This window comes from Streptomyces sp. NPDC127197, assembly GCF_042672405.1.
In the GTDB taxonomy this organism is placed as follows: Bacteria; Actinomycetota; Actinomycetes; order Streptomycetales; family Streptomycetaceae; genus Streptomyces; species Streptomyces flavusporus.
The window spans coordinates 55,154-110,841 of the sequence record NZ_JBHXVG010000018.1 but is presented as its reverse complement, the minus strand read 5'-3'; the positions used below and the strand labels follow the sequence as shown (position 1 = coordinate 110,841).

At 70.6% G+C, this 55,688-nt stretch carries 52 protein-coding genes (2 of these 52 running past the window's edge); 28 read left to right on the top strand and 24 right to left on the bottom strand.

Translation table 11 applies throughout. The features are described 5' to 3' along the window. Window positions 1–747, bottom strand: the 5' portion of a protein-coding gene (locus ACFVJQ_RS26345; protein ID WP_385517404.1) for a LacI family DNA-binding transcriptional regulator. Its footprint begins 306 nt before the window's first position; only the first 747 of its 1,053 coding nucleotides appear in the window; its start codon is at window positions 745–747; its stop codon lies beyond the left edge, outside the window. Window positions 748–963: 216 nt separating this feature from the next. Between ACFVJQ_RS26345 and ACFVJQ_RS26340 the strand changes: the two genes are divergently transcribed. Continuing rightward, window positions 964–3,510 (top strand): PA14 domain-containing protein, encoded by a 2,547-nt coding sequence (locus ACFVJQ_RS26340; RefSeq protein ID WP_385787588.1) that lies wholly within the window; start codon window positions 964–966, stop codon window positions 3,508–3,510. Window positions 3,511–3,642: 132 nt separating this feature from the next. Here ACFVJQ_RS26340 and ACFVJQ_RS26335 read toward each other — a convergent pair whose 3' ends face one another. The 3 genes from ACFVJQ_RS26335 to ACFVJQ_RS26325 all read right to left on the bottom strand — a co-directional run bounded on the left by ACFVJQ_RS26335 (window position 3,643) and on the right by ACFVJQ_RS26325 (window position 7,678). Then, entirely contained in the window at window positions 3,643–4,800 is a 1,158-nt protein-coding gene (locus tag ACFVJQ_RS26335; protein ID WP_385787478.1) for a S1 family peptidase, read from the bottom strand. Window positions 4,801–4,941: 141 nt separating this feature from the next. Beyond that, on the bottom strand, window positions 4,942–6,834 hold the full coding sequence (locus ACFVJQ_RS26330; protein WP_385787475.1) for an ATP-binding cassette domain-containing protein: 1,893 nt from the start codon (window positions 6,832–6,834) through the stop codon (window positions 4,942–4,944). A gap of 223 nt (window positions 6,835–7,057) precedes the next feature. Further along, on the bottom strand, window positions 7,058–7,678 hold the full coding sequence (locus ACFVJQ_RS26325; protein ID WP_385517401.1) for a hypothetical protein: 621 nt from the start codon (window positions 7,676–7,678) through the stop codon (window positions 7,058–7,060). A gap of 240 nt (window positions 7,679–7,918) precedes the next feature. On the opposite strand from ACFVJQ_RS26325, the gene ACFVJQ_RS26320 reads away from it, so the two are divergent. From ACFVJQ_RS26320 to ACFVJQ_RS26295, 6 genes are all read left to right on the top strand, one after another. Beyond that, window positions 7,919–9,295 carry a diacylglycerol/lipid kinase family protein gene (locus tag ACFVJQ_RS26320; protein ID WP_385787472.1) on the top strand — a complete coding sequence of 459 codons (1,377 nt, stop codon included), beginning with the start codon at window positions 7,919–7,921 and terminating at the stop codon, window positions 9,293–9,295. 171 nt (window positions 9,296–9,466) lie between these two features. Further along, entirely contained in the window at window positions 9,467–10,525 is a 1,059-nt protein-coding gene (locus tag ACFVJQ_RS26315; protein ID WP_385517417.1) for an acyltransferase family protein, read from the top strand. A gap of 124 nt (window positions 10,526–10,649) precedes the next feature. Further along, window positions 10,650–11,480: a PP2C family protein-serine/threonine phosphatase gene (locus ACFVJQ_RS26310; protein ID WP_385517397.1), complete on the top strand. Its 831-nt coding sequence runs from the start codon at window positions 10,650–10,652 to the stop codon at window positions 11,478–11,480. 60 nt (window positions 11,481–11,540) lie between these two features. After that, entirely contained in the window at window positions 11,541–12,542 is a 1,002-nt protein-coding gene (locus ACFVJQ_RS26305; RefSeq protein ID WP_385787468.1) for an MASE1 domain-containing protein, read from the top strand. 118 nt (window positions 12,543–12,660) lie between these two features. After that, a complete protein-coding gene (locus ACFVJQ_RS26300) occupies window positions 12,661–14,106 on the top strand; it encodes a glyceraldehyde-3-phosphate dehydrogenase (protein ID WP_224734370.1) in 1,446 nt (481 codons plus the stop codon). A gap of 271 nt (window positions 14,107–14,377) precedes the next feature. After that, on the top strand, window positions 14,378–16,351 hold the full coding sequence (locus ACFVJQ_RS26295) for a DUF1996 domain-containing protein (RefSeq protein WP_385517393.1): 1,974 nt from the start codon (window positions 14,378–14,380) through the stop codon (window positions 16,349–16,351). A 91-nt stretch (window positions 16,352–16,442) separates the two neighbouring features. Here the strand turns inward: ACFVJQ_RS26295 and ACFVJQ_RS26290 are convergent, their stop codons facing one another. Both ACFVJQ_RS26290 and ACFVJQ_RS26285 read right to left on the bottom strand, forming a co-directional pair. Then, complete coding sequence (locus ACFVJQ_RS26290) at window positions 16,443–16,952, bottom strand: molybdenum cofactor biosysynthesis protein (RefSeq protein ID WP_385515548.1); 510 nt, start codon at window positions 16,950–16,952, stop codon at window positions 16,443–16,445. A gap of 10 nt (window positions 16,953–16,962) precedes the next feature. Then, entirely contained in the window at window positions 16,963–17,688 is a 726-nt protein-coding gene (locus tag ACFVJQ_RS26285) for a TetR/AcrR family transcriptional regulator (RefSeq protein WP_385515550.1), read from the bottom strand. A gap of 148 nt (window positions 17,689–17,836) precedes the next feature. Between ACFVJQ_RS26285 and ACFVJQ_RS26280 the strand changes: the two genes are divergently transcribed. Together ACFVJQ_RS26280 and pgm are read left to right on the top strand one after the other, a co-directional pair. Next, window positions 17,837–19,072, top strand: coding sequence for a saccharopine dehydrogenase family protein (locus ACFVJQ_RS26280; protein ID WP_385515551.1), 1,236 nt, complete (start codon window positions 17,837–17,839; stop codon window positions 19,070–19,072). 116 nt (window positions 19,073–19,188) lie between these two features. Further along, window positions 19,189–20,829, top strand: a complete 1,641-nt coding sequence (gene pgm / locus ACFVJQ_RS26275) for a phosphoglucomutase (alpha-D-glucose-1,6-bisphosphate-dependent) (RefSeq protein WP_385787462.1) — start codon at window positions 19,189–19,191, stop codon at window positions 20,827–20,829. A gap of 98 nt (window positions 20,830–20,927) precedes the next feature. On the opposite strand, the gene ACFVJQ_RS26270 is transcribed toward pgm, so the two are convergent. Further along, window positions 20,928–21,656 carry a type 1 glutamine amidotransferase gene (locus ACFVJQ_RS26270; protein WP_385787459.1) on the bottom strand — a complete coding sequence of 243 codons (729 nt, stop codon included), beginning with the start codon at window positions 21,654–21,656 and terminating at the stop codon, window positions 20,928–20,930. 52 nt (window positions 21,657–21,708) lie between these two features. Beyond that, on the bottom strand, window positions 21,709–22,371 hold the full coding sequence (locus ACFVJQ_RS26265; RefSeq protein WP_385787456.1) for a DUF5701 family protein: 663 nt from the start codon (window positions 22,369–22,371) through the stop codon (window positions 21,709–21,711). Between the two features lie 110 nt (window positions 22,372–22,481). On the opposite strand from ACFVJQ_RS26265, the gene ACFVJQ_RS26260 reads away from it, so the two are divergent. Then, window positions 22,482–23,144, top strand: coding sequence for a TetR/AcrR family transcriptional regulator (locus tag ACFVJQ_RS26260; RefSeq protein ID WP_385515555.1), 663 nt, complete (start codon window positions 22,482–22,484; stop codon window positions 23,142–23,144). 25 nt (window positions 23,145–23,169) lie between these two features. Here ACFVJQ_RS26260 and ACFVJQ_RS26255 read toward each other — a convergent pair whose 3' ends face one another. Together ACFVJQ_RS26255 and ACFVJQ_RS26250 are read right to left on the bottom strand one after the other, a co-directional pair. Beyond that, on the bottom strand, window positions 23,170–23,514 hold the full coding sequence (locus ACFVJQ_RS26255; RefSeq protein ID WP_385787453.1) for a hypothetical protein: 345 nt from the start codon (window positions 23,512–23,514) through the stop codon (window positions 23,170–23,172). Window positions 23,515–23,551: 37 nt separating this feature from the next. After that, entirely contained in the window at window positions 23,552–24,466 is a 915-nt protein-coding gene (locus ACFVJQ_RS26250) for a UTP--glucose-1-phosphate uridylyltransferase (protein WP_385515558.1), read from the bottom strand. Between the two features lie 113 nt (window positions 24,467–24,579). On the opposite strand from ACFVJQ_RS26250, the gene ACFVJQ_RS26245 reads away from it, so the two are divergent. The 4 genes from ACFVJQ_RS26245 to ACFVJQ_RS26230 all read left to right on the top strand — a co-directional run bounded on the left by ACFVJQ_RS26245 (window position 24,580) and on the right by ACFVJQ_RS26230 (window position 30,481). Beyond that, complete coding sequence (locus tag ACFVJQ_RS26245) at window positions 24,580–25,275, top strand: hypothetical protein (RefSeq protein WP_385515559.1); 696 nt, start codon at window positions 24,580–24,582, stop codon at window positions 25,273–25,275. A 113-nt stretch (window positions 25,276–25,388) separates the two neighbouring features. Beyond that, on the top strand, window positions 25,389–26,273 hold the full coding sequence (locus ACFVJQ_RS26240) for a hypothetical protein (RefSeq protein WP_385787449.1): 885 nt from the start codon (window positions 25,389–25,391) through the stop codon (window positions 26,271–26,273). A 120-nt stretch (window positions 26,274–26,393) separates the two neighbouring features. Continuing rightward, window positions 26,394–29,768: a pyruvate carboxylase gene (locus tag ACFVJQ_RS26235; protein WP_385787446.1), complete on the top strand. Its 3,375-nt coding sequence runs from the start codon at window positions 26,394–26,396 to the stop codon at window positions 29,766–29,768. Between the two features lie 47 nt (window positions 29,769–29,815). After that, the gene (locus ACFVJQ_RS26230) at window positions 29,816–30,481 is read left to right on the top strand and encodes a class I SAM-dependent methyltransferase (RefSeq protein WP_385787443.1); all 666 of its coding nucleotides are present in this window, start codon (window positions 29,816–29,818) and stop codon (window positions 30,479–30,481) included. Here the strand turns inward: ACFVJQ_RS26230 and ACFVJQ_RS26225 are convergent. Then, entirely contained in the window at window positions 30,478–32,544 is a 2,067-nt protein-coding gene (locus ACFVJQ_RS26225) for a SpoIIE family protein phosphatase (RefSeq protein ID WP_385787440.1), read from the bottom strand. The two genes, ACFVJQ_RS26230 and ACFVJQ_RS26225, sit on opposite strands and share 4 nt — an antisense overlap. 208 nt (window positions 32,545–32,752) lie before the next feature. Between ACFVJQ_RS26225 and ACFVJQ_RS26220 the strand changes: the two genes are divergently transcribed. Next, entirely contained in the window at window positions 32,753–35,215 is a 2,463-nt protein-coding gene (locus ACFVJQ_RS26220) for a SpoIIE family protein phosphatase (RefSeq protein WP_385515565.1), read from the top strand. A 103-nt stretch (window positions 35,216–35,318) separates the two neighbouring features. Next, the gene (locus ACFVJQ_RS26215) at window positions 35,319–36,056 is read left to right on the top strand and encodes a class E sortase (RefSeq protein ID WP_385515566.1); all 738 of its coding nucleotides are present in this window, start codon (window positions 35,319–35,321) and stop codon (window positions 36,054–36,056) included. Here the strand turns inward: ACFVJQ_RS26215 and ACFVJQ_RS26210 are convergent. The 5 genes from ACFVJQ_RS26210 to ACFVJQ_RS26190 form a co-directional block, all read right to left on the bottom strand. Continuing rightward, window positions 36,038–36,883, bottom strand: coding sequence for a GNAT family N-acetyltransferase (locus ACFVJQ_RS26210; protein ID WP_385515567.1), 846 nt, complete (start codon window positions 36,881–36,883; stop codon window positions 36,038–36,040). The two genes, ACFVJQ_RS26215 and ACFVJQ_RS26210, sit on opposite strands and share 19 nt — an antisense overlap. A 108-nt stretch (window positions 36,884–36,991) precedes the next feature. Then, window positions 36,992–37,321 carry an antibiotic biosynthesis monooxygenase family protein gene (locus ACFVJQ_RS26205; RefSeq protein WP_385515568.1) on the bottom strand — a complete coding sequence of 110 codons (330 nt, stop codon included), beginning with the start codon at window positions 37,319–37,321 and terminating at the stop codon, window positions 36,992–36,994. Between the two features lie 60 nt (window positions 37,322–37,381). Beyond that, window positions 37,382–37,834: a YbhB/YbcL family Raf kinase inhibitor-like protein gene (locus ACFVJQ_RS26200; protein WP_385269134.1), complete on the bottom strand. Its 453-nt coding sequence runs from the start codon at window positions 37,832–37,834 to the stop codon at window positions 37,382–37,384. Window positions 37,835–37,898: 64 nt separating this feature from the next. Then, window positions 37,899–38,516 carry a hypothetical protein gene (locus ACFVJQ_RS26195; protein WP_385515569.1) on the bottom strand — a complete coding sequence of 206 codons (618 nt, stop codon included), beginning with the start codon at window positions 38,514–38,516 and terminating at the stop codon, window positions 37,899–37,901. Then, window positions 38,513–39,634 carry a CapA family protein gene (locus ACFVJQ_RS26190; protein ID WP_385787585.1) on the bottom strand — a complete coding sequence of 374 codons (1,122 nt, stop codon included), beginning with the start codon at window positions 39,632–39,634 and terminating at the stop codon, window positions 38,513–38,515. Before ACFVJQ_RS26190 ends, ACFVJQ_RS26195 begins: the two co-directional genes overlap by 4 nt. A gap of 143 nt (window positions 39,635–39,777) precedes the next feature. Here ACFVJQ_RS26190 and ACFVJQ_RS26185 point away from each other — a divergent pair, with 143 nt between their 5' ends. The 3 genes from ACFVJQ_RS26185 (at window position 39,778) to ACFVJQ_RS26175 (ending at window position 42,657) form a co-directional block, all read left to right on the top strand. Continuing rightward, window positions 39,778–40,449, top strand: coding sequence for a dienelactone hydrolase family protein (locus tag ACFVJQ_RS26185; protein ID WP_385515613.1), 672 nt, complete (start codon window positions 39,778–39,780; stop codon window positions 40,447–40,449). A gap of 122 nt (window positions 40,450–40,571) precedes the next feature. Then, the gene (locus ACFVJQ_RS26180) at window positions 40,572–41,330 is read left to right on the top strand and encodes an IclR family transcriptional regulator (protein WP_385787434.1); all 759 of its coding nucleotides are present in this window, start codon (window positions 40,572–40,574) and stop codon (window positions 41,328–41,330) included. 208 nt (window positions 41,331–41,538) lie between these two features. Beyond that, on the top strand, window positions 41,539–42,657 hold the full coding sequence (locus ACFVJQ_RS26175) for a PP2C family protein-serine/threonine phosphatase (RefSeq protein ID WP_385515571.1): 1,119 nt from the start codon (window positions 41,539–41,541) through the stop codon (window positions 42,655–42,657). On the opposite strand, the gene ACFVJQ_RS26170 is transcribed toward ACFVJQ_RS26175, so the two are convergent. Continuing rightward, window positions 42,658–43,083: an ATP-binding protein gene (locus ACFVJQ_RS26170; RefSeq protein ID WP_385515572.1), complete on the bottom strand. Its 426-nt coding sequence runs from the start codon at window positions 43,081–43,083 to the stop codon at window positions 42,658–42,660. A 197-nt stretch (window positions 43,084–43,280) separates the two neighbouring features. Here ACFVJQ_RS26170 and ACFVJQ_RS26165 point away from each other — a divergent pair, with 197 nt between their 5' ends. From ACFVJQ_RS26165 to ACFVJQ_RS26155, 3 genes are all read left to right on the top strand, one after another. Then, window positions 43,281–44,048, top strand: a complete 768-nt coding sequence (locus ACFVJQ_RS26165) for an IclR family transcriptional regulator (RefSeq protein ID WP_385515573.1) — start codon at window positions 43,281–43,283, stop codon at window positions 44,046–44,048. A 39-nt stretch (window positions 44,049–44,087) separates the two neighbouring features. Further along, window positions 44,088–45,602 (top strand): glycerol kinase GlpK, encoded by a 1,515-nt coding sequence (gene glpK, locus ACFVJQ_RS26160; RefSeq protein ID WP_385515574.1) that lies wholly within the window; start codon window positions 44,088–44,090, stop codon window positions 45,600–45,602. 115 nt (window positions 45,603–45,717) lie between these two features. After that, window positions 45,718–46,389 (top strand): hypothetical protein, encoded by a 672-nt coding sequence (locus ACFVJQ_RS26155; protein WP_385787429.1) that lies wholly within the window; start codon window positions 45,718–45,720, stop codon window positions 46,387–46,389. On the opposite strand, the gene ACFVJQ_RS26150 is transcribed toward ACFVJQ_RS26155, so the two are convergent. The 3 genes from ACFVJQ_RS26150 to ACFVJQ_RS26140 all read right to left on the bottom strand — a co-directional run bounded on the left by ACFVJQ_RS26150 (window position 46,310) and on the right by ACFVJQ_RS26140 (window position 49,162). Then, window positions 46,310–47,710, bottom strand: coding sequence for an erythromycin esterase family protein (locus tag ACFVJQ_RS26150; protein ID WP_385515576.1), 1,401 nt, complete (start codon window positions 47,708–47,710; stop codon window positions 46,310–46,312). The two genes, ACFVJQ_RS26155 and ACFVJQ_RS26150, sit on opposite strands and share 80 nt — an antisense overlap. 27 nt (window positions 47,711–47,737) lie before the next feature. Beyond that, window positions 47,738–48,724, bottom strand: a complete 987-nt coding sequence (locus ACFVJQ_RS26145; protein WP_385787426.1) for a sigma-70 family RNA polymerase sigma factor — start codon at window positions 48,722–48,724, stop codon at window positions 47,738–47,740. 309 nt (window positions 48,725–49,033) lie between these two features. After that, window positions 49,034–49,162, bottom strand: a complete 129-nt coding sequence (locus tag ACFVJQ_RS26140; protein ID WP_385787424.1) for a hypothetical protein — start codon at window positions 49,160–49,162, stop codon at window positions 49,034–49,036. Window positions 49,163–49,437: 275 nt separating this feature from the next. On the opposite strand from ACFVJQ_RS26140, the gene ACFVJQ_RS26135 reads away from it, so the two are divergent. Next, entirely contained in the window at window positions 49,438–51,066 is a 1,629-nt protein-coding gene (locus tag ACFVJQ_RS26135; protein WP_385787421.1) for an IS200/IS605 family accessory protein TnpB-related protein, read from the top strand. A 188-nt stretch (window positions 51,067–51,254) separates the two neighbouring features. Here ACFVJQ_RS26135 and ACFVJQ_RS26130 read toward each other — a convergent pair whose 3' ends face one another. From ACFVJQ_RS26130 to ACFVJQ_RS26115, 4 genes are all read right to left on the bottom strand, one after another. Continuing rightward, window positions 51,255–51,983, bottom strand: coding sequence for a hypothetical protein (locus tag ACFVJQ_RS26130; protein ID WP_385787418.1), 729 nt, complete (start codon window positions 51,981–51,983; stop codon window positions 51,255–51,257). A 326-nt stretch (window positions 51,984–52,309) separates the two neighbouring features. Further along, window positions 52,310–52,483: a CsbD family protein gene (locus ACFVJQ_RS26125; protein WP_385787415.1), complete on the bottom strand. Its 174-nt coding sequence runs from the start codon at window positions 52,481–52,483 to the stop codon at window positions 52,310–52,312. An 89-nt stretch (window positions 52,484–52,572) separates the two neighbouring features. Continuing rightward, window positions 52,573–52,740, bottom strand: a complete 168-nt coding sequence (locus tag ACFVJQ_RS26120; RefSeq protein WP_224734197.1) for a hydrophobic protein — start codon at window positions 52,738–52,740, stop codon at window positions 52,573–52,575. Window positions 52,741–52,857: 117 nt separating this feature from the next. Beyond that, on the bottom strand, window positions 52,858–53,070 hold the full coding sequence (locus ACFVJQ_RS26115; RefSeq protein ID WP_385787412.1) for a hypothetical protein: 213 nt from the start codon (window positions 53,068–53,070) through the stop codon (window positions 52,858–52,860). Between the two features lie 373 nt (window positions 53,071–53,443). Between ACFVJQ_RS26115 and ACFVJQ_RS26110 the strand changes: the two genes are divergently transcribed. From ACFVJQ_RS26110 to ACFVJQ_RS26090, 5 genes are all read left to right on the top strand, one after another. Then, window positions 53,444–53,722, top strand: coding sequence for a hypothetical protein (locus ACFVJQ_RS26110; protein WP_385787409.1), 279 nt, complete (start codon window positions 53,444–53,446; stop codon window positions 53,720–53,722). A 79-nt stretch (window positions 53,723–53,801) separates the two neighbouring features. After that, window positions 53,802–54,182 carry an ANTAR domain-containing protein gene (locus tag ACFVJQ_RS26105; protein ID WP_385787407.1) on the top strand — a complete coding sequence of 127 codons (381 nt, stop codon included), beginning with the start codon at window positions 53,802–53,804 and terminating at the stop codon, window positions 54,180–54,182. A 9-nt stretch (window positions 54,183–54,191) separates the two neighbouring features. After that, entirely contained in the window at window positions 54,192–54,548 is a 357-nt protein-coding gene (locus tag ACFVJQ_RS26100; RefSeq protein ID WP_385787404.1) for a PRC-barrel domain-containing protein, read from the top strand. 40 nt (window positions 54,549–54,588) lie between these two features. After that, window positions 54,589–54,948: an ANTAR domain-containing protein gene (locus ACFVJQ_RS26095; RefSeq protein ID WP_385787401.1), complete on the top strand. Its 360-nt coding sequence runs from the start codon at window positions 54,589–54,591 to the stop codon at window positions 54,946–54,948. 390 nt (window positions 54,949–55,338) lie between these two features. Next, a protein-coding gene (locus ACFVJQ_RS26090; protein WP_385787398.1) for a SigB/SigF/SigG family RNA polymerase sigma factor crosses the window boundary here: on the top strand, window positions 55,339–55,688 show its beginning. The gene runs 469 nt beyond the window's last position; only the first 350 of its 819 coding nucleotides appear in the window; it begins with the start codon at window positions 55,339–55,341; its stop codon lies beyond the right edge, outside the window.

Below are 55,688 nucleotides of genomic sequence, written 5' to 3'. Positions count from 1 at the left end.
GTCGTTGAACGCGAACACCGCGTCCGGGCGCAGGCCCGAGTCCAGCAGTCGGGCCATGCCCCGCGCCCCGTCGGCGCGGTCCCACCCGCCGACGGGCACGACCAGGCTGTCGGGCGCGGGCACCCCGGCCGCCGTCAACTCCTGGCGCCAGCCCAGGAGTCGTAGATGAGCCGGACGGTTCGCCGAGTCCGTGCCCGCTCCCAGATAGGCGATGCGGGTGCGGCCCCGGCCGAGCAGATGCCGTACGGCCTCGCGGGCCGCGGCCACGTTGTCGATGGCGATGTGGTCGTGGGGCGCGTCGTACTCCCGCTCGCCGAGCAGCACCAGGGGCACGTCGTCGGAGCGCCCCTGAAGATCCGCGGCCTCCAGCTCGATCGGGCTGAGGACGAGCCCGTCGATCACCCGGGTCCGGAAGCCCTGGCTGACCAGTACCTCCTTGTCCCGTCGGCCGCCCGTGCGGTCGAGCAGGACCGTGTACTCGTGCTCCGCGGCGGCGTCGATGACGGCGCCGGCCAACTCGGCGAAGTAGGGGTTGCCCAGCTCGGGAACGGCCAGAGCGATGATGCCCGTACGCCCCTTGCGCAGATGGCGCGCGGTGGGGTTCGGGCGGTAGCCCAGTTCGTCGATCGCGGCCTGCACCCGGGCCCGCATCGCCGGGGCGACGTGGGGATGGTTGTTCACGACGTTGGACACGGTCTTGATCGAGACGCCGGCGCGCTGGGCCACGTCCTTCAGGCTTACCGGCAAGAGGCCTCCTCGGCAGAGTGACGGCTCCGACGGCGGAGCGTTTGTCATGAACCTGGACAGGGATCGGCGGGCGTGCTGTCATGCCAACTGCTGTGCTTGCAACGTTGTACAGACTGAAGCGGTGAGCCGCCACCACCCTTCCTCGGTCAAGGAGGATTCGTGCGCATCAGACCGTTCAGAGACCGCCTCGCACTGCTGTTGGCAGCCGTGCTGGGCATGGCCGGACTGGCCGCGGCACCGGCCGCCACGGCGGCCGACGACCCCGTCGACGTCCACGGCCTCAAGGGCGAGTACTACACGCACTCGGCGCCCGGCACGTTCGACTTCCACGAGCTCAAGGCCACCGGATTCGACCCCCGACTCGACTTCGACTCCCTGGAGTCCCGACTCCGCGCCGCCACCGGCCGCTCGGACGACGTCAGCGTCCGCTGGACCGGCCGTATCGTGCCGGAGAAGACCGGCCCCACCACCTTCTCGATCATCGGCGACAACGGCTTCCGGCTCTGGATCGACGACCGGCCGGTCATCGACCACTGGGTCGACGACTGGGACCGCGAACAGACCAGCGAGCCGGTCGAGTTGACGGCTGGCCGCGCCTACGACATCAAGGTCGAGTACTTCGAGCACTACGGAGGCTCCAACCTCCATCTGCGCTGGACCCCGCCGGGCGGCACCAAGACGGCCGTCCCGCAGTCGGCGTTCCTCCTGCCCGAGGGCTACGACTACGACGGCGCCATCGCCACGACCGTCCTTCAGGACGGCCGTACCCTCCGCCTCGACTTCGCCCAGGAACTGGCCCCGCCGCCCGCCTCACTCACCGAGCACCTGGACGCCGTGATCGGCGGCACCACCTGGCCCCTGGGCGAGGCGCGCGTCGACCCCGCCACCCCCAGGTCCCTGCTCGTGGCGCTCGACGAGCCCGTGGTCGGCAACAAGACCGGCACCGCCCCGGGCCTCGCGGACGTCCGTTACGACGGCGAGGGCGGCCTCACCGGCAGGGACGGCAACGTTGTCAACGCCTTCTGGAGCAGCGGCCCCAACCACTCCACCCACCAGCTGCGCACCAAGTGGGCCGACGACGTCACCCCGGACAACGCCCACCGCGAGTACCCCCGTCCCCAGCTCACCCGCGACAGCTGGCGGAACCTGAACGGCACCTGGCAGTTCGCCGCCGCAGGGGCGGGGGAGCAGCCGCCGTTCGGCCGGAACCTCGACGAAGAGATCCTCGTCCCCTACCCCGTCGAGTCCCAGCTCTCGGGCGTCGAACGGCACGAGGACCGCATGTGGTACCGTCGTACCTTCACCGTCCCGTCCGACTGGCGGATCGGTACCGCCAAACGGCTCCAGCTGAACTTCGGCGCCGTCGACTGGCGGGCCGAGGTCTACGTCAACGGCACCGAGGTCGCCGCGCACGAGGGCGGCTACGACAAGTTCTCCGCCGACATCACCGACGCCCTGCGGCCCGGCCGCACCCAGGAACTGATCGTCGGCGTCTACGACCCGACGGATGCGGCGAACGGCGAGAACCCGCCCGTGGGCAAGCAGCGCCTCGACCCGAGCGGCATCTGGTACACACCGTCGTCCGGCATCTGGCAGACGGTGTGGCTGGAACCGGTCGCAGCCGACCACGTCGAAGGGCTCAGGCTGACCCCCGACGCCGACGCCGGCACGCTGACCGTCGCACCGCAGGGCGTCCGCGACGGCCTCCCGGTCACCGCGACCGCGTACGACGGGAACCGCCGGGTCGCCACCGCCCGCGGCCGCAGCGGCGAGCCGCTCACCCTGAGCATCCCCCGTCCACGCCTGTGGTCGCCCGACGATCCGTTCCTGTACGACCTGAAGGTGAGCGTCGGCGGCGACCGCGTCGGCAGCTACTTCGGGATGCGCTCCATCGCGGTGGAGAAGGTGAACGGCGTCCCGCGCACGGTCCTGAACGGCGAGCCGGTCTTCCTGATGGCCACCCTGGACCAGGGCTTCTGGCCCGACGGTCTGCACACCGCGCCGACCGACGAGGCCCTGGCGTACGACCTGAAGATGCACAAGAAGATGGGCTTCAACTCGGTGCGCAAGCACATCAAGGTCGAACCCGACCGCTGGTTCTACTGGGCCGACCGGCTCGGCCTGCTGGTGTGGCAGGACATGCCGGCCATGACCGCGGGCGTGAACCCGAGTGCCGCGGCCCGCGCGCAGTACGAGCGCGAGATGAAGCAGATGATCGACGAGCACATCAGCAGCCCCTCGGTCGTCATGTGGGTCACCTTCAACGAGGGCTGGGGTCAGTACGACGTCGGCCGCATCGCCGAGCAGGCGGGGGCCTGGGACCCGACCCGCCTGGTCAACAACCAGTCCGGCCTCAACCTCGGCGCCGACGGCAACGCCGGCGACATCATGGACGAGCACGGCTACCCGAGCCCGGCCCTGCCGCCACGTCCCGACGGGCAACGCGCCCTGGTCAGCGGCGAGTACGGCGGACTCGGCCTCGCCGTGCCGGGCCACGCCTGGTCGGTGCAGCAGTCGTACGTCGACGTCGACCCCGCCACCTACACCGACGACTACCTCGACAAGCTCGACGAGGTGCGCGCCCTGGTGTGCCGGGGAAGCAACGGCGCCGTCTACACCCAGATCTCGGACGTCGAGGGCGAGCTCAACGGCCTGCTGACGTACGACCGCAGGGTGATCAAACCGGATGTGCAACGCCTCGCGGCGGCCCACGAGGCTTTGATCGACGACGCGTCGCGGCCGACCCCCGCCGGGTGCGCCTGACGCCCGGTCGATCCCGGCCCCGTGCCCTGTATGGCCGTATGGTCCGCCCGCCCTGGTGACGGGCGGACCGTGGCCGGGCGTGCGAGAGGGTCCCGCCGGATCACCCGCGGGACCCTCGGACCGTGGTGCGGATCAGGCCGTGTGCAGGGTCAGCCCATAGCGGTTGAGGATCTCGTTGACCGGCTGGAACCAGGTCTCACCGCCGCCGGAGCAGTTGCCCCAGCCTCCCGAGGTGACTCCTTGTGCCTGGTCACCGCTGATGAAGGAGCCGCCGGAGTCGCCGGGTTCGGCGCAGACGCTGGTCTTCGTCATCTGATGCACCGCGCCCTGGCTGTAGTTGACGGTCTCGTTCCTGGCCAGCACGGTGCCGCAGTGCCAGTGCGTCGTGGAGCCGGACCGGCAGATCGAGGTGCCGACGGGCGCCTCGGCCGAGCCGCGCACCAGCCGGTCCGGGACCGTACCCCAGCCGAGGACCACCGGGACGGTCCACCAGCCGCTGCCGACGCTGACCCACGCGTAGTCGTTGCCCGGGAACGAGGAACCCTGGAAGGTGCCGATGTGTGTGCCGTCCCAGCCGCGCACGGCGGCGCCGCCCCCGCCGCAGTGTCCGGCGGTGACGAACCCGCCGTGGACCGAGAAGCCGATGGAGCAGCGGACGTTGCCGGTGTAGTAGGGGTCGCCGCCGACCGTTCCCGCCGCGAAGGTCCGCGGGGCGGCCGGCACCGTCTCCACGGTCACCGGCCCGGCAGCGCGGGCACGGGCGACGAAGCGCCGGACATCGTTGTCGGGGCGCTCGGCCTCGATGACGTTCACCACGACCGCGTTGGCCGCCGGGTCGACGTGCCAGCTGCTCACGCCCGACGGGGCGGACAGCCGGTCGATGCGTGCCTTGGTGGCGTCGAGCTGCCGCGCGCTGTGCTCGACGGTGCGGACGGTCGCGCCGGTGGACCGGACGGCCCGCAGGGTCGCGGCGGAGGCGTCCGACGTGACAGCCACGGTCAACCGCTCGCTGTCCGCGTCGAACCACGAGCCGCCGTACGCGGCGCCGGCCGCCCGGCGCGCCGTCGGTGCGACGTCCCTGGCGGTGCGCTCCGCCGCCAGCCGTGCCTCCGCCTGATCTCTCGACAGGCCGAGGTCGCGCTGCATGGCGTGCAGAAGTCCGGCGGAGGCCGGCGGCGCGTCGTCGGCGGCGGTGTCGTGCGCCGCGGCCGGCAGAGTACCGGCGGCGGACCAGCTGCCGAGCATGAGGACGGCGGCCACGCCGGCGTGCAGGAGTCTGATGCGTCTCACGGAAGATGCCCTTCGTCGTTCCAGCAAGGTGGGGGTGGAACAACCGCAACTGAGAGCGCTCTCATGGAGGTTGGGCCGAGCGTAGCTCCGTATGCCTATCAGGTCCATGCCAATGCGCGGATTGCGCCGTGTCCCGGTCGGCTATCGGTCCTGCGAGAGTTCCAGGAGTTCGGCGAAGGTGCCGCCGGCGTGCACGAGGTTGTCGTACCTGCCCTGTTCCGTGATGCGGCCCTCCTCCATGACCACGATGTGGTCGGCGATCTTCGTGTTCTCCAGGCGGTGGGTGACGACGATGGTGATGCGGTCGCCGGCGATGGCCTTGATCTGCTCGAAGATCTGGTGCTCGCCGCGCGGATCCATCTGGGAGGTGGGCTCGTCGAGGATCAGCAGGGCGGGACGCCGGTACAGCGCCCGCGAGCAGGCGATGCGCTGCCACTGCCCGCCCGACAGCTCCGCACCGCCGAAGACCTCACGGGCGAGGAGGGTGTCGAGACCGGCGGGCAGTTCCTCGACCGGCCGGCGCATGCCGACGGCGTCGATCGCCTCCCACACCGGCCCGTCGTCCCGGGTCCGGGGCTGGCCGAGGGTGACGTTCTCCCGCACCCGCAGCGGCCACTGCGCGAAGATCTGCGGCACAAGTCCGGTCTGCTGCCAGACAGTTGCCGGGTCGGTCCCGGCGAGGTCCAGGCCGTTCCAGGTCACCCGGCCCTTGTCGGCGAGGTAGATCCCGGTGATCAGGCGGGTGAGCGTCGACTTGCCGGAGCCGTTGGCGCCGACGACCGCGAGGATCTCGCCCCGCCGCAGGGTGAGTGACACACCGTCGACGGCGGGCCGGTCCTTGCCCGGGTACTGGTAGACGACCTCCTCCAGCCGGATCTCGTCCACCGGCGCCACGACCGACAACGCGCCCCGTTCGGGCGCTCGCGCCGAGGCATCGTCCAGGAACGCCTGCATGTCGCTCAGATAGAGGCTCGTGTGGAACAGGGCGGCACCGTTGATGATCACCTGGGAGAGGCCGGCGAGGGTCGTCTGCACGGCCACGACGGCCGTCGCGGCGAGCGCGAGCGCGATCCTCCCCGTCGTCGCCAGCCAGGCCAGTGCTCCCCAGGTCGCGACGAGGAACACGCCGGCGACCAGGGAGGAGGCCAGGGCGATGCGCAGCGTGCGCGGGGCGGCGGCCAGTGTGCGCCGGTCGCAGCGCTCGGACAGGGACCGGTACCAGAAGATGAGGTAGTCGGTCATCGAGTTCGCGCGGACCTCGTCACCGTACTTGGGGGTCGTGGACCACCAGCGCATCATGCCTCTGACGTTGCGGTCGGCGATGTTGGCGTAGTGGATCTCGTAGTCCACGCGCGCGGTGAGGACCGCGCCGACACCGGCCGGCAGCACGGCGAGGAGAAGCAGGGGCAGCAGCAACGGGTTGAGCACCGACAGCGCTCCGGCCGCGGTGACCATCCGGATGAGGGCCGACAGGAACCGCTGTGCGTCCGTGACCATCACATGGGTGCGGATCACTCCCATCTCCGCGGCTTCCTGCCGGTCGGAGAAACCGTCGACGGCGTAGGCCGACGCCTCGACGCGGCAGACCGCCTCCACGAGGGCGGTGTCCGCCTGGGTGGTGAGCCGGGGAGTGATCCGCCGCTCGGCGTAGGCCGCCACGACGCCCGCGACCCGGGCGACACCGGCGGCGATGCCGACGACCACCAGAGCCGGCAGGGCCTGCCGGAGGCGGTCGGTGACCGTGTCCGCGCCGAGCAGCGGTCCCATCGCCCGGGCCGTCGCCGCCAGCAGGACCGCGGCGGCGGCACCGGTGACCACCGGGCAGGCCAACAGGAGCAGGACGGCCCGCCGTTCGATGCGCCAGGCCATGCCGATGATGCGGCCCAGGACCTTGGGGATCTGCGCGCTCAGCCTGCGGAAGGAGGCTTCGCCGAGCGGGTTCACGGAGTACTCGCCCGAGTACCTGATCTCGGCGGGCGGTGGGGGAGGGAGGGCTTGTGTCCGCCGCTCCTCCCGGGCATCTGCTGAGGCCAACTCGGTTCCTCCGGTTCGGTCTTGAAGTACGTGCCGACGGCGACATCCGGGTCAACGACGTGAGCCGCGTCATCGAACACACGTATTTCGGACGGACCGGAATCCGCAGGGCGGAGCGAGTGGAGGCTTGTGCAGGGGCCATCGACCGTTGGGTCGTCAGGGTCCGCAGGGACCCGGGATTGGCCGAAACGCCGAGGTGGAGGCGCAGGGGGCGGGTGGGACATCAAGAGAGCTTGTTGACCGCCCTGACGGTCGTGGCCCTGAAGTCGTCGACCTGGGCGTGCTCGAAGGTGCCCATCTGCGCCCACTTGACGACGGTCACGGTCCTGCCGTCCCGGCCGACCGAGAACAACCCGATGTCGGAGGACCCCCAGGCGGAGGCGGTGTGGATGCCGTAGACGTGGGCACCTTCCTCGACGTTCAGCCGGCCGTAGTACTTCCTGGTCGCGGTGATGTCCGGGTACTGCTGCATCAGCTTCTTCGCGCAGTCGGCGAGGTCCTTGCGGAGCAGGGCGGCGAACGCCTTGGCGCGCCGTGCGTCCCGCTCAACGACCGTCACCTGAAGGGCGTTGGTGTCGTACTCGGTCCAGTACGTGCGGTGGGTGGCGATCGACGGCAGGGCCGCTCCCACACAGATCGGCAGCGGGTCCGGCTGCCCGGCGGTGACGGGCCCGGCGTACCAGGGCGACGTCGGGTGCGGCGGCAGCTCGCCCGGCTTGAGGAACCGGGGTGTGTCGGAGGCCGACGTGCCGGCGGACGCCGCCGGGGCGGCGGTCAGGGCGACGGCCGCCCCGGTTGCCATGGCGGCCAGGGTGAGTCGGGTGCTTCGAGTGCGGACGTTCATGATTGCCTCCACATCGTTCGCTCACTACGCCTGGTACGACTCGCCGAGGGTTCTGTTCGTTGCCCTCTGCGCCTGCTACAGATCTGTCCCGAATGTCACTGAACGGCAACTTTGATCTGTTCCGCGCCGTTGTTCGACCGGGGAACGAGCGTGAGATCTTGGAACGCCGCTTGCCCGTTCGTGAGGGCGCAGGGAGCGCTGTGACAGTGACGCCGACCGGGGCGCGTGGAGGGACCTGTGATGTCGACGCCGATGCAGCGGTTGCACCGCAAGCAGGCCTGGGCGGCCAGGGGAGCCCTGGCTGCGGCGGCCGCCGCGGTTCTGCTGCCACTCGTCCGTGGCGGCCCGGGCGGTCTGCTGCTGCTCGTCGTCGGGCTCGCGGGCCTCGCCCTCACCGTCGCCGCACTGTGGTGGGTACTGTCCCGCCGCGGAGCCGTCCGTGCCGGCGCCGCCCTGCTGGCCCTCGCCACACCCATCGGCCTCGTCGTGCTCTTTCTGCGGGAGAATCTGCTCTGGGTGATCGCCCTCTCCGCGCTGCTCTGGGCCGCGGCAGTCTGGTGCGGCCGGTACGCGCTGCGCAGCACAGGGCTGCGGCAAGGGCGGATCAAGGAGTACCGGACACCGCCCCCGAAGCGTCCCTTCCTGCTGCTCAACCCGCGCTCCGGCGGCGGCAAGGTGGAGAAGTTCGCCCTGCGCGACAAGGCCGAAAGGCTCGGTGCGCGGGTCGTCCTGCTGGACCCGGAACGGCATCAGGACGTCGCCGCCCTCGCGAGGACCGCCGTGGCGGACGGAGCCGACCTCCTGGGCGTCGCCGGTGGTGACGGAACGCAGGCCCAGGTCGCGGCGGTGGCCGCGGAGCACGGACTGCCGTTCCTCGTGATATCGGCCGGCACCCGCAACCATTTCGCGATGGACCTCGGCCTGGACCGCGAAGACCCGGCCGCCTGCCTCGACGCCCTCACCGACGGTGTCGAACTCCGTGTGGACCTGTGCTTCGCCGACGACCGCCCGTTCGTCAACAACGCCTCGTTCGGGGTGTACGGCGCGGTCGTGCAGAGCCCCGGCTACCGCGACGACAAGGTCGGTACCGCGCTGGAGCTGCTGCCCGACCTGCTCACCCGTCAGCGCGGTCCACGTCTGACCGCCCACGCCGACGGCACCACGTTCACCGATCCGCAGGCCGTCCTGGTGAGCAACAATCCCTACCGCATCGACGACCCCCTTGGCTTCGGCCGGCGCCAGCGACTGAACTCCGGACGGCTCGGCGTCCTCGCCGTGAAGGTGGACAGCGCCGTGGAGGCGGCCGAACTGCTGCTGGACCCCCAGGGGGTCGGGGCGCTGACGGCTCGCGAGGTGGTCATCGACGCCGACGAGCCGCAGCTGGACGTGGGCCTCGACGGCGAGGCCGTCACCCTGCGCACCCCCGTCCGCTGCCGCATCGAACGCCGCGTCCTGCGCGTCCGGGTCCCCCGTGAACGGCCGGGCGTCCCCGACCTGCCGCCCCGACTGGACTGGCGCCGACTGCGCAAACTCGCCGCCGCGGTGGGCCGTACGGCCGTCCCTGCGCGCTCCGCTCACAGGCGCCGGCCGCCGGGGGGCGAGGAGCCCGGACGCTGAGAGGGCTGTACGGGGGCTCACTCGTGTGACTAATGTGCCCGCTGATGTTCACTGTTGATATACCCCTGATTCATGTAGGACGAGGAACGGCGGCCCGGGGTTGCCTCGGGAGGTCCGGTGAGTGACGCCGTACGCTCGGCGGAACGCGCGGTCGTCAGGCCGCAGAGGGTCGTGTCCGGCACGGCCGAGGGGCCGGCCAAGCAGCGCGACGCGTTCTTCGACAACGCCAAGTACCTCGCGATCGTGCTGGTGGCGATCGGCCATGCGTGGGAGCCGCTGCGCAGTGAGAGCCGAACCGTCACCGCGTTCTACATGATCGTCTACTGCTTCCACATGCCGGCGTTCATCGTCATCTCCGGCTACTTCTCGCGCGGCTTCGAGGCGACCCCGGGGCGGATCAAGCGCCTGCTGACCGGTGTCGCCGTGCCCTACGTCGTCTTCGAGGTGGCGTACACCCTCTTCACGCGGTGGGCCGACAACGAACCGGACCGGGCGTTCAGCCTGCTCGACCCCCTGTACCTGACGTGGTTCCTCGCGGCGCTGTTCGTCTGGCGGCTGACCACCCCGATATGGAAGGTCGTACGGTGGCCGCTGCCGATCGCGCTCGGCATCGCGATGCTCGCCACCCTCACGCCGTCCATCGGCAAGGACCTCGACCTGCAACGCATGCTGCAGTTCCTGCCCTACTTCGTGCTCGGCCTGTGCCTGAAGCCGGAGCACTTCCAACTGGTCCGCCGCCGCGAGGTGCGCCTGCTGGCCGTGCCCGTCTTCGCCTCGGCTCTCGTCGTGGCGTACTGGGCGGTCCCGCGGATGAACTACGCCTGGTTCTTCCACCGCACCAGCGCCGAGCAGCTCGGCGCACCCGGCTGGTACGGGCCGCTCATGACGCTGGCCCTCTTCGGCTGCTCGCTGATCCTTGTCGCCTGCTTCCTCGCCTGGGTGCCGGGGCGTGCCATGTGGTTCACCGCGCTCGGCGCGGGCACGCTGTACGGCTATCTGCTGCACGGCTTCGGCATGCAGACCGTGAACCACTTCCACGTGTACGACAACGGCTGGCTCCACCGGCCGCTCGGCGAGATCACCGTGACCGTCGTCGCCGCCGTCGTCGTGACGCTGCTGTGCACCCCACCCGTGCGGCGGATCTTCCGGTTCGTGATGGAGCCGAAGATGGAGTGGGCCTTCCGGCGGACCACGCCTGCGGCAGGTGTTGCTGCACGCCCGCCGGCATGATCGGAGGCGCCCCACGGGGCATGGCCGCGCGTGGTGTCATGCCTCGATGGGGTGTCGCTATCATCCCTTAATGGGAAAAATGCCGCTTTGTCTCAGGGGGCTTCTGTCCTCGCCGGAGTGATCAATGTCCCGCACGGCCCCGACGGACGACGGCGACGAGCTGCTGGCCAGACTCGGATCGCTGACCGCCCAGGCGCGCATGCAGGCGGAGCTGCAGCGCTCCAGGGTCGAGCTGGCCGTCGCCCTGCAGCGGGACATGCTTCCCAGGGATCTGCCGGTCGCCCGGGGATTCCACCTGGCCGTCGAGTATGCGCCGGCGTGCTACGGCCTCAATGTGGGAGGCGACTGGTACGACGCCTTCACGCTGCCCGACGGCCGCATCGGGCTGTCCGTCGGCGACGTTCAGGGCCACAACATCGAGGCGGCGGCCTTCATGGGCCAGGTCCGGGTCGGACTGCGCGCGCTCGCCTCCGTGACGAGCGAGCCGGGCGAACTCCTCGCCCGAACCAATGACCTCATTCTGTCCCTCGGCGGCGACCTGTTCGCCACCTGCACCTTCATGCGGCTCGACCCGTCCACCGGAGTGCTGGAGAGCGCCCGGGCCGGACACATCCCCTGCGTCTGGGCCACGGCCGACGGAAAGTCCGGCGTCTCCGAGGACGAGGGAGGACCGCCCCTCGGTATCCAGGAGGGCATGGAGTACCCGGTGACTCGGTACCGGCTCACCACGGGCGGGGTGTTCGTCCTGCTCACGGACGGTGTCGTGGAGGGGCCGACGCTGAGCGTCGAGGCCGGGCTCGACCAGGTGGTACGGCTCGCGGGGATCGCCGCCGTCGCGGGCATGGGGGCGGGCTCGCTCGCCGCCGCCGTGATCAAGGGCGTCGAACAGGTGGGGCACGACGACGACGCCGCCGTACTGGTCGTCGGCCACGACGGGCTCGGCGTTCAGCCATAGGGCCTTCAGGCCACGCCCCTCACCTCGCCGACGGGGCGGCGCCGGTGTCTCATGGCTGCTGTGGTGGGTACCGAGGATCTACGCTGGCCGGTCGTCTTCGCCCTGCAGACGCTGGCAGTCGCCGGCGGCTACTACGCGGCGGGGTGGCTGGGCCTGCTGCGCCATCTCGTCGTCGAGGGCGCGGTGGTCACACCCATCTGGCCGCCCACCGGCGTGGCCGTGGCCTGCCTGCTGGTCCTGGGGATGCGCTGCTGGCCCGGCATCGCCCTCGGCGCCCTCCTCGTCATGATGACCCTCACCACCTTCCGGCCCGCTGCGGTCGGCATCCTCGCGGGCAACACCGCCGCCCCCGTCTGCGGGTATCTCATGCTGCGCAAGGTGGGCTTCCGCACGGATCTCGGCCGATTACGAGACGGTCTCGCGCTGGTGTTCCTGTGCGCTCTGACCGCCATGGTGATCAGCGCGACCGTGGGCGCCGGACTCCTCGTGCTCACGGGGCGGCTCGCCGCGCCCGAATTCTGGCCGGTCTGGATGGCCTGGTGGGTCGGGGACGCGATGGGCGTTCTGATCGTCACCCCGGTCCTGCTCCTGCTGCACGGGCTGCGTCGGCCACTGCACGTGACCCGGTGGAAGGAGGCCCTGGGCCTGGCCGTCATCGCCTGCGGTGTCGTGCCGGTGGCCACCCACAGTTCCGTCAGCCTGCTCTTCCTCGTCTACCCGCTGCTGATCTGGGCGGTACTGCGCTTCCAGCTCGCGGGCAGCATGCTGTGCGCCCTGTTCACCTCGATCATGGCGACCGTCGCGGCGACGGACCGGGCCGGACCGTTCGCAGGGCTGACCCGTGTCGAAGTGATGACCAAGCTCCAGGCCTTCAACGGGGCGATGGCCCTCACCGCCCTGCTCCTGTCGGCCGTGATCACCGAGCAGCGCAACACCAGGCGGTCGGTGGAACGAGCGTGCCAGGAGCTGGTCGAGGTCCTGGAGCATCTCACCGCAGGGGAGTCCCCGTCCGGTCGGCCGGCCAGGGGCGACGGCCGGCGCGGACAGCCGGGAGCGCAGTGAGGGACGCCCGGCTTGTACGCAAGCGCGACCCCCGAATTGTGTGGTGGCGGCACCGGCTGCATGGCCCGCGCAGCGAACGTCTATCATATGAGCGCCGCCTAGCTCGAAAGATGTGCTTGTGACTGTCAACGAAGACTCGTTCACCAACTGGAAGTGCCGCGAGGAGATCGCGGAGTCGATGATCCCGGTCATCGGGAAGCTGCACCGGGAACGGGACGTCACCGTCCTGCTGCACAGCCGCTCCTTGGTGAACAAATCGGTCGTCAGCATCCTGAAGACCCATCGTTTCGCCCGGCAGATCGCCGGTGAGGAGCTCTCGGTCACCGAGACGATGCCTTTCCTGCAGGCGCTGACCGCCCTCGATCTCGGCCCTTCCCAGATCGACATCGGCATGCTCGCCGCGACGTACCGGACCGACGACCGCGGTCTGTCGGTGCAGGAGTTCACCGCCGAGGCCGTGGCCGGCGCCACGGGCGCCAACAAGATCGAGCGCCGGGAGCCGCGCGACGTCGTCCTCTACGGCTTCGGTCGTATCGGGCGTCTCCTCGCGCGTCTGCTCATCGAGAAGGCCGGCTCCGGGAACGGACTGCGGCTGCGGGCCATCGTCGTCCGCAACAGCGGCAGCCAGGACATCGTCAAGCGCGCCTCCCTGCTGCGCCGTGACTCCATCCACGGTCAGTTCCAGGGCACGATCACCGTCGACGAGGCGAACAGCAGGATCATCGCCAACGGCAACGAGATCCAGGTCGTCTACTCCGACGACCCGACGACGGTGGACTACACGGCGTACGGCATCAAGGACGCCATCCTCATCGACAACACCGGCAAGTGGCGCGACCGCGAAGGCCTGTCGAAGCACCTTCGCCCCGGCATCGAGAAGGTCGTCCTGACCGCGCCGGGCAAGGGCGACGTCCCGAACATCGTCCACGGCGTCAACCACGACACCATCAAGCCGGACGAGCAGATCCTGTCCTGCGCGTCCTGCACCACCAACGCGATCGTGCCGCCGCTGAAGGCGATGGCGGACGAGTACGGCGTCCTGCGCGGCCACGTGGAGACCGTCCATTCCTTCACCAACGACCAGAATCTGCTGGACAATTACCACAAGTCCGACCGGCGCGGCCGTTCGGCGCCGCTGAACATGGTCATCACCGAAACCGGCGCCGCCTCCGCCGTCGCCAAGGCGCTGCCCGACCTCAAGGCGAAGATCACCGGCAGCTCGATCCGCGTCCCGGTGCCCGATGTCTCGATCGCGATCCTCAACCTGCAACTCGCCCGCGAGACAACCCGCCAGGAGGTCCTCGACCACCTCCGCGATGTGTCACTGACCTCGCCGCTCAAGCGCCAGATCGACTTCATCAGCGCCCCCGACGCGGTCTCCAGCGACTTCATCGGCTCACGCCACGCCTCGATCGTCGACGCCGGCGCGCTCAAGGTGGAGGGTGACAACGCCATCCTCTACCTCTGGTACGACAACGAGTTCGGCTACTCCTGCCAGGTCATCCGCGTCGTCCAGCACGTGTCCGGAGTGGAGTACCCCACCTACCCGGCTCCGCTGCACTGATCTCGGCGCCTGCTGCGTCCCTGGCGAACACCGTGGGAGGTTCGCCAGGGACGACGTCGTTGCACGCCCTGTTGCCGCCGCGCACACGTGAATTCACGATGCGGTTGAACATGTCGGCGCTCGGCTGCGTATGTCACCGGAAGGCTTCCATGACCAGGTCGGCCATCAGTCGTAGGAGTACTCCGTGGGACGCAAGACGCGCAGACGCCCCAAAGGTGCAAGACGGGCGACATTCGCAGCTGTCGCTCTGATGTTGGGCGGTGGGGGACTGGTGGTGGCGAATGTCTACGCCTCCGCCACCGACGGCGGTTCGGGGGGTGCGAACAGCACGCTCGCGAACGAAGCCGGGGCCGGGACGGCCACCACCATCGACTGCCCGGACGTGGGCGAGAAGCTGACCGAGGTTCCGGACGACGCGCGAGCGGACGTGGACAAGGAACTCGCCCTGCTGGACCAGCAGGTGACGGAGGCCTACCAGCAGCTCCAGGAGTCGGCGGGCGCCGCGCAGGACGGCGGCTTCGACGCCGACGCGATCATGACGCCGCTGCAGGAGCAGCGGAGCGGGACGATCGAGCGCATCGCCGCCGCCATCGACCGGACGGGCGAGCGTCCGCAGGGTCTGGAAGACCTCGCGGCCTGCACGCTGCGACCCACGGGCGACCAGGGCGGTGACGGCGCCGACACCGGTCAGGGCGAGAACGGCGGGTCCCAGGACGGCGAGAACCAGCCGGACGAAGGCCAGACCGGCAACGGCGGTCAGGCCGGCAACGGGCCCGTCGCCGCGGACTACGCGGACATCACCACCGTGCAGCCGAACGTCCAGAAACCGCCCCAGCAGAAGAGCGCGTCCCGCGGCACCTTCACCACCAGCTGCGGCGTCAACGAACAGGGCCTGTTCAACTCCGACAACGTGATCGTCGCCCCCGGCGTCACCAACGGAGCCCACCACTTCCACGACTACATCGGCAACCAGGCCAACGACGCCTTCGCCAGCGACCAGGACCTCGCGAACGCCGAGACGAGCTGCGAGAACCCCGGCGACAAGTCGTCGTACTACTGGCCGGTGCTGCGCCTTCAGAACGGGACCGTGGAGCAGGACGCCGAGGCCCCCGGCGGCGGAATCGAGGGCAATGCCGGTGAGATCGTCACGCCCGCACAGGTCACGCTGACGTTCGTGGGCAGCCCGGCCGGCGAGGTGACGGCCATGCCGCGACTGCTGCGCATCATCACCGGTGACGCCAAGGCGTTCGTCAACGGAACCGCCAACGCCAACGCCTCCTGGAGCTGCACCGGTTTCGAGGACCGGCAGCTCAAGGACAAGTACCCGCTGTGCCCGTCCGGCAGTGACGTGGTGCGCACCTTCAAGTTCCAGAGCTGCTGGGACGGCCGGAACATCGACAGCGCCAACCACCGCACCCACGTGGCCTTCGCCGACGCCGCCGGTCAGTGCCCGGCCGGATTCCAGTCGATACCCCAGCTGGTGCAGCGCATCGTGTACGACGTCGACGCGCCGAGCCTGAACGACGGAGGCCGGACGACCCCGCTGTTCGCCGTGGACTCCTTCCCGGAGCAACTGCACAAGCCGGTCACGGACCACGGTGACTTCATCAACGTCTTCGACGAAGACCTGATGGGCGAGATGGTCGACTGCATCAACGGCGGCCGGCAGTGCGATTCGGGCGATGTGGGCCCCGGCTCCGGGGCCGACCCCGACGAGGGAGCGGGGGAGCAGCCCACGGCGACTCCGGAGGAACCCCAGGACGGCAACCCCGGGGAACAGCCCGATGAGGGCAATGGCGAGGAGCAGCCGGGCGACGACGGTGCGGACAAGCCCGGCGACAACGGCGGGGAGCAACCCGGCGACGACGGCGCGGACCAGCCCGGCGACAAGGGCGACGAGCCGTCTGCCGAGCCCTCGAACGGCGCGGGCGGCGCAGACCCGACGCCGGCCGCTCCTGCGGAAACCGCCCCCGCCAGTGGCGCACCCAACGTCTACGCCTCGCCCTCGGCCACCTCACGACCGTCCGACACCGGCGCGCAGGACGACTCGGACGCTGCCGCCGCCGAAGTGCCGCAGGAGGAGGAATCAGGCCGCGGCCCTTCAGCCTCCGGGCAGACCGAGCCGCAGGCAGTCCAGGGCGGACTCGCCGACACCGGTGCGCGCCTGTGGCCCGCTGCGGCCGGCGCCGTCCTTCTGATCGCCGGATTCGTCCTGCTGCGTCGCACCGCGCGCCGCTCCTTGTGACGGCCCCCCGACCGTCGGCCGCCCCCTGGGCGGGCGGCCGACGGTCGGGGGAGGGGCGTGCGCCCCGGCCGTTGAGACCCTCGCCGACCCGCTACTGACCGGCGTGCGGCTCGGCGACGACACGGAACGTCGCCTCCCCGACGGCAAGAACTCCGTCGGTCAGCGGTGTGGACCGCACACCGCCCTTACCGCGCAGGGCGCGCTGCGCGCCCGGGCCGATGGTGACGTCCATCCACGCGCAGGGCCGGGCCGGACGGTTCAGGGCGAACGTCACGGGGCCCCCACCGCAGTCGAGAGTGATCGTCGAGCCGACCAGGGAGTCGACGTCGACGCCTCGCAGCAGGATGTTCCGGCGTGTCTGCAGAAGACCGATGGACGGGTTGATGTCGAAGGGGAGGTTCTCGACGGCCATGATGGTCACCGCCGCGTCGCGATGGACCCGCTGCCCGAAGTAGCGGTCGCCGACCAGACCGAGGCCGGCGCGCACCTCAGCTCGGTGCCGCAACTCGTCTGCGGACCCGGCCGACGGCCCGTCCGCGGGACGCCCCGCGAAACGGTGCGCGGGCGACACCAGCAGCTGCACCACCTCGACCTTGGTCATGAGGGCCAGCCTAAGCCGCCCGTCCGGGTGGCGGCTCACCACCGCCGAGACGGGCTGTCGCGCTGTCGATCAGCATGTCGAGCGCCGCAGGGTAGGCACTGACGTTCATCTCGGCGACAAGATGGCCGGCGGCTGCGGCGATCCGAGGGTGGGTGGACTCGGGCAGCCTGGCATAGGTGGCCTGCCACACCGCCTCGTCGGCCTCCCGGGCCGCTGCCGGCAGCGCGAGCGCCGCCGCGTCGAGCGCCGCGAAGGCCAGGGTCTGGTCGATGAAGCAATGGTAGATCCGCACCGCTTCGGCGACCGGGAAACCGGCACGGTGCAGCACATCGAGCACGGCCTCGTCGGCCGCGATCTCGTGGGCGCGTCCCGAGACCCGGCTGGCGGTGAGCACCGCCGCCTGTGGATGGGCGAGGTACGAGCGGTGGATGCGCAGTCCCAGCGTGCGCAGGTCGGTCTGCCAGTCCCCGGTCACCGTCCAGCCGTCGAAAGCGCGTCCGATGAGCTCGTCGCCGACAGCGAGGACAAGGTCGTCCATGCCGCGGAAGTACCGGTACAGGGTGCTGGGGTCGGCGCCGAGGGCCAGCCCGAGGCGACGCGCCGTGAGTCCCTGGCTGCCGTGCTCGCGCAGCATCCGCAGCGCGGTGAGCACGATGTGGCGCTCGGAGAGCACGGCGCCCTGCTTGGTGGGCCGTCTGCGCCGTCGTTCGCTCTCCGCCACGACCCGCTTGGGCATCGCGCATTCCTCCATGGCCGGGGTGTGGTCGGGGCGTTGCCGGGGACCTTATGCCAACGCCATTGACCAAGACAACGCCCGTGGCGTTCGATCGGCGGCGACAGGGCGAACGCGTGGTTCACCCTCTTTCACGGTGAAAGGACCTGCTATGCGCATCCTCTTGGTCGGTGCGGGCGGAGTGGGCACGGCCATCACCCGCATCGCGGCCCGCCGGGACTTCTTCGAGCGGATGGTCGTCGCCGACCACGACCTCGCGCGCGCCGAGGCAGCCGTGGCCACAGCGGCCGCCGACGGCGACCAGCGCTTCACCGCCACCCGCGTCGACGCCTCCGACGAGGAGGCGGTGGCCCGGCTCCTGGCGGCCGAGCGGTGCGACGTCCTGCTGAATGCGACCGACCCCCGGTTCGTGATGCCGCTGTTCCGCGCCGCGCACACGGCCCACGCGCACTACCTGGACATGGCGATGTCCCTGTCCCGGCCGCATCCGGACCTGCCGTACGAGCAGACCGGGACGAAGCTCGGCGACGAGCAGTTCGCCCTGGACGACCAGTGGCGTCGGACCGGGCGGCTGGCCCTTGTGGGCATGGGCGTCGAGCCGGGCCTGTCGGACGTCTTCGCCCGGTACGCGGCCGACGAACTCTTCGACACGATCGAGGAGATCGGTGTCCGTGACGGCGCGAACCTGACGGTCGACGGGCACGATTTCGCCCCGTCGTTCAGCATCTGGACGACGATCGAGGAGTGCCTGAACCCGCCCGTCGTCTATGAAGCGGACCGAGGCTGGTTCACCACCGCACCCTTCAGCGAGCCCGAGGTCTTCGACTTCCCCGAAGGCATCGGTCCGGTGGAGTGCGTGAACGTCGAGCACGAGGAGGTCCTGCTGATCCCGCGCTGGGTGAAGGCCGGCCGGGTCACGTTCAAGTACGGGCTGGGCGCGGAGTTCATCACGGCGCTCCGCGTCCTGCACCAGATCGGTCTCGACCGTACCGACCCCGTGACGGTCACCGCGAAGGACGGCACCCGGGTCGAGGTGTCCCCGCGCGACGTGGTGGCGGCCTGCCTTCCCGACCCGGCCGGGCTCGGCGACCGGATGCACGGCAAGACGTGTGCCGGCACCTGGGTCAGGGGCACCCGCGAGGGACGACCGCGCGAGATCTACCTGTACCACGTGGTGGACAACGCCTGGTCGATGCAGGAGTACGGCTGTCAGGCGGTCGTGTGGCAGACGGCCGTCAACCCCGTGGTCGCGTTGGAACTGATCGCGAACGGCAGGTGGTCGGGCGCGGGCGTGCTCGGCCCGGAGGCCTTCGCACCCCGGCCGTTCCTCGACCTCCTGACGGCGTACGGATCTCCCTGGGGTATCCGCGAGCAGCAGAGCGTGTGAGGACACCCGCGCCGGCCAACCGCCTTGAACGGCAGGTGATGCACTCGCGTCCGCGCCCCCTGACAAGGAAAGATGAGGAGGCAAGCCAAGGACCGAGCAATGTGAGGAGCGGGCGTATGCAGCACGAGCGAGCGGGTAGGCCGGCCGATCCCGAGGACCTCGTCGATGTCGCCCGGCTGGTCACCGCGTACTACGCGCTGCACCCCGACCCGGGCGAGCCGGGCCAGCGCGTCGCCTTCGGCACGTCCGGACACCGCGGTTCGTCACTGGCGAGTGCGTTCAACGAGGACCACATCGCCGCGACCAGCCAGGCCATCTGCGAGTACCGCGCCGGCCAGGGCACCGACGGCCCCCTCTTCCTGGGCGCCGACACCCATGCCCTGTCGGAGCCCGCGAGGGTCACCGCCCTGGAGGTGTTCGCCGCCAACGACGTGACGGTGCTCATCGACAGCGCGGACGGCTACACGCCCACTCCCGCCGTGTCGCATGCCATTCTCACCCACAATCGTGGCCGCACCTCGGGCCTCGCGGACGGGGTGGTGGTCACCCCCTCGCACAACCCGCCCGCCGACGGTGGCTTCAAGTACAACCCGCCGAGCGGCGGCCCGGCAGCCTCGGACGCGACCTCCTGGATCCAGGACCGGGCCAACCAGATCATCGCGGGCGGTCTCAAGGACGTGCGGCGCCTTCCGTACGCCCGGGCGCTCGCCGCACCCGGCACCGGCCGGTACGACTTCCTGGGGACCTACGTCACCGATCTCCCGAGCGTGCTGGACCTGGACGCCGTCCGCGCGGCCGGCGTGCGCATCGGCGCCGACCCGCTCGGTGGGGCGTCCGTCGCCTACTGGGGACGCATCGCCGAACAGCACCGGCTCGACCTGACCGTGGTCAATCCCCTCACCGACCCCACCTGGCGCTTCATGACGCTGGACTGGGACGGCAAGATCCGCATGGACTGCTCGTCGCCCTACGCCATGGCCTCGCTCATCGACCGGCGCGACCGCTTCCGGATCGCCACGGGCAACGACGCCGACGCCGACCGGCACGGCATCGTCACCCCGGACGCAGGCCTGATGAACCCCAACCACTATCTCGCCGCCGCCATCGCCTACCTCTACGCCCACCGTGACCAGTGGCCGGCCGGTGCGGGCATCGGCAAGACCCTGGTGTCGTCCGCGATGATCGACCGGGTCGCCGCCGATCTGGGCCGTCAACTGGTCGAGGTTCCCGTGGGGTTCAAGTGGTTCGTGGACGGGCTGGTCGACGGCTCGCTCGGGTTCGGCGGTGAGGAGTCGGCCGGCGCGTCCTTCCTGCGCCGGGACGGCTCCGTGTGGACCACCGACAAGGACGGCATCATCCTCGCGCTGCTCGCATCCGAGATCACCGCGGTCACCGACAAGACCCCGTCCGAGCACTACGCGGGGATGACCGCGCGCTTCGGCGAACCCGCGTACGCGCGCATCGACGCCCCTGCCTCCCGCGAGGAGAAGGCCCTGCTCGCCAAGCTGTCGCCCGCTCAGGTCAGCGCGGACACCCTGGCCGGCGAGGCGGTCACCGCGGTGCTCACCGAAGCTCCCGGCAACGGTGCGCCCATCGGCGGCATCAAGGTGACCACCGCCAACGCATGGTTCGCGGCCCGTCCTTCGGGAACCGAGGACGTCTACAAGGTCTACGCGGAGTCGTTCCTCGGACCCGACCACCTGCGTCAGGTGCAGGAGGAGGCCAAGTCCGTGGTCCTGGCGGCACTGGGCGGCTGACGCGGCAGTCGGGATTCGCGTCGGGGCGGGCGCCGTTGTCGCGGCGGCGCCGCCCCCTTCCTCAGGCCATCTCGATGTCGGCCGGCTCCGCGTTCCGCTCAGGTACGCGCACGGACAACGGCGGCGAAGTTGGCCGTCAGGCGCCGGGCGGCCCGAGCCGAGTCCGCCTCCGCTGTCTCCGCGCGGGCGCGCAACATCTCCAGGTCGAGCCCGGCGTCGGCCAGGGCCGCCTCGTCCCACCCCGCGAGGCGGTCCGCACCGACCTCGGGATGAAACTGCACACCCCAGGCGCGCTCACCGACCCGGAACGCCTGAACCGGGCACTGCTCGTTCTCGGCCAGATGAACTGCCCCGGGTGGCAGTGCAGTTACCTGGTCGCGGTGGTTCTGGATCGCCGGGAACCTCGGTGGCATCCCGGCCAGGAGCGGATCGTGCTCGGCCTCGGGGCGCAGCACGATCGTGCACGATCCCCGCTCGGGCCGACCGTACTCGCCCGTCACCTCGCCGCCCGTCGCCACGGCCAGCACCTGGGCGCCGAGGCAGATCCCGAGCAAGGGCACGCCATTGCTGGCGCACTGACGTGCGAGAGCCCGCTCGGCGGGCAACCAGGGTGCGTGCATGTCGGCGTCGGGCAGGAAACCGCCGCCGAGCAGCACCACAGCGTCGAAGTCGGCCGAAGTGGCCGGCACTGCCGGGCCGGACACCTCGTCGACGGTCAGCCCTTCCGCGTGCAGCCACGCCCGCAGCCGCCCGGGACCACTGCGCTCCGCGTTGCGCACCATCAGCACCCTGCGGGCGTCCCGGTCGGTGTTCGCCGCTTCACTCACGAGGCCCACACCATCAAGAGCCGGTGCCGGGACGCAAACCTGCCGGTGGTGGTCAGATCTCGGCGGCGGCCCGGGAACCGGCCGAGGCCATGCCCAGCCAGGTGTGCGGGTTTCCCTCCCAGCACCAGCCGAGTTTCGGCGCCTTCTGGCTGATCCAGATCGCCGGGACCCTGCGGTCGCCGCATCGTGAACCACCGAGGGAGAAGCACTTGTTCTTGACCAGTACCTGCGGGAAGTGGGTGACGAGAGCGATGCCCTCCTCGATGGTGAGCAGCGTGCGACCCCGCTCGGCGATGACCTTCATCGCGTCGTTGGGTACGGCGCCGCAGAACTCCTCGCCGCGTTCGACGTCGAACAGCAGATAGGCGTCCGGGTGCGGAAGTCCGGCCTCCTCGGTGGCGACGAACCGCTCCAGGGAGCCGGGCTCGAAGGAGCGGTCGACGAAGCCGGGCGTGCGCCCGCGGTGCAGCGTCGTGCGCAGCATCGTGTCCTCGATCGGCGCCACGTTCCGGGTGACGACGAGCACGAAGGGCACGCGGCCGCTCTCCGGTTCGTACGGGCCGACGGGAGCCGTCGCGGCGCGGGCGCGCAGCGGGGCGACCAGCGCGCCGAACTGCTCCGGGTCGAGTCCGGACAGCGCCGGATACCCGAGGGCGATGAGGTTGCGGACCTGACGGTCGAACTCGGCTTCACCGTCGAAGGCGGTGTCGGTCAAGGCGGCCCCTTTCGGAGGCGAACACGACGGAAAACTTACGACGGACGTAAACTTACGCGCGAGGCGCGCAGGGTGTCAACGTAAAAATACGACGGGGGTAAGATTCCGCCATGGGTATCGAGTCGAGCACCACGACCGCCACCTCCGCGGCGGCCATCGGCCTGCGCGAGGTCAAGAAGCGCGAGACACGGCAGCTGATCTCCGACCGGGCGACCGAGCTCTTCATCACGCAGGGCTTCGAGCAGACCACCATCGCGGAGATCGCCGACGCCGCCCGCGTCGCCAAGAAGACCGTGACGAACTACTTTCCCCGCAAGGAGGACCTGGCCTTCGACCACCAGGACGAGTTCGTGGCCGGTCTGGCACGTACCGTGGCCGCCCGCGAACCCGGCGAATCCGCCCTCGCGGCACTGCGCAGCTCGTTCCTGTCAGCGGTCAGGGCACAGGACCCGGTCGCCGGCTTCGCGGGCCCGGAGTTCACCCGCATGATCGCTCAGAGCCCCACCCTCACCACCTGCCTGCGCGGCCTGCACGACCAGCGTGAGCACGCCCTGGCCGCCGCCCTCGCCGAAGCCACCGGCGCGGACCCCGGCGACATCACCCCACGCACGGCCGCGTCCCTGCTCGGCGGCGTCCACCGCGTTCTGTTCCGCCGTATCCAGGAACTCACCCTCGCCGGGCACACCAACCCGGAGATCGCCTCCGTCCTCGAGGAGGAGGCCACGGAGGCGTTCACCCTCCTCGAACCGGCTCTGTCCGACTACGCCCGATGAACGCGCGGGGCCGCCGCCGACCGGCTCAGCCCGCCGTGTCGGAAAACCTCTCCGCGAGGTCGCGATGCCTGTCCGCGGCCGTTCTCGCCTGGGCAGGGCTGATGGCCGATCCGGGCATGAGGCCCAAACGCTCGACGTTCTCCGCGAAGCGCAGATGCTCGAGCCGTGCGTGCTCACGGCAGGCCAGGCAGGTGACGCGATCCGGACGCGGAGAGGTCATCGCATACGGCACCCGCAGCCCGCACCCCGCAGTGACATGGCTCGGCAGATCACCGGCCAGCCCGAACGTGGACGCCATCAGGTTGCGGACAGCCGCATCGCCCTGCACCACCTTCAACTCCACGTGAACGTGCGGATCGAACCCGCCCATCAGTCCTCCCCTCCCGGCGACTGAAACGACCGGCAAGTCAGTCGGCGGTGCCCGGGCGGTCGGCGTCGAGTTCGTCGACCAGACCGCGCAGCAGGGGGCCGTACTCGGGGTGGGCGAGGGCGAAGGCCATCTGGGCGACGAGATAGTCGGCCGGGTTGCCGGTGTCGTACCAACGGCCCTGGATGACCTGCCCGTACACCGCGCGGGTGGAGGCGTAGGCGTTGATGGCGTCGGTGAGGTAGACCTCGCCGGTCCGGTGCTCATACCAGCGGCGGGTCTGCTCGCGCAGCTCGTCGACGATGCCCGGGGTGATCACGTAGCCGCCGATGGCCGCGTACGGGGACGGCGCATCCTGCGGTTTCGGCTTCTCGACCAGGCCGGTGATGCGCAGTTGGCCGTCGCCGAGGTCCTCCTTGACGATGGGCACGCCGTAGCGCTGGGAGTGGGCGGGGTCCATCGGCAGGAGGGCCAGTACCGGGCAGCCGGTCTGCTCGTAGGCGCGGATCAGCTGCTGGGCGCGGGGGACCTCGGCCACGAACACGTCGTCAGGCCACAGCACAAGCACGGGCTCGTCGCCGAAGGAGCGGGCGGCGTTCAGCACCGGGGTGCCGTTGCCGTACGGACCGTACTGGTCGAGGTAGGTGATGTGGCCCTTGCGGGCCAGCTCCGCCACTTCCTCCACCGCGTCCGCGTACGCCGTCTTGCCGTCCTTGCGCAGCTGGGCGACGAGGGCGGGGTTGGGGCGGAAGTGGTCCTGGATGAGGCTCTTGCCGCCGGAGACGACGATGGTGATGTCGGTGATGCCGGAGTCCACCAGCTCGCGCACGGTGTGCTCGATGACCGGCTTGTCGCCGACCGGAAGCATCTCCTTCGGTGTCGCCTTGGTCAGGGGCAGGAGACGGGAGCCGAGCCCGGCGGCGGGGATCACGGCCCTGCGGATCGTCGGGGACATGGAATCTCCCTCGGTCGAACGGCACACCGCACCGGCCGGCACGGCATACGCCGACGCTACCAATGCCCGCCGCCGCTCTCGTTCGGGCACATGCCTGTGCTGGACTGTGCTCCATGGACGCGCGGGTGGTCGGAGTCGATGTCGGTTCGGTGTCGCTGGGCAGGTTCGCCTGGGCCGCCGTCGACGCACCGATGCCGGCACTTGTCGGACAGGGAACCGACCCGGAAGCAGCGGTCCGTGCCCTGACCGCCGCTCTCGTCTCCGGCCGGCCTGCGGCGCTGGCGCTGGAGGCACCCATGTCCGTACCGGTTCCCGACGCCGATCGGGCCGGCGCATGGCAGGCGCTGGGCCGGGCCCGCGGCGGTGAGGGGAATCGGCCCTGGTCGGCAGGGGCCGGCGCGGGGGTCCTTGCCACCGGCCTGGCCCAGGCAGCGTGGATGCTGGCGAGGCTGGCCCTCCTGGCTCCCGGCACAGCGGTGACCACCCAGCCCGACCGGTGGGCGGCCGCGCACGGTCCGCGGCTGCTCCTCGCCGAGGCGCTGGTGTCCGGCGCCGGTAAACCCGTGCCCAGTGCCGCCGGACCGCACGCGGCCGACGCGGAGGCGGCGGCCCGCGCCCTGGCCGAGCGCCTCCAGGCCTCCGCTGCCCCCGAGTCCGACGTGCGGTGCGCCCCGCACCATCCGTTCAACCTGCTTGCCTCCGCGGCGATGTGGGCGGGCTTGGACCTCGGCAGGGACGAGCTCCACTTGGACGTCCTCGTCGTCCGCGCCCGCCCCGTACCCCTCCGGCCCGACGCTTCCCGTGCGTAGGTCGGGGCGGACGGCAGCTTCAACTCGGGAGTTCTCAGCGTGCGGAAGCCGCACAAGCGCTGAATCGTGGGAAAATCGACAGCAGTCACCACGGTGTGGGTGGAAGGAAGCCGGTGGACCTGGACGCTGTCGCCGACGAGCTGTACGGGCTGCGGCCGGAGGACTTCGTCGCCGCCCGCGACGCCCGCGCGGCGGCAGCCCGGAAGGCCGGTGACCGCGCCCTGGCGGAGAAGATCGCCGGGCTGCGCCGCCCCAGCCTGTCGGCGTGGGCGAGCAATCTCCTGGTCCGTGAGCAGCCCGGCGAGGTGGAGCCGCTGCTCCAGCTCGGGGAGGGGCTGCGCCGGGCACACCAGGAGCTGGACGGTGCGCAGCTGCGCGAGCTGAGCCGTCGGCAGCGTGTTCTGATCAGCGCGCTGTCCCGGCAGGCCGGACACCTCGCCGCCGAGCACGGTCGCCCCATCGGCGAGGGCGCCCAACGGGAGATCGAAAGCACTCTGCACGCCGTTCTCGCCGACCCGAAGGCCGCCGAAGAGTGGGCGAGCGGTCGGCTGGTCAAGCCGTTGACCGCCGCCGTCGGCTTCCCCGTCGCCGACCAGGGCGCCGTACGGCGCGCGGCTGCCCTGTCGCCCGCCCCGGAGCCCCCGCCTGCTGCCCGGCGTGAGCGTGCAGGAGCGGACGAACGGCGGCGCAGCCGGCTGGTGCAGGCCCGGCAGGAAGCCGAGGCGGCGGAACGGGAGCTGCGGGCTGCCGAGAAGGACGCGGCAGCGGCCGACCACGAGGCGAACGAGGCCACGAGCCAGGCGGACCACGCCCGGCAGCGCGTGAGCGAGCTCGCCGAGGAACTGGAACGCGCCGAGGAGGAGCACCGGCAGGCCCGTGCCGCCGAGCGCCGGGCGCATGAACGGGTGCGGTTCGCCGAGCGCCGGGTCCGTGAGGCCGGACGCCGAGCCGAGGCAGCCGCCGGCCAGGTCGAACGGCTCACTCCACGGCACCGGTGACCGACGCGCCGCACGCTCCGCAAGCCGGCGGCAGCCGCGTGAGTGGCCCGGCTCACATGGCGCGGCGGAGGCGTCGCCGACACCATAGAGCCCGTCACCGGCAGGCTGAAGGGATCACGCATGTTCCGCAAGGTGCTGGTCGCGAACCGCGGTGAGATCGCGATTCGTGCGTTCCGTGCCGGCTATGAGCTGGGCGCGCGAACCGTCGCCGTCTTCCCGCACGAGGACCGCAACTCGCTGCATCGGCTGAAGGCCGACGAGGCGTACGAGATCGGTGAGCCGGGACATCCGGTGCGGGCCTATCTCTCCGTCGAGGAGATCGTGCGTGCGGCACGCCGGGCGGGAGCGGACGCCGTGTACCCGGGCTACGGGTTCCTGTCGGAGAACCCGGACCTGGCGCGTGCCTGCGAGGAGGCCGGCATCACCTTCGTCGGCCCGACCGCGGCGATCCTCGAACTGACCGGGAACAAGGCCCGCGCGGTGGCCGCCGCCCGCGCGGCCGGCGTACCGGTGCTGGGCTCCTCGGCGCCCTCCACCGACGTGGACGAACTGGTCCGGGCCGCCGAGAGCATCGGCTTCCCGGTGTTCGTCAAGGCGGTCGCCGGGGGAGGCGGGCGCGGCATGCGGCGCGTCGAGGACCCCGCCCTGCTGCGCGAGTCCATCGAGGCGGCGGCGCGTGAGGCGGCGTCCGCGTTCGGCGACCCGACCGTCTTCCTGGAGAAGGCCGTCGTCGATCCGCGCCACATCGAGGTACAGATCCTCGCCGACGGGAACGGCAACGTCATCCACCTGTTCGAGCGCGACTGCTCGGTGCAGCGCCGCCACCAGAAGGTGATCGAGCTGGCGCCCGCGCCGAACCTCGACCCCGCGCTGCGCGAGCGGATCTGCGCCGACGCCGTGACGTTCGCCCGGCAGATCGGCTACCGCAACGCCGGCACCGTGGAGTTCCTGCTCGACCCCGACGGGAACCACGTCTTCATCGAGATGAACCCGCGCATCCAGGTCGAGCACACGGTGACCGAGGAGGTCACCGACGTCGACCTCGTGCAGGCACAGCTGCGGATCGCCGCCGGCGAGACGCTGACCGACCTCGGCCTCGCGCAGGAGACCGTCACCCTGCGGGGCGCCGCACTGCAGTGCCGTATCACCACCGAGGACCCGGCCAACGGGTTCCGCCCCGACACCGGCCGGATCAGCGCCTACCGCTCGCCCGGCGGCGCGGGCATCCGGCTGGACGGCGGTACCACCCACGCCGGTACGGAGATCAGCGCGCACTTCGACTCCATGCTGGTCAAGCTCACCTGCCGGGGCCGGGACTTCCAGGCCGCGATCGGGCGCGCCCGGCGTGCCGTCGCCGAGTTCCGCATTCGCGGTGTGGCCACGAACATCCCGTTCCTGCAGGCCGTGCTGGACGACCCGGACTTCCGGGCCGGACAGGTCACCACCTCGTTCATCGAGCAGCGGCCGCACCTGCTCACCGCACGCCACTCCGCCGACCGCGGCACGAAGCTGCTCACCTACCTCGCCGACGTCACGGTGAACAAGCCCCACGGCGAGCGGCCCGAGGTGATCGACCCGGCCACCAAGTTGCCGCCCCTGCCCGGGATCGAACCGCCGGCAGGGTCGCGGCAGCGGCTCGTCGAGCTCGGTCCGGAAGGTTTCGCCGGGTGGCTGCGCACCTCGCCGACGATCGGCGTCACCGACACCACCTTCCGCGACGCCCACCAGTCGCTGCTGGCCACCCGGGTCCGCACCAAGGACATGCTCGCCGTGGCCCCGGTGGTGGCCCGCACCCTGCCGCAGCTGCTGTCCCTGGAGTGCTGGGGCGGCGCCACCTACGACGTCGCGTTGCGCTTCCTCGCCGAGGACCCGTGGGAGCGGCTGGCCGCACTGCGCGAGGCCGTTCCGAACATCTGCCTGCAGATGCTGCTGCGCGGCCGCAACACCGTCGGCTACACGCCGTACCCGACCGAGGTGACCGACGCCTTCGTGCAGGAGGCCGCGACCACCGGCGTCGACATCTTCCGCATCTTCGACGCCCTCAACGACGTCGAGCAGATGCGGCCCGCCATCGACGCCGTGCGGGAGACCGGAACGGCCGTCGCCGAGGTCGCCCTGTGCTACACCTCCGACCTGTCCGACCCGTCCGAGCGGCTGTACACGCTGGACTACTACCTCCGCCTGGCCGAGCAGATCGTGGCCGCCGGCGCCCACGTCCTGGCCGTCAAGGACATGGCGGGCCTGCTGCGCGCCCCGGCCGCCGCGACCCTCGTGTCGGCGCTGCGCCGGGAGTTCGACCTGCCGGTTCACCTCCACACCCACGACACGGCGGGCGGCCAGCTCGCCACCTACCTCGCGGCGATCCAGGCGGGCGCGGACGCGGTGGACGGTGCGGTGGCGTCCATGGCGGGCACCACCTCGCAGCCGTCGCTGTCGGCGCTCGTGGCCGCGACCGACCACTCCGAGCGGCCCACCGGACTGGACCTGCAGGCCGTCGGCGACCTGGAACCGTACTGGGAGAGCGTCCGCAAGATCTACGCACCCTTCGAGGCGGGCCTGGCCTCGCCGACCGGACGCGTCTACCACCACGAGATCCCCGGCGGCCAGCTCTCCAACCTGCGCACCCAGGCGATCGCGCTGGGCCTCGGCGACCGCTTCGAGGAGATCGAGGCGATGTACGCCGCCGCTGACCGGATGCTGGGCCGGCTGGTGAAGGTCACCCCCTCGTCGAAGGTGGTCGGGGACCTCGCGCTCCATCTGGTGGGCGCCGGGGTGTCGCCGGAGGACTTCGAGGCGGCACCGAACAGGTTCGACATCCCCGACTCCGTCATCGGCTTCCTGCGCGGCGAGTTGGGCAACCCGCCCGGTGGATGGCCGGAGCCGTTCCGCACCAGGGCGCTGGAGGGCCGCCCGCAGCCCAGGCCCGCGCAGGAGCTGACCGCGGAGGACCGCAAGGGGCTGGCGAAGGACCGGAGGGCGACGCTCAACCGGCTGCTGTTCCCCGGGCCGACGCGCGAGTACGAGACACACCGTCAGACGTACGGCGACACCAGCGTGCTCGACAGCAAGCACTTCTTCTACGGGCTGCGGCCCGGCAAGGAGTACGCCGTCGATCTCGAACCCGGCGTACGCCTCCTGATAGAGCTGGAGGCCGTGGGCGAGGCGGACGAACGCGGGATGCGCACCGTGATGTCCAACCTGAACGGCCAGTTGCGGCCGATCCAGGTACGCGATGCCGCCGTGGCCGCCGACATCCCGGCGACCGAGAAGGCCGACCGCGCCAACCCCGGCCATGTCGCCGCGCCGTTCGCCGGAGTGGTGACGCTCGCGGTCGCCGAGGGCGACGAGGTGGCGGCCGGTGCCACGGTGGCGACCATCGAGGCGATGAAGATGGAAGCCGCGATCACCGCCCCGAAGTCCGGCAGGGTGGCCAGGCTGGCCATCAACCCGATCCAGCAGGTGGAGGGCGGCGACCTCCTCGTCGAGATCGCGTGAGGCGGCTGTCGGTCGGTGCCGGCCGCAGCGAGACGAAGGGGAATGCCATGGCGGAGGAGCAGGAACTCGCCGAGGGCCAGCGTCGGCACTGGCAGCACACCTATGCCGCGCACCCGGGGATGTACGGCGGGCAGCCCTCCGCACCGGCCGTCCACGCCGCCGAGGTCTTCCGCAGGGCCGGGGCGCAGCATGTGCTGGAACTCGGCACCGGGCACGGCCGCGATGCCCTGTACTTCGTCCGCGAGGGCTTCACCGTGCAGGCCACCGACTTCAGCGCCACCGGCCTGCAGCAGCTGCGGGACGCCGCCCGCGCCCAGCAGGTGGCCGAGCGCATCACCACCGCGGAGCACGACGTACGCGATCCACTGCCGCTGCCGGATGCCTCCGTGGACGCGGTCTTCGCGCACATGCTGCTGTGCATGGCTCTGTCCACCAAGGAGATCCACGCCCTGGTCGATGAGATCCGGCGCGTCCTGCGGCCGGGCGGCGTCTTCGTCTACACCGTGCGGCACACCGGCGACGCGCACTACGGCGCCGGCACCGCGCACGGTGACGACATCTACGAGCACGGCGGCTTCGCCGTGCACTTCTTCCCCCGCGAACTGGTCGACGCCCTCGCGCACGGCTGGACGCTCGAAGAGGTCCACTCCTTCGAGGAAGGCGATCTGCCCCGCCGCCTGTGGCGCGTGACCCAGACTCTGCCCCGTGCCTAAAGGGCCCGCGCGACGAGGAGGGCGACGTCGTCGTGGTCGTCGGGGTGGCGCAGGCCGTACAGCAGGAGGTCGCAGATCTCCTCGAGGGGCCGCTCGGGTTCGTCGAGGAAGTTGAGGAGGACGTTCAGGCGGTCGTCGATCGCGTGGTGCCGGGTCTCGACGAGGCCGTCGGTGTAGAGGATCAGCAGGTCGCCGGGGCCGAGGTCGGTGGTGGTGGTCTCGAACGGGACGCCGCCGACGCCGAGCGGCGCTCCGGACGGCAGCTCCAGCAGTACGGGGGCCTGGCCGGGGCGGGACAGCGCGGGCGGCATGTGTCCCGCGTTGGCGATACGGCACTGCCTGGTGCGGGGGTCGTACACGGCGTACAGGCAGGTGACGATGTAGTGCTCCAGCTCGCAGGTGATCTTGTCCAGGTGCTGGAGCACGGCGCCGGGTTCCAGGTCGAGGTCCGCGTAGGCGCAGGTGGCGGTGCGCAGCCGGCCCATGGTGGCGGCGGCGTCGATGCCGTTGCCCATGACGTCGCCGACGACCAGGGCGGTCTTGCCGTCCTCCAGGCTGATGACGTCGTACCAGTCGCCGCCGACTTCGGTGGTGGCCTGGGCGGGCTGATAGCGGGAGGCGAGTTCCAGACCGGTGTGGTGCGGCGGGTGGTCGGGCAACAGGCTGCGCTGGAGGGTGAGGGCGGTATTGCGCACGCTCTGGAACCAGCGGGCGTTGTCGATGGCGACGGCGGCGCGGCTGGCCAGCTCACAGGCCAGGACGACGTCGTCCTCGTCGAAGGGGAGCGGATTGCGGGTGCGCTTGAGGTCGAGGGCGCCGAGCACCTCGCCATGGGCGATCAACGGCGCGGCGAGGTAGGAGTGGACGCCGGCGCGGGCCAGGAGCGTGGTGGCCTCGGCGTCGCGGGCGATGCGCGGTAGATCCTGGTCGCCGACGTGGCGCACCAGGACCGGCCGGCCGGTGTGGACGCACAAGGTGACCAGGCGGTCACCGTCGTAGGCGATGAGGTCACCGGGAGGGTCGGCGGCGCCCAGCGCCACGGTGGGATGAGCCGACTTCAGGGCGAGGGCACGGAAGAACTCCGGGCCGTTGTCCAGCCTGGCCTTGCGGCGGCAGGCCAGAGCGGAGTCGAGGATGTCCACGGCGACCACGTCGGCGAGCGCGGTGCTGGCGATGTCGGCCAGTTCGCGGGCGGTCTCCTCCACCTCCAGGGTGGTGCCGACGCGCGCGGAGGCGTCGGCGATGAGGGCCAGGCGGCGCCGGGCCCGGTCGGCCTCGGCGGCCGCGCGGTGCCGTTCGGTGACATCGACGACCGAGGTCGCCGCGCCCAGCACCCGCCCGCCGGGATCCTCCAGCCGGTAGAACGACAGGGACCAGGCGTGCTCGTGGTCGGGATCGCTCCGGGGGCGGCCCACGTGGTACTGGTCGAGCAGCGGGGTGCCGGTGGTGAGCACCTGACGCAGTGCGGACTCGATGGTGTCGATGTCGGGCAGGGGGAGTGTCTCCCGCAGGTGGCGGCCGACGTGGTCCTCGGCGGGGATGCCGTCGATGCGCTCCAGCGCCGGATTGACCAGGAGATACCGCAGGTCCGGGTCCATGAGGGCCAGACCGATCGGAGACTGGTTGATCAGCCGCTCGCACAGGGCCAGATCGGTCTCGACGCGCTGGAGCAGGCTGTGGTCGGCCGCGATGCCCAGCGCGTAGACATCTCCGACATCGTCCAGCAGCCGCATGTTGCGGAACTCCGTCAGGCGGGTGCTGCCGTCCTTGTGCCGGATGGGGAAGGAGCCTGCCCAGCTCCGGCCCGTCTTCAGCACCTCTTCGAACAGCTTCACCACGGACTGGAGATGCTCGGGGTGGACGAACAGTCGCGCCGCGTACTTGCCGAGAGCCTCTTCCGACGTGTAGCCGAAGAGTTCCTCGGCCTGCGGGGTCCAGAACACGATGCGTCCGTCGACGTCGAGGACCACCGCGGCCACGCTCAGCACATCCAGCAGGCCGGTCGGCCGGGGCTGCTCGGGGCCGTACCCGTCACTGCGGGACTGGAAGGATTCGGCTTTCATCCCTGATCCTCCTCCGCCGACCGACAGGACGCACGTACGTCTGACGGCGTCGCCGCGCATCTGGCTCTGCTATCCGGACTTCCCTGCTGCCTCCGGCCCACACGCGTCGGCGATCAGCACATCCGGGAGACCGGTCCGGCCACCAGCCGCCGGGATCGTGCACATCGGGCGGACAAGCAGGACCATAGTCATGAAGAGGATGGGACCAATGGATTCTGTGCGAAAAGGTTCCGATGTGCGCACGTCCGCAGGGCCGCGCGAGCTGTTCGACGCGTCCACCGACGCGGCAGCGGTGGTGTCCGCCGACGGCATCGTGGTCGGCTGGACCCGGGGCGCCGAAGAACTCCTCGGCTATCCGGCGCCCGAGGTGGTCGGCGGCTCCGCCGCGCGGCTGCTGGCAGTGCCCGGGGATCCGGTACGGGTGACCGGCGTCGCCGAGCGGTGCCGCACCGGAATGGGGTGGAGCGGTCTCGTCCCCGTACGACGCCGCGACGGCGGCCGTATCGAGGTCGACCTGCGGGTCTCGGCATCCTTCCGCATCGGCGGCGACGAGTGCTTTCTGCTCTCGGCACGGGAGCAGAAGCCGCAATGGACGATGGGCGAGTCCGTCCTCGACGGATTCCTCACCCGCTCGCCGGTCGGCATGGCGGTGATGGACACCCAGCTGCGCTACGTGTGGCTGAACGACACCCTGGAACGCTTCGGCGGTGTGCCCCGTGAGCAGCGACTCGGGCGTCGCCTGAGCGAGCTGCTGCCCGGGCTGCAGACGGACACCCTCGAGGGACTGATGCGCAAGGTGCTGGCCACCGGGGTCCCGGTGACCGACTACGAGTACGTGGGATGGAGTTGGGCCGACCCACACCGCCAGCACGCCTACTCCACGTCCTTCTTCCCGCTCGTGGACGCCGACGGCTCCGTCACCGGGGTCTGTTACATGGTCCTGGACGTCACCGAGCGGTGGAACGCCCGCCAGTTGCTGTCGCTGGTCAACGAAGCCGGGACCAGCATCGGCAGGACCCTTGACGTGATGCGGACGGCTCAGGAGCTGGCCGACTTCGTGGTTCCCCGCTTCGCGGACTTCGTCGTCGTCGATCTCCTGGAGCCCGTTCTGAGCACCGAGGGGCACGGCGCGTGGCTGACCGATGCGGGGCCCGCACCGGCAAGGCCGGTGATGCGCCGGGCCGGTATGAGTTCGGTGCGAGAGGGCTGTCCGGAGGCCGTGGCGCGGGTCGGGGACCGAGTCGACTTCCTCCCCCCGCCGCACGACGTGAATCTGCTGGTCAGCGGTGAGCCGGTCCTCATCTCGGTCCTCGACCCGTCCGACGCCCTGTGGGTTGCCGAACAGCCCGCGAGGACGGCCAGCATCCGCGAGTTCGGGCTGCACTCCCTGATCTCCGTGCCGATGCGGGCGCGGAACACCGCCCTGGGCCTCACCACGTTCGTACGGTCGCTCAATCCCGTCTCGTTCCAGCCCGACGACGTCCTGCTGGCCGGTGAGCTGGTGGCACGGGCGGCGCTGTGCGTGGACAACGCCCGCCGCTACACCCGGGAGCACACGGCAGCGGTCACCCTGCAGCGCAGCCTGCTGCCGCACGCCCTGTCGGGCGGATCAGCGCTGGACGTGGCCTTCTACTATCTGCCGGCCGACCCGACAGGTGGGGTCGGTGGCGACTGGTTCGATGTGATCCCGCTGTCCGGCGCCCGGGTGGGCCTCGTCGTCGGCGACGTGGTCGGCCACGGCATCACCGCGGCGGCGACCATGGGCCGACTGCGCACCGCGGTGCAGACCCTCGCCGACATGGAGATGCCCCCGGACGAACTGCTGGCTCACCTGGACGACCTCGTGCTCCGGCTCAGTGAGGAGAGGACCAGCGACGAGGCGGACAACCAGAGCGCGAGCGCTTTCCTCGGGGCAACCTGCCTGTACGCCGTCTACGATCCCGCCACGAGGCGCTGCACGATGGCCCGGGCCGGGCATCCACCACCTGTCGTGGTCGCACCCGACGGGCACGTCTGCTTCCCGGAGCTCCCCGCAGGGCCTCCGCTGGGGCTGGGCGGGATGGCGTTCGAGACCACCGAGATCGAGCTCGCCGAGAACAGTCTGCTCGGTCTCTTCACCGACGGTCTCGTCCAGGGAGCCGACCGCGACATGGAACTGGGCATGTCCCGGCTCGGCGCCGTGCTCGCCCAGCCGGACCCCCACCTCGGAACGCTGTGCTCGTCCGCGGTGCAGCAGCTCGTGCCCGTTTCCCAACCCGACGATGTCGCCCTCCTGCTGGCGCGCACGCACGCGCTGGGTGCCGACCAGGTCGCCTCGTGGGACGTGCCGGTCAACCCGGCCGCCGTCGCTGACGTCCGCGCCCGCGCGACCCGCCGGGTGGAAGCCTGGGGCCTGGGGGAGCTGGCCATGACGACGGAGCTCATCGTCAGCGAGCTGGTCACCAACGCGATTCGCTATGCCGCACCGCCCATACGCCTGCGACTGCTCCGCGACTCCCGCCTGACCTGCGAGGTCGCCGACGCCAGCAGCACCGCCCCACGGCTGCGGCACGCCCGCAGCACGGACGAGGGCGGCCGTGGCCTGTTTCTGGTGGCCCAGCTCGCCCATCGCTGGGGTGCTCGGTTCTCGGCCGACGGAAAGATCATCTGGGCGGAACAGGAGATCCCGTGAGGGCGCTGCGGGTGCCGTCATGCCTCCCGCACCACGACGGCCGTCGCGGATCAGGAATATGCTCGACCGTCCAGCTGTCCATCCGGCGCCGGTCGGGAGTGCCATGGCCATCACACGTGCCGTCAGCACACCTCTCACCTTCGGACTTCTGCTCCTTGTGACAGGATGTGCCGGTGCCGACACGCTCGGCACGTCCCCGCCCCTTCCCCACCCTGCCCCGGCCCGTATGTCCTCTGCGGCGGCCCCGTCCTCTCCTTCGTCCAGTCCGCTGCCGGACACCGATCCGCGCTCCGACTCCGCCTCGCTGAGCATCCCTGCCATCGGTGTGCGGGACCTGGAGGTCGTTCCCTACGAAGGAACGACGGACGACGCGCCGGGGACGCGAATCCAGGACCGCGGCGTCGCCGCCAGCCCCTACGGTGACCAGGGCGGTGTCGGTCCCGGCGAAACGGGCAACTACCTCGTCACCGCCCACCGCCTGAGCGCGGGCGGCCCGCTGCGCGAGCTGCCCGAACTCGACAAGGGTGACACCGTGCGCGTCGCGTTGGGGAGCACCGTCTACACGTACAAGATCACCGAGACCAGGTGGACGTCCTTCCGGTCCGCGCGCTCACTCGCCGAGCAGCGCGCCGCCGTACCCGGCTCGCCCGGCGAAGTGCCCACCCAAGCCATGATCACCATATCGACGTGCGCCACCCCTGAGGACAACGCGGCGGGGAACTTCTGGCGAGACGACAGGAACAACCCCGAGCACCGCATAGACAAGATCGGCGTACTCGCGTCGGCGGAGCGGTCGGGGGGCAGCCGCTCCGCTCCGCGGGGCTACGACCGTGCGGGCTGATTGGCGATCAGAAGAGTGGTCCCCGCCTGGCGGAAGCCCAGGCGGGTGTAGATGCGGGCGACGGCATCCTCCGCGTAGGCGAGAAAGACGGTGCCCACGCCGTGGTCGCGGGCGTGGGTCGCCAGCGCCGCCGTGACGGCGGCTGCCAGTCCCTGGCGGCGAGCGGTGGGGAGGGTGCCCACGCCGCCGATCTCGGTGGTGCCGTGAGCGGGGTGGTAGTGGCCGACGGCGAGCGGGGTGCCGTCAGGGGCGAGAGCAGCGATGAGCGTTTTGTGCCCGGCGCGGATGGCGGGGCGCGTTGTTGCCAACGCGCCGTCCGCGGTCACCTCTGCGGCCGCCCTCGCCAGTTCCGCGCGGCCCGCCGAGCCCACCGAGGTGCCCGCCGCGGCGAAGGCGAGGCGGGGGAGAGCGAGGGCTGCGGGCAGAGCCGGGTCGTCGGCCGTCAGCTCGCGGATCGCGACGCCGTCCGGCAGCGGCTGCGGGCGCACTGGGGCGTGCGGGTCCAGGGCCATCAGCGGACGTTCTTGCACGGGGAGGCCGGCGGCCTCGATACAGGTGCGCAGCGTCGGTGCCGCCTCGGCGAGCCACTCGAAGGCTTCCGGCACGCCGAGTTCACGCTGCCGGGCGCGGACCCGGGCGATGTCGGCGGCGGTGACGGTCGCGGCTTCTGCGGTGGGTTGAGCGTGGCTGGGACCGCCGTAGTACGGGGTGCCTGGTTCTGTGCGCACAAACAGCCGCAGCGGTCCAAAGTCCTCGGCATCGGCGAACAGGAGCGGCACGGTGGCGTAGTACTGCTCGATACGGGCACGCAGCGCTGCAACGCTCATACGGCGCATCCCACCACGCAGCGGCCCGGTGCCGCATCCGAGAATTGCGGTCGGGCAGTGCCCCGGCACTGCTGTGCCGGGGCGAACCTGGTGCCGCCGCGGCGTGATCTACGCGTTCTTCGGTGCTGCCTGTTGCACGACGTCGAAGGACCACAGGGTGGAGTGGGTTGCCGCGGGCTGGGGGCGTTCGCCGCTGTCCGCGCCGGTGCCCTGGTGGGCTGCCTTCATGGGTCCCTCCATCCAGGCCTGGAAGGACTCCTCGTCGCGCCACCGGGTGTAGACGAGGTAGTTGTCGGTGCCTTCGACCGGCCGCAGAAGTTCGAACCACTCGAACCCGTCGGAGCTCTCCACGGCGTGGGCACGGGCGGCGAAGCGCTTCTCCAGTGTTTCCCGCTGCTCGGCGGGAACGGTCAGTACGTTGATCTTGACTACGCTCATGCTCCTCATCCTGCCCCACCGGCTGCAGGCAGACGCGGAAGGGGTGAATCCACCAGTGGGTCAGCGCTGGTACAGCCCCACGAGGGTGCCGCTGGCGAGCTGCCGCTTCTCGACGGCCTCGTGCACCTGGTCGGCGCTGGGCGCGTCGGGGAGGACGCATGGTTCTGCCAGGGCGTAGAGCCGGAAGAGGTAGTGGTGTGGGTTGTCTCCCGGCGGCGGATGCGGTCCGCCCCAGCCATGGTCGCCGTAGCCGTTGACGAGTTCGGTGCCGCCGGGCGGGTGCTGTCCGGTGCCGACGCCGTCACTGTGGGGATCGATGCCGACGACGGCCCAGTGCACGAAGGTGCCCGACGGGGCGTCGGGGTCTTCGCACAGCAGAACCAGCTCCGCCGCGTCGTCCGGCACGCCGCTCCAGGTCAGCGGAGGGGAGGCGTTGTCTCCCTCGTACGCGTAGCGGCGCGCGATGAAGGATTGGTCACTGAATGCGCTGCTCTTGAGGTCGATGCCAGCCATATGGCCCGGGGTACCCAGGCCGGGGCCGGACATGCGTGATCGTCGCGCGGGTCGGTCGGCCTGCTCACGTGAACGGCACCGAATAGGTGCGGCCCTCGACGCCCCACTCCCCGGTCGGCGGTTTCACCCCGTCGTCGATCGCCCGCAGTGTGGGCCGGCCGATATGGGCGTAGACCAACCGCCGCACCCCGTGCCGTACGGCCTGCTCGGCGACGGTGTGCACGGGTGCGTGGCCGCCGACGCCGCCTCGGAACCGTATCGGCCGGTCCCACGCGGCGGCCTCGGCGAACATCAGGACCGCCCCCGCGGCCCAGTCCGGGAACTCCCAGAATTCCGGCGCCCACACCACCCTCACTGCGCCCGCTTCGATCCGGTAGCCGTATGCAGGATGCGAGGTGTGGACCACCGGACAGCGCCGCACGCACACGTCGCCCAGTTCCAGGTCACCGGAGCACAGCCGGACGCCCCGCGCGGCTGCGCTCCGGCGCAGCGCGGCCCGCAGTTCCGACTGCTCGTCGGTGACCAGCCAGCCGTCGAGCCGCCCGGGCGGCGGTTCGGCGCCCGGCCCGCCGTCGAAGGCCACGCGGTGCCCGGCGCAGCGCAGCAGCAGACCGGCGGGCGCGAACCGCGGCGAGTTCATCGCCCCGATGCCGAGCAACGTCAGCCGCAGCCGGCGGGTCATCGGCCGGTCCGCGTGCCGGGACGCAACACGAGCGTGTCGTCGGGCTGCAGCGCCACGCTCACGCCCGCACTGATCCGGTCGAGTGTCGCGCGCAGCCATACGCGGTCCTGGCCGGCCGCGGGTTCCAGCCGCATCCGCCGGGCCTGCAGGGGCACCATGCGCAGGCCGGCCAGCCGTCCGGTGCCCGCCGCAACCGTCACGAAGTAGGCGAGGCGGAGATCGTCGCGGTACTCCTCGTAGCCGGAGATGCCTTCGTAGTCGTCGATGAAGTCGCCGCAGCCGTAGAGAATCAGCCGGTCCCGGTACACCTCCAGGGGGCGCGGGTGATGCGAGGAGTGGCCGTGGACAAGGTCCACGCCGCCGTCCACCAGGGCGTGTGCGAAGCGGACCTGGTCCCGGGGAACGTGGTAGCCCCAGTTGGAGCCCCAGTGCACGGAGACGACGGTGATGTCGCCGGTCCGCCTGGCCCTTCGTACGCGCTCGACCACGGCGTCGGCGGTGGCCTGCGAGAAGCCGGGCACGTACGCGAGACCGGGCAGGTCCGCGGTCGCCTCCCAGTCGGACGGAATGCCGCTCGACGCCGCTCCGAGGGCGAACACCAGCACGCGGCCGGCGCCGTCGAGGGGCACCACCGCGGGCGCGTACGCCTCGGCGGCGTCGCGTCCCGCGCCCGCCGTACGAAGTCCCGCATCGGCCAGCGCGTCCAGGGTCTCCGCCAGGCCGGGGCGACCGAAGTCCAGGACATGGTTGTTGGCCAGGACGCAGACGTCGGGCCGGGCAACCGCCAGGGCGGGCAGGTTGGCCGGGTGCATCCGGTAGTGGACCGCCTTGTCGTGCGCAAAGCCGGCGCAGCGTGTGATCGCCGTCTCCAGGTTGATGATGCGAACGTCCGGAGCGGCTTCGTCGAGCACTCGCAGCGCCTCGCCCCAGGGCCAGGACGCGGGGACCGGCGCGGGGATCGGGCCGTTGGCCGCCTCCGCCAGCTCGACGTAGGAGCGGGCGTCCACAACGTAGCCCTCCCGCAGCGCCGGGTCGCCGGGGTGGGCAAGGATCTGGTCGACGCCGCGCCCGAGCATCACATCGCCGCACAGGAACAGTGTCACCAGGCTGCCGCCCATGTCCCCACCGTAGGCCGCCTCGCCGCGGGCGTCGTCCGCCACCGCGCCGGTGAAATCCGCACCGCCCGGACGGGTACCCGGACCGGAGGACCGACGGCGCATCGGCCATGGGACAGGCAGCCCTGAGGAAGAAGATGATGTCCATGATCTCCCAGGTGGTCACGGTGCCCGCCGACGGCGCTTCGCTGGTGGGTGACCTGGTCGTGCCGGCACCGGCGCACGGCGTGGTGCTGTTCGCACACGGCAGCGGCAGTTCCCGCCACAGCCCGCGCAACCGCATGGTCGCCGCCGAGCTGCGCACCGCCGGACTGGCCACTCTGTTGATGGACCTGCTCACCGAGCGGGAGGACCAATATGACGCGCTGACCGCCGAGCACCGCTTCGACATCCCGCTCCTGGGACGCCGAGTGGTAGCCGCGATCGACTGGTTGGAGCAGCAACCGGACGTCAGGGCACTGCCCGTCGCCCTGTTCGGTGCCAGCACCGGCGCGGCCGCGGCCCTGGTGGCCGCCGCCGAACGACCCGACCGCGTGGTGACCGTGGTGTCGCGAGGCGGCCGGCCCGATCTGGCCGGCGACGCCCTGGGCGCCGTACAGGCGCCGGTGCTGCTCATCGTCGGCGGTGACGACCAGCAGGTGCTGCGGCTCAACCAGGAGGCGGCCCGGCGGCTGCACGCCCCGCACACCCTGCACGTGGTGCCCGGTGCCACCCATCTTTTCGAGGAGCCCGGTGCGCTCGAGCAGGTCGCCGACACGGCGCGGGAGTGGTGCACAGAGCGCCTGCGGTCCGCCCAAGAGGCCACGAAGGGGCGTTGAGCGGCGGGTGTCCGGGCCGTGGGCCGCCCCTGGGTTCGCCGGAGGCGGCCGCGGCCTCGGACCGCGGAGCCGCAACGGGCCCCTGCCTTGCCTGCGCCTGGCACCTGGCGCAGGCTGGTCGCATGGGTGCTCATGACGGCCCGACGCTCATCACCTCCGTGCAGCGGGCCTTCCGCCTGCTGGAGGCGGCGAGCGCGCACGAGAACGGCGCGCCGGCGAAGCAACTGGCACGCGAGACGGGTCTGCCCCTGGCCACCGCCTATCACCTGCTGCGGACGCTGGCGCATGACGGATACGTACGGAAGCTGGACGACGGCGGGTTCGTCCTGGGCGACAAGCTGCAGGCGCTGCAGACCGCGGGCAGCGGGCAGGCGCTGCTCAGCCGCGTCCGTCCCACGCTCGCCGCTCTGCGGGACGAGTTCGCGACCGCCACCTACCTCACCTTCTACGAGGAGGGGGAGATCCGGGTCGCCGAGATCGTCGACAGCCCGCGGGCGCCCCGCGTCGACCTCTGGGTGGGATTCCAGGACGCGGGACACGCCACCGCGCTGGGCAAGTCCGTGCTGCGAGAACTGGACGAAGAGTCGCGCAAGGAGTACCTCTCCCGGCACACCCTCGCCGACCTCACCCCACGGACGATCACCAGCCCTTCGGAACTGCTCCGGCGGCTCGACTCCTCACCCGTGGCCCCGGCCGTCACGGACCTGGAGGAGTACGCCCTCGGCACCGTGTGCGTCGCTGTGCCCGTCTACAGCGGGGACAGGATCGGCGCGCTCGGTGTCTCACTGCCGGTGGACCGGTTGTCCCGACTTCAGGAGATCCGGGCGCGGCTGCTTCCGACCGCGAGTCGAGTGACCAGGAGCCTTTCGCTCACTATCTGAAAATCGTGGCCTTGTGATGCCCGAGCCGAACCCGTTTCCTGGATGAAGTCGGACAAGTCGGGAGCGCCCCTTGTCGCTCCCTCGCACAGGTGAGGATTGCGGACGAAGCATGCGTCATGCCCGGGACCATGGTGGCGGCCACTGGCCGATGAGGCCCTTCAGGAACCGAGCATCAGCCCACCGGCACGCCGCACAGCTGGCTGCCGGTATGCCCGTACTTCCCGTGCTGATCGTCTCGGTGGCCGTGTTGGTCGCCCTCTTCTGCGGCGCAGGGATGATCTGGCTGCCGCTGCTGGTGGCCGGGCCCGCGCTGGCCGCCACCACCAACGGGCCGCGCGGCGTCCTCTGTGTCGGTCTCCTCGCCCTGGCGCTGGGCGCCGCGCTCGGAGCCCGGGAGGGTGTTCCGGGCTCCGAACTGGCGGCCGTACTGTCCGCTGTGGTGATCGTCACCCTGGCGGGTGGTCTGGCCAGCGTGCTGCGCGGACGTCGTGAGCGCGTTCTTGCGGCCGTTCGCTCGGTTGCGGAGGCCGCTCAGCATGCGCTGCTCAAACCCGTACCGGAGACTGTCGGCCCGTTCCGGGTGGCCGTGCGCTACAGCGCTGCGGCGGCGGAGGCTCGTATCGGTGGAGATCTCTACGCGCTGGTGAACACGCCGTACGGGGTCAGGCTGATCGTCGGCGATGTGCGCGGCAAGGGGCTGCCCGCCGTGAGCACCGCCGCACTGGTGCTCGGTGTCTTTCGCGAGGCCGCCTACGACGAGCCCGATCTGCTTGCCGTCGTCGACCGGATCGAGCGCAGCCTAGCGCGCAACCTCGCCCATGACGACTTCGTCACCGCCGTGGTCGCCGGATACCCGCAGACCGGGCAGCTGGAGGTGGTCAACTGTGGACACGCGCCGCCGCTGTTGGTACGCGGGTCGGGCAGTGTTGTGGCGGTGGAGCCCACCCGTCCGACGCCACCGCTCGGACTGCGTGCCCTCTCGGGCGAGGCCCCCAGCCTCCAGGTGCTGCCCTTCGCCGAGGGGGACCAGCTGCTGCTCTACACCGACGGGGTCACCGAGGCCCGCAACCATGGGCGTGAGTTCTACCCGCTGGCCGAGGGGCTTGCGCGACACGTGTGCGACGAACCGGCACGCACCCTCACCGGGCTCCATGACGAACTGCTGGCACACGTGGGCGGCCGGCTGCATGATGACGCGGCGCTGCTCCTGCTCCGCAAACCGGCCCTTGCCGAGACCGGCGAAGGGGCGGCGGACCCGGTGTCTCCCACGCTGTGTTCATCCGGGGCCCCATCGGCCCCGCTCAGCCGCGCCGATCAGGCTCCGTAGTCACGCCGCGACGAGATCGGCCCACCGAGTGACCCCGCCGGAGTGGACGGACATGCCGTGCCGGGTCGCCAGTGCGTGGACGATCTCCTCGCCCCGGCCGTGCTCGTCCGGGTCGATCTCCGCAGCCGGCTGCCCCGCCGGACACGCGGGTCCCGCGTCGGTGACTTCGATACGCAGGGTGCCGAGTCCGTCGCCCCGGGCCCAGGACAGCCGCAGCTCCGCCGGGGGCAGGGCGTGGACGATCGCGTTGGTGAGCAGTTCCGATACCACGAGGAGACAGTCCTCGACGAGCTCCGGGAAGACGTTCCAGTCTGCGAGCAGCGCCCGCACGCGTCCACGCAGGACCGAGACCGCCCCCGGGGCGTGCGGGAGCGGACAGACCATTGCGCATGCCGCCCGAGGCGATGTGTTGAGCTGTACCGCCATCTGCTCTCCTCTGTGAGCGCTGTGGGCCGGACGCCGGGCCTCAGCGCGTGCAGCCGGGCCTCGTTGCACGCTAAAGAGCGAAGCGAGGCCGGTCAACGAATGGCGGTCGGCATTACCGAACGTCGACGCCCATCCGCCTGATGAAGCGGCGCCCGGCACGTACAGCGGACGCCCCATGGCGGGGCTACGCTCGCTTTATGGCCGGCCCGGTTCAGTCGATCGAACGGGCGGCGGCGATCCTGCGTCTGCTCGCCGGTGGGCCCCGTCGACTCGGTCTCGGCGAGGTGGCGGCCTCGCTCGGGCTGGCGAAGGGCACCGCCCACGGCATTCTGCGCACACTGCAGCACGTGGACTTCGTGGAGCAGGACGAGGCGACCGGGAAGTACCAGCTCGGGGCAGCCCTGTTGCACCTCGGCACCAGTTACCTCGACGTGAACGAGCTGCGGTCACGCTCGATCAACTGGGCCGATGCTCTCGCCGCCCGCAGTGGGGAAGCGGTCCGTCTGGGCACCCCCTTGGAGGGCAAGGTCCTGATCGTCCACCACGTGTTCCGGCCGGACGACACACTCCAGACCCTGGACGTGGGCGCGCTGCTGCCCCTGCACGCCTCCTCGCTCGGCAAGGTGCTGCTGGCCTTCGGGACCGAGCCCGTGGAGTCGGCCCTGGAATCCGGGCTGGAGGCGTACACCCGGCACACCCTGGTCGCCCCGGAGCAGCTCACCCGGGCGCTCGCCGAGGTCCGGGAACTGGGATGGGCCGCCGAGGTCCAGGAAATGAGCATGGGAGATGCCGGCGTCGCCTCGCCGATCCGGGGGCACGGCGGTCTCGTGGTGGGCGCCATCGGACTGTCCGGCCCGGTCGAGCGGATCTGTGACAACCAGGGCCGACCCCGGTCCAGCCTGGTCACCCTGCTGCGCGAGGCCGCACGGGCGATCTCCAGAGACCTGGGCGCGGCCCGCTGGTAGTCCCACCGCCCCTCGATACATCGGAAGGGAGACCCGATCATGGTCGAACGGTATGTGATGTCCATCGATCAGGGCACCAACTCCACCCGGTGCATTCTGTTCGACCACCATGGTCGGCTGGTGTCGGTTGCCCAGCGGGAGCATCAGCAGCACTTTCCCCGTCCCGGATGGGTCGAGCACGACGCTCTCGAGATCTGGCGCAATCTGCAGCGCGTCGTACCCGAGGCCTTGTCCGTCGCCGGTGTCGCGGCCGGGGACGTCGTCGCCATCGGCCTCGCCAACCAGCGCGAGACGACGGTGCTCTGGGACCGGCTCACAGGTGCCCCGCTGGGCAGGGCGATCGTCTGGCAGGACACCCGCACAGCGCCGCTTGTCGAGGAGCTCAGACACCGACCCGGAGACGAGTTCTTCCTCGAGCGGTGCGGCCTGCCCCCCTCGACCTACTTCTCGGCGTTGCGCATCCGCTGGCTGTTCGACCATGTCAACGGGCTGGAGCAGCGGGCCAAGGACGGCGATGTGCTGTTCGGCACGATGGAGAGCTGGCTGATCTGGAACCTCACCGGCGGTGCGGACGGCGGCCTGCACATCACCGACGCCACCAACGCCAGCCGCACCATGCTGATGAACATCCGCACCCTCATCTGGGACGAGGAGCTTCTGGCGTTCTTCGGGGTGCCCCGCCCCATGCTGCCCGGGATCCGGCCTTCCGCCCAGAGCTACGGCGATGCCCGCACCGTCCTTCCGGGGATCCGTATTACTGCCGCCCTCGGTGACCAGCAGGCCGCCCTGTTCGGCCAGACCTGCTTCTCCCCGGGTGAGGCGAAGTGCACGTACGGAACGGGCAGCTTCCTGCTGCTCAACACCGGGACCGACATGGTGCGGTCCCGGCACGGACTCCTCTCGACCGTCGCGTACAAGATCGGGGACCAGCCCCCCGTCTACGCCCTGGAGGGTTCGATAGCCGTCACCGGCTCGCTGGTCCAGTGGTTCCGTGACCGGCTGGGACTGATCAGCAGCGCCCCCGAGATCGAGACCCTCGCGCGGACCGTCGAGGACAACGGCGGCTGCTACATCGTCCCCGCGTTCTCGGGTCTGTTCGCACCCCGCTGGCGCAGCGACGCACGCGGGGTCATCGTCGGCCTCACCTCGTACATCACCAAGGGCCATCTGGCCCGAGCCGTCCTGGAGGCCACCGGCTGGCAGACACGCGAGGTCGTCGACGCCATGAACGCCGACTCCTCCGTCGCCCTGAAACAGCTCAAGGTGGACGGCGGGATGACCTCGGACAACCTGCTCATGCAGTTCGTGGCCGACGTACTCGACGTGCCGGTGGTGCGGCCCATGGTCGCCGAGACGGTCTCCCTCGGCGCCGCCTACGCCGCCGGGCTCGCCGCAGGCTTCTGGCCGGATCTGGAAGTCCTGCGCCGCAACTGGCACCGGGCCGCCCAATGGCTGCCGGACATGGACCCTGAACATCGGGAGTCGGAGTACGACAACTGGCAACGAGCCGTGGAGCGGTCGCTGGGGTGGATCAAACCGCCGAGGCGCACTTGAGGGTGAAGGCGTCCTCGGATGCTGTGTGCATGCGATCTGTACGGGTACCCGCGCGGCAGAAGGAAGCCGTGAACCAGCAGTTCGCGACCTGCTCGTGGCCGGTGAGGACGAAGACATGGCTCAGCCGCAGAAGAAGGACCTGGTGGAGGTGCTGCTGGACCAGTACGGGCGGCACAGCCTCGCTGAAGAGGCAGAGATCCACCTCAGGAACTGGCCGCACGCGCTGTTCCAGTTGCTGCAGCTGGCAGCACTGACCGACGCCGGAGTGACCCCCGAGACAGCCGTACGCACGTTCATGACCCTGCGCGGTCACCACTGGTCGACCGCAGGAAAGGTACGGCAGGCCGGGCCCGCCAAGATCGCCGAGGTCCTCGCCGACGCCGGATACCCCGAGGGTGACCGCAGGCGCATCAGCACGGCGATGACCGATGCGGCACTGCACCTGCAGGAAGACCACGGAGGCGACCTCGGCGAACTGCGCGACGACGCGAAGATGGACCCGCAGCGGGAACGGGAACTGCTCCGGCACTTCGCGAACGTGGACGACGACGTGGTGGATGCCTTCTTCCGGGAGGCCCAGCTGCTGTGGCAGGAGCTGGGCCCGTTCGCCGACAAGAAGGCGCTCGACGCCGCCGACCGGCTCGCCCTGGGCGATGACGCGGACTCCCTGCGCTCGCTCGTGGACGACGACCGGCAGTTCGTACGGCTCATCGACGCACTGGTGCGGATCCGTCACGACGAGGGCGGCTACCAGAAGGTGCGGGAACTGGCCGGTCGGCAGAGCTGACAGCGGGCGTCGCCGGCCGGCGAGGGGCCGGCTCGTCGGTGCCCAGTGGGGTCAGGGCGTCGGTGCGGTCGAGGTAGCAGAAGGCGTCGTAGCGCTGGGCCAGGACGGTGGGTACGTAATTGCTCACGGGTTCGTACTGCGCCCGGTAGACGACGCCGATGGCCCGGTGGCCGCGCTCCTGGTGGAACCACTCGCGCCGGCCGGTGACGGGCGGCCTCTGCAACTGCACGTGAGGGAAGACGAACAGCGCCCGCTGCCCGGGCAGCGCCTGGTGCAGCAGGTCCTCCAGGCTGCCGGCGTGCGCGGGCGGAACATCCATGATCCTCGGCACGTCTCCCCACCTCTCCGCGGCGATCACGGTCCCGGAGTGCGAACCGAAGCCGACCAGCACCACGCCGTCGCCCATATGGCGTTCACGCACCAACTGGCCGACGTTGACCAGGCCCCTGTCGGCCATGTCCGTGGCGCGGGCGTCCCCGATGTGGGTGTTGTGCTCCCACACCACGGCCTTGGCGCCGGAACCGTAGCGCTCCATCAGACGGTCCAGCGTGTCGGCCATGTGATGGTCGCGGATGTTCCACGACTCGGGGCCGCTGCTGAGCATGGCCCGGTAGTAGCGCTCGGCGCCGGCCAGCACCTCCGCGTTCTGCCGCGCGGCGAACTCGGCGAGAGAGCCGTCCGTCACCGCCGTCTGCGCGGTCCGCTGCCGCAGCTCGGTGAGCAGGGACACCACCTGCGGCTCGCAGCCCTCGGGCAGGATGCGGGTGGCCACCGCGTAGGACTGCGGGTCCTCGGCATACGGCTCGAAGCAGCGGTATGCCTCCAGGGCATGGTCCACCCGGTCGGGATCGTGCTCGCGCAGGTGGTCGAGCACCGCGTGCAGCGACTCCCACATGCTGTAGACGTCCAGTCCGAAGAAGCCGACGCGCCGCTCCGGCGGCCGTTCCTCGTTGTGCCGGCGCAGCCACCGGGCGAAGGCGGCCACGTCCGTGTTGCCCCACAACCACGCCGGCCACCGCCGGAAGCCCGCCAGCACGTCCCCGGGATCCTCGGGCGAGCCCGGCGCCGCGACCACCGAGCAGTGCACGGCCTGGCAGTCGGGCCAGTCGCCCTCGACGGCCACGAAGGAGAAGCCCTTCTCCTCGATGAGCCGACGGGTCAGCACATCACGTACCCGGTAATAGTCGGCCGTTCCGTGGGAGGCCTCGCCCAGCAGCACATAGCGGGCATCGCCGATACGTTCCAGCAGCGGGTCCAGCGACGCCGCCTCGGCCAGGGGCAGGGCCTCGTCCCGGATGCGGACCTGGTCGGTGTCGGACACGGCTTGTTCCCCTTCCGCGCGCTTGTCCTATCCCGCCCATTCGAGGAGGGGCTCGTGGCGTTCGGGAGCACGGAGTTCTGCCAGTGCCTGCTTCTCGAGCTGGCGTACCCTCTCGCGGGTCAGCCCCAGGTGCTCGCCGATCTGCGTGAGCGAGCGCGGTCGACCGTCGTGCAGGCCGTACCGCAGGGTGAGGATCATGGCATCTCTCGGCGGGAGCGTTCCGATAATCGCTCGCAGTTGTGCTGCGAGCGCGCGATACTCCACGACGTCGGCGGCCTGCAACACCTCGGTATCCTCGATCAGGTCGCCGACCACGGTCTCGCCGCTTTCTCCCACAGGGGTGTCGAGGCTGATCGCCTCACGCCCCACACGGCGCAGTTCCGCGACCCTCTCGACCGAGAAGCCGGTCTCCGCAGCGACTTCCTCCACCGTCGGCTCGCGCCCCAGCCTCCCCAGCATCCGGCGTTCGACGCGGCCGAGTTTGGACAGGTTCTCCACCACGTGCACGGGCAGCCGAACGGTGCGTGCATGCTGGGCCAGTCCGCGTTCGATGGCCTGCCGGATCCACCAGGTGGCGTACGTCGAGAACTTGTAGCCCTTGGTGTAGTCGAATTTCTCCACCGCCCGGATCAACCCCATGTTCCCTTCCTGGATGGTGTCCAGGAAGGGCAGGCCACGGCGCGCATGCCGTTTGGCCATCGCCACGACCAGCCGGAGGTTGGCGCGGATCATGTGGTCCTTGGCGTGCTGTCCGTCACGGGCCACCGCCTCCAGGTCCCGGCGCCACTGCGGGGCGAGTTCGCGCCGGTCGGCTTCTGCCTCCCGCAGCAGCTCCTCGGCGTACACCCCGGCCTCGATCCGCTTGGCCAGATCGACCTCCTCAGCAGCGGTCAGCAAGGGAATGGATCCGATCTGGGTCAAGTACTGGCGTACCAGGTCCGGCTCCTCATGGGGTTCGCCTGGTCGCGCCTGGCGACTGGTGGTACCAGCGTGCGTCTCGGGCGGCATGGTCATCAGCCTCCAAGGCGGAGCACCGCAATCGCCGTTCGGCTCCTGCCCATCATGAGTCCGCCTGATCTCCGCCTACCCCGCCCGGTCCTCGTCACGCAGTACCACTCGTCGTACCGCCAGGGGCGTGATGCGCAAGGTGGGCTCAGTTCGTCGAGTGCCAGATGATCTCGTCATGGGCGTTGAGGGCCGCAGCAGCGTCCTCGGCGTCGAGGGGCAGCGGTAGCGGACAGAGCGTGCGGATCTTGCTCAGCTCCCGGTGCGAGCGGACCAGGCCGGCGAAGTCGCGGGGGTATACGCAGGCATCTGTGCCGGTCAGGACGCCGATCTTGCGGGCGCGGGCCGCAGTGCGTGCCAGTCCTCGGCGCCGGCCAGCCCGATGGACTCGGTGCCGTGGTTGAACAGCAGGACCCGGATCTCGTCGTAGCGATCGGTGGCGTCCAAGTACGCTTCGAGGCCCGCCCGGAACATCTCGGTGCCGAAGACCGCCCAGTACGGCGCCGAGCCGGTGCGCAGGGCCAGCCAGGGGTTGTGAGCTGTTGTTGGTTGAGTACGTGTGAGCGCGTTCTGGCGTGGGTGAGTGCGTGTGCGGGCTGCGGCGTGCGCAGTTCCCGCGGGGGAACGGGGGTTCCCGGATCGAATGCGTGACCTTTTCGCGGGTGCGGTCGTTGGGTGTGGGTGGCAGACGTGTCCGGGGCGTGCGGATGGGGGGCGGGGTGGTGGGTGTGCCGCGTGAGCTGTCGGCGCCGTTCGTCGTCCTCGGCCCGTCCGGGGTCGCGATCCGTACCCGGCTCAAGGGCCTGACCGCTGGCGACGAGGAGGTGCTGCGGCTGGTCGGTGCGTATCTCGGGTCGCTGGCTTCCCGTGACCTGAAGCGGCGCTGTGCCGAGGGGCTGGGGCACTCCACGGACACGTGGGCGCAGCGCAAACGCGCGCTGACCGAGCAGTCCTCGTCGCGGTGGGCGGGCAGTATCACCAGGGCCACGCATGACCAGTGGGCGCTGTCGCGGCGTGCGCAGCTCGCCCACATTCAGGGCCTGGAGGCCGGGGTGCGCACGATCGCGCACCGGCTGTCGCTGCCGGTGGGCGAGAAGGGGACGAAGCGGGCGCCGGGCGGCTACCGCTCCCGGCAGGAGTGGTTCGCCAAGACCCGCCGCCTGCACCTCCTGGAAGACCGGCTGGCCGCCGAGCGGGCCGACCGCGACGCCGGACGCGTCCGCGTGGCACGTGGCGGCAAGCGGCTGGCCCGCAACCGGCACCACCTCGAACAGGCCCAGCTCACCGAGGACGCATGGCGGCAGCGGTGGGAGGCCGCGCGCTGGTTCTGCCAGGCCGACGGCGAGAGCGGGAAGCGGTTCGGGAACGAGACGATCCGCGTCACCCCGGACGGGGAGGTGAGCATCAGGCTCCCGGCGCCGCTCGCCCACCTGGCCAACCGCGGGCACGGCCGGTACGTCCTGGCCGGCACCGTCGCCTTCCGCCATCGGGGCGAGGAGTGGGCCGACCGGGTGTCGGCGAACCGGGCCGTGGCCTACCGCATCCACCTGGATACCGGCCGCGGCCGCTGGTACCTCACCGCGTCCTGGACGATCCCGCCGGCTCTGACCGTTCCGCTGGCTCAGGCCCGCGCCGATGGTCTGGTCGGCGTCGACACCAACGCCGATCACCTCGCGGCATGGCGCCTGGACGAGTACGGCAACCCGGTCGGCGACCCGCGCCGGTTCTTCTTCGACCTCGACGGACCAGCCACCTACCGCGACGCCCAAGTACGACACGCGCTGGTGCGCCTGCTGCACTGGGCCAAGCGGCACGGCCTGAGCATCGCGATCGAGGACCTGGACTTCCAGGTGGAGAAGACACGGGAGAAGCACGGCAGACGGAAGCGGTTCCGCAAGCTGATCTCCGGCATGCCGGTGTCCAGGCTGCGCTCCCGGCTGGTGTCGATGGCGGCCGAACTCGGCATCACGATCGTGGCCGTTGACCCGGCATACACGTCCCAGTGGGGCGCCCAGCACTGGCAGAAGCCCCTCACCAGCAACAAGCGCGCCACCACGCGGCATGATGCCGCCTCGGTGGCGATCGGAAGGCGCGCCCTCGGGCACCCGATCCGGCGACGGACGGCACCGCCCCACGACGACCGGAGCGATCGTCGTGGGCATCGGACCACCCAGGCCGGACCGGGCGCCCGGAGGCGTGAGGAATCCCGCCCCCGCATCCCCGGACCACGGACACGATCCGTGCGCGCCGGACGCGGAGCGAACGCGGTGGACCAGTGTGCCCAACACCGTTCGGGGCACGCGGCTGAGCATGGGTTCTGGCAACAGGACTCACTCCCGCTCAGCCCGTAGGAACGGTCTGCAGTCCGGCCTCCTCGATGACCTCGCCACCTTCACCCGGCAGCACGGCCTCGACCTGGACCTCCTGCGCTTCGACATGCCGCAACGGCTCAGCCCTGCCGTCGCCGACCTCTACCGCCGCTGGTACGCAGATCGTGGCCTGCCCGCCAACCGCCTCCTGGTCGAGTCGTTCCTCCTGCTCAACCCCATTCCGCCTCGGGACTCTCGCCGTCGGGGGCGGGCGGGTTCCACCAGCGCACCGGGGAACCGTAGCGGGCGAGCAGTTCGGCGACGCGAGGACCGCCGTGACGGTATTCCTCGGGAGTGGCGTCGCCCAGGGCGCCGAACTGGAACACATAACGGTCGTCCACCCTCGTGGTGGGCCAGCGCAAGGTGCAGTCGTCGTCGACGACCCTCCCGCCGGGAGCCAGGCGGTCCTGAATGAACCGACGGTAGGGCTCGGGCAGCCGACGCCACTTGACCCGGAAGTACGTCATCCCGGCGATCATGAGACGGTCCTGATGGGGATCGTGCATGTGGTGCAGTACGAGGTCCGGGTTGGCGGCGAGCAGAGCCCGGCCCGCACCTTTGGTGGCGGCCAGGTCACCTCGCGGATCGTCCACCGCGACGCCGCTGCGGCGCACGGGCAGCAGCAGCAGCGTCTGCGGCAGCCACGCCGCATCCAGCGCCGCCGCCAGATGGACCAGGGCGCCGTTGGAGGATCCGATGAAGATCAACGGGTAACGGCGATGGGGACAGTGACCGGTCACCCACGCAGCGAGTGCGTCCGAACGCACCTCTCCGGCCTTGCGCAGTGGAATGGCCCCGGTCCAGCCGCTGGCTGCGTACGCCCGCTCCTGGGCGGCCGTCGGTAACCGGTTGAGCGTGCCCAGCAGGCCGGACAGCGGCAACTCCAGGGTGGCTGGCATCTGGCCGACGGCCGGGACATTCCGGCCCGCGAGGAACCGTGACAGGGCACGCAGCATCCCGGTGGCCGAGTCGAACGCGGCTACTGCCCTCTCCGCCCTCATACAACCCGCCACCGACCCGCACCTGTCCACGTCCGAGGTAAAGGAGGGTGGCCGAGCCGATGACGATCATGGCGATGATCACGACGGTGAACATGGCTGCCTTCTTTGGCTCTCGGTTCGCACGTTGGTCTGCTTCATTTCCGTCAATTCCCGTCGGCTCATTGAATGTTGAGGCCGACCGGGTGGTGTCCACGCGACGTAGGCACCACCCGGGGCATTTGCGGTCAGCGCCTGAAAGCGTCCTTGGCCTTGTCGCCGGCCTGCTTCAGGCTTCCGGAGAGCCGGCCGGTCGTGCCTTCGCGCTGCAGTCGCCGATTGCGGGTGGTCCGGCCGATGCGTTCGGTGATCCGGCCCTTGAATTCCTGTGCCTTGTGCTTGATCGTCTGTCCGACGCTCATGATTGTCCTCTGCGTGTCCGCTGGATGGGCTCCCGCGCGTGATCGCCGTACAGGCGGTCGTTCCCGCGGGGGATGGGGCGTGGAGTGGATTACCTGCGGCTGCGGCTGTACCGGCGCCTGCCACCGTTGCGTCCGCGCACGGCGAAGCCGACGATCCAGAGGACCAGCAGGACGGCTGCGACCCACCACAGGATCTGCAGGGTGAAGCCGAACCCGAAGACCACCAGGATCACCAGAAGGAGAAGAATCCAGAACATTGCCGGGCCTCCAGATCGCGGGGATTTCCTTGATTCCGCGGGGTCCGGGCGAAGCGGGAAGGTGGAATGCTGCGGCCGAATAATCCGGAGTGGCACAGCCCTACGCCGTGCTGCCAGTCAACGCCCGGCAACGTCCCTTGTCAACGCAGCGCCGACACTGAGGAGTTCTGGGAGCTGGGCAGGAGCCGCCGGGGTGAACGGAGCCCCGGCGGGGGCTTCGGCCGACTCGGTCGGCGGCGTCGGCAGGATGTGGTCCTCCCACCAGGACAGGGCCATCACGGTGGCGAGCAGGACGAAGGGGGGCGAAGCGGGAACGATCAGCGCGTACATGTGTACCGCCTGGTGTGGGATGCGTGCGACGCGGCGGGCAGCAGATCGGTGCCCGCTCGGGGCGTGACCGGGATCGCGTGACGATGGGCGCGTACGGGAACGGCCTCGTTCGTGACGCGGCGGGTTCCGGCACCGATGCGCAGGGTGCGCCCCCTGGGGAGCGCGCTGGCGGTGCGACGCTGCCAGGGGCAGGGGCGGCATGTCGCACGCTAGACCTCGCCGCAGCTCCCCAACAGGTCTTAAGCAGCCATCCATGCCGGGCAGGACGCGCTTACGTCGCACGGTATCCACAACCGTTGGACAGGGCTACGCTGTGGGGTGAGGCCCCAGTCCCCGGTATCGATGCTGTGTCCCGCTCCCGGGGAGGCCCACCGTGTTCGTCCTGCTCCTCATTCTCATCGCGGTCCTGTTCGGCTTCGGCTTCCTCAATCCCATCTGGTGGGTGGCTGCGGCGGTGCTGGTCTACGCCGCAACCCAACACGGCCGCGATCGTGGCGGAGGCCGGAGCCCTGGAGGCAGTTCCGATCTCGGGGACTACCGGGACTACCAGGAGCGCCGGAATCGTCAGGAACGCTGGGACCGCCGCTACAGCCGTCAGAACCGGGCGCGCTGGCGGCGCGAGGACCGTCGGGACCGCGAACACCGCAGGTGACCCGTGACGTTGCCCGGTGCGGGTTCCGGGACGGCGACAGCCAGGCCGGACGCGTCGAGATCGTTGAGAGGTGTATGCCATGCAGCGCACCAGCGTGATCCAAGAGGAGTGGTGGGATCTGCGGGTCGAGGCCACGTGGGGGAACGCGTCGGCGGGACAGGATGTCGTGGCGCTGCGCGCCGAGAACGATCAGCTGCGGCGGGCGCTGGCCGGCCGTGCGGTCATCGACCAGGCCCGCGGCATGGTGATGGTCCTGACTCCCTGCCGCCGCGGGGCGGCCAGGGACCTACTGGTGGATGTCTCTCGGCAGTGCAACGTCAAACTTCCGGAGGCGGCCGCGGTCCTGGTCGCCGCCTGGGAGGGCAAGCCGCGCCCGGTGCGGATGCAGCGTGCGCTGCGTCGATTTCACGCGGAGAACCAGAGGTGCAACTCACGACCGCCAGGCGGGTCGTCCAGGTAGGGAGAGGTCATGATTCACGCAGCCGACGTCCGAGAATGGCGCAACCTCGATGTCGTCGACACCGAGTCGCACAAGATCGGTGTCCTGGAGGCGGTCTATGTGGACACCACCACCGATGAGCCGGCCATGGCCACGGTACGGACCGGACTGCCCACCCGGCACCGTCTGGTCTTCGTCCCTCTTGAGGACGCGATCGCCGGGCCGGGCTATCTCAGGGTCGGCTATGTCAGAACGCTGGTGAAGCAGGCCCCCTCGATCGGCACCGACGGCGTGTTGCCCGCCGAGCAGGAGGAAGCGATCTTCAAGCACTACGGACTGCCCTACAAGCCGGGTGCGGCCGGAGAACGGCAACTGGCGCGCCGCTGACCACCTATGGACGGGATGACTGCCCTGTGAGGTACGGACCATGCACCAGGTGACCCCGCCCCGTGAAGAACAGCGGCTGTTGACGGCTGTGCCTTCGGCGGGGGACGCGGCTTTGCTGGCCGAGGTCGTCGAACTGCGTGCCAGGAACGAGCAGTTGGGGCGGGCGCTGGCGAGCCGTGCGGTGATCGACCAGGCGCGCGGCATGGTGATGGCCCTGGCGCCGTGTTCCAACGACCGGGCCTGGGACCTGCTGGTGGACGTGTCGCAGCACTGCAACATCAAGCTACGTGACGTGGCTGCGGCTCTGGTCGCTACGACGAGGGACCGGACGCTCCCGGAACCGATACAGCGGGAGCTGCGCCGAGCATTGCGGCGCCTCCATGCGGCGGACCGGAGATGACGGCGTGCGCGCCCAACGGACGGCACCGGGAGCTGCGAGCTCAACTCTCCGGTGCCTTCGTCCAGGACGGCCGTCGGACGCCTCTGTTGTGTAGCCCGCCTCGTGGATCCCAAACACCGGTGGTGCGGTTCCTCGTCCGTTCTGCCCTGATCACTGCTTCGCTGTCGACACTTCGCCGGACGGCATGACAGGCCCACCGGCCCTCTCCGCTCCACATCCCCTGTAGGCAGGCGCAGTTGCCCCTGTTTGAAACCGGGCTGCCCGGGAACTCATTCGATGTGCTTCAGACCGGAGGCACGCCCGTGGGAGCAGCTGTCGCTGCTCCCCAGCGTGCTGCGGTCCGACGGCTCCCACGGTGAGCGACGCCACCGATCAGGGAGACACGTGCCCATGCCGTACGCACGCACCCAGAGCCCACGAAGCGCATACCGCTACGACGACGCCCTGGACACCGATGCCGCGTTCCGCCGTATCGCGGCCCTGCCGGACGGCCCGGAGAGGACCGCGCTGCGGCAGGAGGTGGTGTGCGCCTGGGCGCCGATGGCCGTACGTCTCGCCCGGCGCTTCCGTCATCGCGGCGAGTCCTTCGAAGACCTCAAGCAGGTCGCCCAACTCGGCCTGGTCAAGGCAGTGACCCGCTTCGACCCAAGCCTTGGCAGCGCCTTCCCGAGCTTTGCCATACCGACGATCCTGGGCGAAGTGAAACGGCACTTCCGTGACCACCTCTGGGATGTGCACGT

What these genes read in the sequence shown, in the direction of transcription:
- ACFVJQ_RS26340 (WP_385787588.1), top strand. Translation starts at nt 964, where the DNA reads ATGGCCGGACTGGCCGCGGCACCGGCCGCCACGGCGGCCGACGACCCC.
- ACFVJQ_RS26325 (WP_385517401.1), bottom strand. Translation starts at nt 7,678, where the DNA reads ATGAACGTCCGCACTCGAAGCACCCGACTCACCCTGGCCGCCATGGCA.
- ACFVJQ_RS26320 (WP_385787472.1), top strand. Translation starts at nt 7,919, where the DNA reads ATGTCGACGCCGATGCAGCGGTTGCACCGCAAGCAGGCCTGGGCGGCC.
- ACFVJQ_RS26310 (WP_385517397.1), top strand. Translation starts at nt 10,650, where the DNA reads ATGTCCCGCACGGCCCCGACGGACGACGGCGACGAGCTGCTGGCCAGA.
- ACFVJQ_RS26290 (WP_385515548.1), bottom strand. Translation starts at nt 16,952, where the DNA reads ATGACCAAGGTCGAGGTGGTGCAGCTGCTGGTGTCGCCCGCGCACCGT.
- ACFVJQ_RS26285 (WP_385515550.1), bottom strand. Translation starts at nt 17,688, where the DNA reads ATGCCCAAGCGGGTCGTGGCGGAGAGCGAACGACGGCGCAGACGGCCC.
- ACFVJQ_RS26280 (WP_385515551.1), top strand. Translation starts at nt 17,837, where the DNA reads ATGCGCATCCTCTTGGTCGGTGCGGGCGGAGTGGGCACGGCCATCACC.
- pgm (WP_385787462.1), top strand. Translation starts at nt 19,189, where the DNA reads ATGCAGCACGAGCGAGCGGGTAGGCCGGCCGATCCCGAGGACCTCGTC.
- ACFVJQ_RS26260 (WP_385515555.1), top strand. Translation starts at nt 22,482, where the DNA reads ATGGGTATCGAGTCGAGCACCACGACCGCCACCTCCGCGGCGGCCATC.
- ACFVJQ_RS26255 (WP_385787453.1), bottom strand. Translation starts at nt 23,514, where the DNA reads ATGGGCGGGTTCGATCCGCACGTTCACGTGGAGTTGAAGGTGGTGCAG.
- ACFVJQ_RS26250 (WP_385515558.1), bottom strand. Translation starts at nt 24,466, where the DNA reads ATGTCCCCGACGATCCGCAGGGCCGTGATCCCCGCCGCCGGGCTCGGC.
- ACFVJQ_RS26245 (WP_385515559.1), top strand. Translation starts at nt 24,580, where the DNA reads ATGGACGCGCGGGTGGTCGGAGTCGATGTCGGTTCGGTGTCGCTGGGC.
- ACFVJQ_RS26235 (WP_385787446.1), top strand. Translation starts at nt 26,394, where the DNA reads ATGTTCCGCAAGGTGCTGGTCGCGAACCGCGGTGAGATCGCGATTCGT.
- ACFVJQ_RS26230 (WP_385787443.1), top strand. Translation starts at nt 29,816, where the DNA reads ATGGCGGAGGAGCAGGAACTCGCCGAGGGCCAGCGTCGGCACTGGCAG.
- ACFVJQ_RS26225 (WP_385787440.1), bottom strand. Translation starts at nt 32,544, where the DNA reads ATGAAAGCCGAATCCTTCCAGTCCCGCAGTGACGGGTACGGCCCCGAG.
- ACFVJQ_RS26220 (WP_385515565.1), top strand. Translation starts at nt 32,753, where the DNA reads ATGGATTCTGTGCGAAAAGGTTCCGATGTGCGCACGTCCGCAGGGCCG.
- ACFVJQ_RS26215 (WP_385515566.1), top strand. Translation starts at nt 35,319, where the DNA reads ATGGCCATCACACGTGCCGTCAGCACACCTCTCACCTTCGGACTTCTG.
- ACFVJQ_RS26210 (WP_385515567.1), bottom strand. Translation starts at nt 36,883, where the DNA reads ATGAGCGTTGCAGCGCTGCGTGCCCGTATCGAGCAGTACTACGCCACC.
- ACFVJQ_RS26205 (WP_385515568.1), bottom strand. Translation starts at nt 37,321, where the DNA reads ATGAGCGTAGTCAAGATCAACGTACTGACCGTTCCCGCCGAGCAGCGG.
- ACFVJQ_RS26200 (WP_385269134.1), bottom strand. Translation starts at nt 37,834, where the DNA reads ATGGCTGGCATCGACCTCAAGAGCAGCGCATTCAGTGACCAATCCTTC.
- ACFVJQ_RS26195 (WP_385515569.1), bottom strand. Translation starts at nt 38,516, where the DNA reads ATGACCCGCCGGCTGCGGCTGACGTTGCTCGGCATCGGGGCGATGAAC.
- ACFVJQ_RS26190 (WP_385787585.1), bottom strand. Translation starts at nt 39,634, where the DNA reads ATGGGCGGCAGCCTGGTGACACTGTTCCTGTGCGGCGATGTGATGCTC.
- ACFVJQ_RS26185 (WP_385515613.1), top strand. Translation starts at nt 39,778, where the DNA reads ATGATCTCCCAGGTGGTCACGGTGCCCGCCGACGGCGCTTCGCTGGTG.
- ACFVJQ_RS26180 (WP_385787434.1), top strand. Translation starts at nt 40,572, where the DNA reads ATGGGTGCTCATGACGGCCCGACGCTCATCACCTCCGTGCAGCGGGCC.
- ACFVJQ_RS26175 (WP_385515571.1), top strand. Translation starts at nt 41,539, where the DNA reads ATGCCCGTACTTCCCGTGCTGATCGTCTCGGTGGCCGTGTTGGTCGCC.
- ACFVJQ_RS26170 (WP_385515572.1), bottom strand. Translation starts at nt 43,083, where the DNA reads ATGGCGGTACAGCTCAACACATCGCCTCGGGCGGCATGCGCAATGGTC.
- ACFVJQ_RS26165 (WP_385515573.1), top strand. Translation starts at nt 43,281, where the DNA reads ATGGCCGGCCCGGTTCAGTCGATCGAACGGGCGGCGGCGATCCTGCGT.
- glpK (WP_385515574.1), top strand. Translation starts at nt 44,088, where the DNA reads ATGGTCGAACGGTATGTGATGTCCATCGATCAGGGCACCAACTCCACC.
- ACFVJQ_RS26155 (WP_385787429.1), top strand. Translation starts at nt 45,718, where the DNA reads ATGGCTCAGCCGCAGAAGAAGGACCTGGTGGAGGTGCTGCTGGACCAG.
- ACFVJQ_RS26145 (WP_385787426.1), bottom strand. Translation starts at nt 48,724, where the DNA reads ATGACCATGCCGCCCGAGACGCACGCTGGTACCACCAGTCGCCAGGCG.
- ACFVJQ_RS26130 (WP_385787418.1), bottom strand. Translation starts at nt 51,983, where the DNA reads ATGCCAGCCACCCTGGAGTTGCCGCTGTCCGGCCTGCTGGGCACGCTC.
- ACFVJQ_RS26125 (WP_385787415.1), bottom strand. Translation starts at nt 52,483, where the DNA reads ATGAGCGTCGGACAGACGATCAAGCACAAGGCACAGGAATTCAAGGGC.
- ACFVJQ_RS26120 (WP_224734197.1), bottom strand. Translation starts at nt 52,740, where the DNA reads ATGTTCTGGATTCTTCTCCTTCTGGTGATCCTGGTGGTCTTCGGGTTC.
- ACFVJQ_RS26115 (WP_385787412.1), bottom strand. Translation starts at nt 53,070, where the DNA reads ATGTACGCGCTGATCGTTCCCGCTTCGCCCCCCTTCGTCCTGCTCGCC.
- ACFVJQ_RS26105 (WP_385787407.1), top strand. Translation starts at nt 53,802, where the DNA reads ATGCAGCGCACCAGCGTGATCCAAGAGGAGTGGTGGGATCTGCGGGTC.
- ACFVJQ_RS26100 (WP_385787404.1), top strand. Translation starts at nt 54,192, where the DNA reads ATGATTCACGCAGCCGACGTCCGAGAATGGCGCAACCTCGATGTCGTC.
- ACFVJQ_RS26095 (WP_385787401.1), top strand. Translation starts at nt 54,589, where the DNA reads ATGCACCAGGTGACCCCGCCCCGTGAAGAACAGCGGCTGTTGACGGCT.